Source organism: Solicola agrisoli (assembly GCF_049059935.1).
GTDB lineage: Bacteria > Actinomycetota > Actinomycetes > Propionibacteriales > Nocardioidaceae > JAURVT01.
The window spans coordinates 1-55573 of record NZ_JBMGQR010000023.1 but is presented as its reverse complement, the minus strand read 5'-3'; the positions used below and the strand labels follow the sequence as shown (position 1 = coordinate 55573).

The following is a 55573-nucleotide window of genomic DNA, read 5'->3' as shown; positions in this document are numbered from 1 at the left end:
CGGTCTTGTTTCCGAACACGGTTCTCCTCGTGGAGTAGTCGAGCGCACCGATCAGGTGAGCACGACATGACCGACCATCCGTGGATGGTCGAACGCCGCGAGCGTCCCGAGAAGTGCTGGTGCGATCACCATGCGCCCGTTCCGGCAGATGTGTAACCACCCAGATGGGCCCCCATGACCTGCCCGCGAACTGCCAGCCCGGCGCGAGCTCGGGCACGGCGGCCGGTGGCCGCTCCCCTCACAGACGCGAGGCGACGTGCACGAGACCGGCCACGCCGCGTGACGTGCTGTGCGGCGGCCAGGCGATGACGGTGGTCACCGGCAGGGCGTCTGTCAGCGGGACGACGGCCAGTCCACCGGTCAGGTCGGCGCGGGCCGATTCCGGGAGCAGGATCGCGGTGCGGCCGAGCCGCACCAGCTGCAGCACCTGCGTCAGGTCCCGGAGCTCGGGTCCGGGGCCGTCGGGATAGCTGCCGTCGAGGTGCGGCCAGCGCGGTGTGGGCAGGTCGGGGATGGACGTCGCCTCGGCCACGGTCATCGATGACGACCGTGCTGCGGGGTGCCCGGCAGGCACGACGAGGACCTGGCACTCGACGCTGAGCGTCTCCACGTCGAACCCGCTGAGGTCGTCGAAGGGGCGGTGCAGGATCGCCACGTCGGCGCGCCCGTCCCGCAGCATCAGCGCCTGGTGTCCCGGCGGGCTCAGCACCACCTCGACGTCGACGGCACCGGGTTCGGCCGCGTACGCGTCGAGCAGCTTGGCCATCAGCTCGCCGGAGGCGCCGGCCTTCGCCGTGAGCACGACCGAGGGCTGGTCGGGTGCCGCCGCCGACCGTCGCGTGCGCCGCTCGGCGGCCTCGACCGCCGCCAGGGCCACGCGCCCCTCGCGCAGCAGGGTCTCCCCCGCCGCCGTCAGCGCTAGACCGCTCGGCCCACGCAGGAAGAGCTGGGTACCGAGCCGTCGCTCGAGCTGGGCGATCGCACGCGACAACGGCGGCTGCGCCATGCCCAGACGCTGCGCGGCGCGACCGACGTGCGACTCCTCGGCGACGGCCACGAAGTAGCGCAGCTCGCGGGTCTCCACCCGGCGAGAGTACGCCGCTGGCCTGCCCCGATACCCGCACGGTATCGGCGTCCTCCGGATCGGTGTTGGGGACGGGTCGTGCCGCACGCAGGCTGGGGGCATGACACAGAACGGCACCACGAAGAAGACAGCACTGGTCACCGGAGCCAACAAGGGCATCGGCCGCGAGATCGCCGCCGGCCTCGCCCGGCTCGGGTTCCGCGTCGGCATCGGCGCGCGCGACGCCGGCCGTCGCGACGAGGCGGTGGACAAGCTGCGGGCCGACGGCCTCGACGTGTTCGGCGTGCCCCTCGACGTGACCGACGACGCCACCGTGACCGCCGCGGCCGCCCAGCTCGAGGAGCAGGGCGGGCTCGACGTCCTCGTCAACAACGCCGCCGTCACCGGCGGCATGCCCCAGGAGCCGAGCAAGGTGAGCGCCGAGCAGGTCCTTGGGGTCGTCGACACGAACGTCGTCGGCGTCATCCGGGTCACCAACGCCATGCTCCCCCTGCTGCGCCGCGCCGGGTCGCCGCGGATCGTCAACGTCTCGAGCACCGTGGGATCACTGACCCTGCAGACCGCGCAGGCCGGAGCCGTCGGCCCGATCTCGGCGGCCTACTCGCCGACCAAGACCTACCTCAACGCCATCACCGTCCAGTACGCCAAGGAGCTCGCCGGGACCGGCATCCTGGTCAACGCCGGCTGCCCCGGCTACGTCTCGACCGACCTCAACGGCCACCAGGGCACCCGCACCCCCGAGCAGGGCGCCGCGATCTTCCTCGAGCTCGCCACCCTGCCCGACGACGGACCCAGCGGCACGTTCCGCGACGAGACCGGCATCCAGCCCTGGTGACTGCCCTCGGCCACACCTGACACGCCCAGGTGTGGCCGTGGTCGTCGCACGCAGCGGGGTCCGAGGGGATCCGTCAGCCGGCGTCGCAGCGGCACCGGGCTCGACAGGAATCCGCCAGAGCAGGGCCGGGGGCGATGCTCCCCGCCACCGGTCGTCGCTCCGCGTCATCGTCCGGGCGAGGCGGACGACGCCAGGAGCACCGCGCCGGCGACGACTGCGACCCAGGGCACGGCATCGGGGACGCCTGCGAGCTCGGCGAGCGCACCGACGACGGCGACCAGCACCAGCGCCGCGGCCAGACGCAGGAACAGTGGTTGGCCGAACGCGCGCGCGAACGGCACGAAGTGCAGCCCCACGGTCGCGACCACCCACACCGGCACCAGACGGGTCTGGTCGGCCACGGCCAGCAACCGGGCCCCGACCACGATCGCGACCACCATGGCGATCACGCTCCACCCGTAGGTGCGCACCGCCCGCGCGCCGGGGACCGTCCCGGCGCCCAGGCGGCGCCTCGCCACGACCGCCACCAGCGGGCCGACATCGAAGTGTCGGCGGATTCGATCCGGGTCCACCCAGGCACGATGGGCCACGTGCTCGATGACCTCCTCGCACCACTCGGGCGGTTGCTGTGGGTGCCGTTGCGCTTCGTCGGCGGCCTGATCGTGCAGATCTTCTGGGAGCTCGTCGTCCACGGGCTGTGGGAGAGCCTCGTCGTCCGCAGAGCCGATGGGCCCGACCGTGTCGGCTGGGAGCTGGTCCGGCGGGCCCTGGCGCTCGTCGCCGTCACGACGGTGGCAGCCGCCGCGGCCATCGCCCTGTGGCGCGTGGCCACGGGCTGAGCCCGGGCGTGCAGGCTCGTGGCTCCCACGACCGTGGCCACGTCCCGCGGGACCACGGCCGGGTCCTTCAGCGCCATCGTGACGCGGAGCCAGCCGCACTCGGGGGCCAGCCGCCTCGGCGGATCATGACACGGCGAACGCGTGGCGCTCGTAGAGGTGCTTGGCGGGGCTGCCCTGCAGGACGTTGAGCCGGACGGGTCGGCGGTCGTCGTCGCGAGCGGCGAGGACATGTCGCAGAACCGCTGTCCCGACGCCGAGTCCCTGCGCGGTCGGAGGGAGGTAGAAGTGCTCGATCCAGCTGGCGTCGGGCTCGGGTCGCACCGCGATGCAGCCCACGTCCGTTCCGTCCACCTCGATGACGGTGGTCCACGAGGCGTCGAACCCGGAGTGCTGCCGGTCGCCATCGAAGCGGCCGAGGCGTTCCAGGTCCGGCCGCATGACGACCGCTCGCAGCTCGGCGTGCGACCGAGCCGGCAGCCCTCATCCCAGCGATCGTCCGGCGTCGCGCAGCTCGGTCAGCGCGGTCGCCGTGTGGACGGCCAGCTCGTCGCCGCCCGGGCCCTCGGACCACGAGGCGTACCCACGTTTGAAGGCGAGGACGCCCAGCTCGGCGGCCAGGTGGGCCGTGGGGTCGGGGACGCCGCGGGCGACCAGTGCCTCGGTCATCGCCGCGGCCAGTCCGACGCTCTTGAGCGCGTCGCGCTGCTGCAGCTCGGTGCTGGCCGCGACGGCGGCCCTCAGGCGCGGGCCGAGCTCGCGGTTGGACTGCCCCATCGTGGCCGACGCACGCTCGAGCCCGGCCGCGACGGCCTGCAGGGGCGTGGCGCCCGCGGGCGCCTCGGCGATGCCCTCGGCCAGGAGCCTGCTGAGCGTCTCCTGACCGGCGACGAGCAGCTCGCGCTTGTCGGGGAAGTGGCGGAAGAACGTGCTCTTGGTGACCCCGGCCCGCTCGGCGATCTGCGCGACGGTGGTGTCGTCGTAGCCCTGCTCGTTGAACAGGTCGACCGCCGCGACCACCAGCCGGTCACGTGCGTCGGGTGCCCAGCGAGCCATGCGGTCAGACTACGTGATGGGACCATTGTCCCGTCACAGTGCTACGGTGATGGGACAACAGTCCCATGACTTCCGAGGAGCACCCCCATGCACGTCTTCGTCACCGGCGGCACCGGCCTGATCGGGTCCGCCGTCGTCCACGAGCTGATCGACCACGGCCACGACGTCGTGGGCCTGGCCCGGTCGGAGTCCTCCGCCCGGGCCCTGGCGGGCACCGGCGCCGAGGTGGTGCGCGGCACGCTCGCCGACGTGGCGACGCTGCGCCAGGCGGCGCGGGCGTCGGACGCCGTGGTCAACCTGGCCTTCGCCCACGAGGCCGCGACGCCCGAGGACTTCGCCGGAGCGGTGGCACAGGAAGGTGCGGCGCTCCGGGCGATGGGCGAAGAGCTGGTCGGCACGGACCGCCCCTTCGTCGTCGCGTCCGGCACGCCCTGGATGCCGGGACGGCTGTCGACCGAGCAGGACGACCTGCCGGCCGAGGGGCCGGTGGCCGGACGGGTGCGCTCGGTCCAGGCGGTGCTGGCGCTCGCCGACCACGGCGTGCGCGCGAGCGCGGTGCGGATGGCGCGCACGGTCCACCGGGACGGGCGCGGCGGCTTCGCCGGGCTGCTGACCGACGCGGCACGGCGCACCGGTGTGGCCGGATACCCCGGGGACGGCACGCAACGCTGGCCCGCCGTCCACGCCCTCGACGCGGCCGCACTCGTGCGGCTCGCGCTGGAGGGCGCGCCCGCCGGATCGGTGTGGCACGCCGTCGCCGACGAGGGGGACCGGGTCCGCGACATCGCGGCGGTCGTCGGGCGTCGCCTGGGCCTGCCGGTCCGCTCCGTCCCCGAGGACACCTTCGGCCCACTCGGTCCGATCTTCGCCGTCGACGGCCCGGCCTCCAGTGCCCACACCCGTCGTGAGCTGGGGTGGGAACCGACCCACCCGAGCCTGCTCGACGACCTCGAGAACCTCGAGCCCTGAGCCCCACCCACCCGAGGAGCAACCCCGTGCACGTCGAGGTCCGCGCCGGCGACGTCCGCTGGCTCGAGCCCGGCCGGTGGCGAGTGACGCGAACAGTGGCGGCGCGTCCCTGGGAGGTGGTCCTCGCCCGGTGGGCGACGGGCGTGCCACCGCCTGGGTGCGTAGGGTGTCGACTTCCATTGACGGTCGACTGCTGGCGGGGACATGAGCACGATGGGCGAGGACCTGTTGCTTCCGGCTGGGTCGAGGTTGCTGCACGTCGGACCTCCGAAGACGGCGACCACCGCGATCCAGAGCGGGTTCCACCGCAATCGTGGGTCGGTGTCCGAGCAGGGCGTGCACTACGCGGGGTCGGAGCGTCAGCCGATGTCGGCGGCCAGGGCCGCTGCGACCGGCGAGCGGGTCGCCGGCATCAGCGACCTGGGGCCCGGTGATCACTGGCCGCGACTGCTCGAGGAGATCGAGCAGTGCGGTGCCGAGCGAGTGGTCGTCTCCAGCGAGTTCTTCGCCGACGCCGACGACCAGGCCGCTCGCCGTGTGGTCGAGGACCTCGGTGGCAGCTCGGTCCATGTCGTGGTGACCCTGCGTCCGTTGGCGAGAATCCTGCCCTCCCAGTGGCAGCAGTTCGTGCAGGCCAGGCTCGTCACGCCCTACGAGGAGTGGCTCCACCAGATGCTCGACGGGGCTCCGCCGGCGGACCCACCGCCTGGTTTCTGGCGACGACACCGTCACGACCTGCTGGTCCGCAGGTGGGCCGAGGCGGTCGGGACCGAGAACCTGACCGTCGTCATGGCCGAGGGGCCCGACCGCGACCGACCGCTGCACGTCTTCGAGAACCTGGTCGGTCTTCGTCGAGGCACCCTCGTGCCGGATCCGGAGGACTCGAACCGATCCCTCTCCGCCGACGAGGTCGCCCTCGTGCGCGCCCTGAACTCCGAGGTCGCGCGCCACGACGAGATCGACCTCGCCGCCTACAACCGCCTGGTCCGGTTCGGGATGTGCAGACTCCTGGTCAAGGAGCCGATGTCGGCGGACCGACCCAGGCTCACCACCCCGCGATGGGCCGTCGAACGCGCCCAGGAGATCGGCAGCCAGGCCGCGGAGTCCATCCACGAGTCGGGCGTGCGGGTGATCGGGGACGTCGCGCTCCTGGCGGCTGGGACCGACGCGGTCGGCGACGTCGAGGAGCCGACCACGCTCGACATCCAGACAGCGGCCCGCGCCACCACGGGCGCGGTGCTCAGCGCCACCCGACAGGCCCGACGTGAAGCAGCCACGCGGGCTCGCAGGACGGCACGCGCGAAGGCCCCTGCTACCGGGCCACGACTGACGGAGGCCACGATGCGGCAGATCGTCGGCGAAGTGCGTCGCCGCCTGCTGCGACGCTGACGGACGTGGTCAGCCCGGGACTCGTCGCAGGACCCGGTGGTGCAGAACCCGGTTGGGCGTTCTGCACCACCCCTCGGTCGGCCGTCAGGGTCGGAGGTGGCCGAAAGGTGTCACCGGCTGACCACTGCCTTGCCGTTCTTCAGCTCGATCCTCGAAGCCCCACCGGTGTCCGTGCTGGCGGTTCGGCGCAGGGCTGCCCTGCCGGCGGCCGACACGCCCGTCCCGAACAGCGTCGAGGTGGTGTTGAAGCTGTTGCCGCCGGCCGTCAGGGTCGTGGAGAACGCCCCGACGGACTGGGGCTTGAAGCTGATCGTCATCGTGCACCAGCGGTGCGAGGGGATGTCACTGATGACGAGGACGCAGGTGAAGTCCTCGTTGAGCTCGAAGGGGAACGGCGGTCCGCTGCTCGCCGAGCTCATCGGCTGACTCGTGTCCGTCGTGTTGACCACCCGGAACGTCTTCAGGGTGGTGCTGCCCACCGGCTGGGCGCCGTAGTCGTAGGAGGCAGGGACCAGCGAGACGCCCGCTGGCGCACCCAGTCCGACCAACGTCACGGTGTTGCCCGGTGCGCCGCTGACCGCGACGTCGACCGACTTGTCACCGTTGCTGGCCGGGGAGAACGCCACGGTGATCTCGCAGGACCCGCCGCCGGGCAGGGTCGCGGGGCACGTCGAGCCGGTGACCGCGAAGTCGTCGACCGACCCGTCGAGGTCGGCGTCGATGGCGCCGGTGCTCGTGGTGCCGGTGTTGGTGACCGTGAGGACGCTGGTCCCGGGAGTGCCACCGACCTCGTAGGCGCCGAGGTCGCTGACGGACGCGGAGACCGACAGTGCGGCCGGTGTCGTGCCCGCACCGCTGAGCTCCACCTCGGCCCGGTCGGTGCCTGACGCGTAGGAGACGTCACCGCCGACAGGGCCAGCGGCAGTCGGGCTGAACGTCGCGGTGAAGGTGCAGGTGCCCCCTGCGGCGACGACGACGGCGTCGCAGCTGTCACCGGTGTCGAACGGACCGGCCGTCGACTCGCTGAGAGTCACCGACGTGAGCCGGTGGTTGGTCAGCACGAAGGGCGCCGACTGGCTCGTGCTGCCGACGGCCACCTCGCCGAACGCGTGCTCGGCCGGCGTGACGCTGAGCGCGACAGGACTGCCCTTCAGGTCGGCGCCTACCGTTCCCCCGTTGTCGGAGACGACGTCGAGCCGGGCCGACTGCTGAGTCGTCCCCGAACCCGTGTAGGTGACACGCACCGAGCAGGACGAGGTGCTGGGCAGGACGGCACCGCAGGTCGAGGCGGCCACGAACGCCGGATCACCGGTGAGGATGGTGGTCACAGCGGTGGCGGTGCCGGCACCGGTGTTGGTGACGGTGAAGACGTGCGGTGCGGGCGCGTCGTCGTAGCCGAAGTCATGGGCGGACTCGCTGATCACCAGCACAGGCGGCGTCGGCGCGGGCGCGGTCGAGGTGCCCGTTCCCGTCAGTGCCACGGTGACGGTCTCCCCGGCACGGCCTCTGACCTGGAGCGCCCCGGTCGCGGCCCCGGCCGCAGCCGGCGTGAACCGGACGCCGACGGTGCACGACGCACCCGGGGTCAACGACGCGCGGCAGGTCGAGGCGGTCACCGCGAACGCCCCGCCGCTGCCCGACGACGCGGCGAGGGCTCCCGTGCGGGACTGCCCGGTGTTGGTGACGCGGATCTGTCTCGTCGTCGACGAGTCGCCGACGGGGGTCGCCGCGAAGGAGACGGACGGCGTCGAGACCGTGAGGTGTGCGGGCAGGACCTTCACGGTCCGGGCCGAGGTCCGACACAACGTGGACGTGCCGGTCCCCAGGCACACCCGGACCGCGTACGACCCGGCCGGGACCGTCGGCGGAACCCTCTTCCTCGCCCCCATCCTGATCGACTAGCCAGACGCGATCCCCGGCAGCTGTACCTTGCCCAGTGACACCGGGCGCGCGCTTCCGAGGAGGTCGACCCTCGCCTTGGTCGGGATGCGCCGCTTGGTGCTGGTGCTCTTGACCCCGAAGACGACCGACGCCGTCGTACCCGTCACGCCAGGAATGCCCTGAGCCTTGGGCTGGCCGAGCTGGGTGCTCGCCGCCGACCTGGCTGCGACCGGGGTCGCCGAAGCCGGCGCAGTCGTCGCCAGACCCGCGGACGCGACCGCCATCACCAGGGCCGCCGCCCAGATCCGGCGCCGGCCGGATCGTTCCCGCGCGACCGAGCGGCGCGACGGCGACGACGCCGTGACGAGTTCTTCGGTTCCCCAGACACCCATGGTTGCTCCTCTGACACAGACGCCCGCCCAGTCAGGCCAGCACCTGATCAGAGCAGCCGACCGGAGGGCTTGTCCTCAAATGGAGGTACTCCAGAGTCATCCATGCGAATGACTTGCCTGAGACCCACCGGATCGCTCCGCGAGCCAGTCCCGCGTCCGAACGGTGTCGCTGGATCGTCTCTCCCACACGATCGGTGGCGCGGCGGCTGCCTTGAACAGTCGATTGACGCGGTGCGAGCGAGCCGGAGAATGACGCTCATGGTCTGTGAACTGACTGCCCTGACCGTCACCTCACCCGACCCGGATCGTCTTGCCGGGTTCTGGGGCGGTCTGCTCGGCCAGGACGTCACGATCCAGCGAGGAGCACCGTCACTGGCGGCACCGCCGGACGTGGGGTTCGGTCTGCGCTTCGTGGCCGGTACTGCCGAGAAGTGGGGTCCGAACCAGATGCACCCCGACCTGAAGCCGGCGTCCCTGCACGAGCAGGCGTCGTCGGTCCAGCGTGCGCTCGAGCTGGGTGCGCGGCACCTGGACGTCGGCCAGGGTCCGAAGGCCGAGCACGTCGTCCTGGCCGATCCCGACGGCAACGAGCTGTGCGTCCTCGAACCCGGGGGCACCTTCCTGGCCGGCTGCCCGTTCTTCAGCTCGTTGGCCGGCGACGGCCTGGCCGAGGTCGGCTACTTCTGGCGCGATGCCCTGGTGTGGGACCTGGTCTGGGACCAGGACGGCGAGACCGCGGTGCAGGCACCCGCCGGAGGACCGAAGATCACCTGGGGTGGCGCACCGGTGGCGCCCAAGCTCGGCAGGAACCGGCTGCACCTCGACCTCACACCATCGGCTTCGTCGACTTCCGTTGCCGAGGTAGAGCGCTTGTCGGCGCTCGGGGCTGTGCGCGTCGACGGCGGCTGCGCGGACGGGGTGGGCATGGCTGACCCCGGGGGCAATGAGTTCTGTGTGGTGGGGCGGCTGTCCTGAGACTGGGCACGACCCGGTCCGACCTGCCCGGGTACCCGACCATCGCGAGGCGAACCCGGCCCGGTCGTGAAGCCGCCGTGATGCCGCGACGAAACCGTCGTCCTCGACGATGAAGGCATGAGCAACCGAACCGTCCTGATCTCCGGCGCCAGCATCGCCGGCCCGGCTGTGGGGTACTGGCTGAACCGGTACGGCTTCGAGGTGACGATCGTCGAGAAGGCGTCCGGCGTCCGGCCCGGCGGCCAGCCGGTGGACTTCAAGGGCGAGACCCATCGCACCGTCTTGTCGCGCATGGGCATCCTGGAGGCGGTGCGTGCCGCGCAGGTCGGCTCGAGCGACGGCACGCTCGTCGACGCCGACGGCCGCAGGATCGGCACCGTCCCGGGCGAGTTCGCCGGCGGGGAGATCAACGTGCCCCGCGGCGACCTGGTCGAGATCCTGCACGACCTGACCGCCGAGACGTGCGAGTACGTCTTCGACGACTCGATCGCGACGCTGAGCCAGACCCCGGACGGCGTCGACGTCACCTTCGAGCGCTCGGCGCCAAGACGGTTCGACCTGGTCATCGGCGCCGACGGCATCCACTCGCACACCCGCCGGCTCGCGTTCGGGCCCGAGGCGGACTACGTCAGCCACCTGGGCTACTACTACGCCAACGTCGCCGTGGACGACCACGGCGACGAGATGTACAACGAGCCCGGTCGCATGGCCGCCACCAGCGACGGCGGCGAGCCCGCGTTCTTCGTGTTCGCCTCCGAGCCGCTCGACCACGACCGCGACGACGTCGACCAGCAGAAGCAGGTGCTGCTCGACGCCTACCGCGGCGCCGTCTGGAAGGTCCCGGACCTGCTCGCCCAGGTCACCGACACGTCGTACTTCTTCCTGGACTCGATCAGCCGCGTGACCATCGACCGCTACGCCAGCGGCCGGGTCGCGCTCGTCGGTGACGCCGCCTACGGCAACGCGCTCGGCGGGTTCGGCACCGGCCTGTCGATCGTCGGCGCCTACGTCCTGGCCGGCGAGCTGGGACGTGCCGGCGGAGACCATCGCGTCGCCTACGCCGAGTACGAGCGTCGGTTCCGCGCCTACGCGAGCGTCTCGCAGAAGGTCAACGCCGGACGCCTGCTCGCACCGTCCACCCGACGCGGCATCTGGCTGCGCAACAAGCTCTTCTCCGTCGCGCCCCTGTTCGGGCCGATGATGAAGCTGTTCGACCGGTTCGCCACCGACATCGACCTACCGGACTACGACCTCCCCATACTTGCCGAGCCGACCGCCACCTCGGCCCTTGACGGAGCGCACGATCGCAGGCACGAATCCGGGTGGGGCCATCGATCTCGAGGTCGAACCTGGCAGGCCACCACCAGAGTCAGGATCCCGGCCAGCCGGAGAACGGCCACCACGGATCCGGACACCACGTGGCGATCGCCGACCCGGACGGGGCACAGCCGCAGCATGGTCGAGACGCCGACACCGGCCGCAGTCCACCAGGGACACGCAGACGGCCGCTCCCACGTGCGGTCGGCGATCAGCTCTCGAGCACGGCCCTTGTCGCGTCGTAGGCGGGGGTCGGCTCTCCGTCGTCGAAGAGGAGGTCGTGGCCCTGCTGCAGGCCTCCGTCGTCATCGACGAACCAGTCGTACCGGTCGTCCACGCCCCACGTCGTGTAGGAGACGCAGACCTCCGACCGGAGGCAGGCCGCGAGGATCGTGGCGTACTGCTCCGCCTGGACGTCCTGACCCTGGTCGTCGGTGACGTCGTTCTCAGAGATCCGGACGACGAGTCCCGCGTCCTGGAACGTGTCGAACGTCGTGGCGAGGTCGTCGGCCGAGACGGCATCGGTGTCGAGGTCGTAGACGTGGGCTTGCAGGCCGACGCCGTCGATGTGCCCGCCTCGCGCGTTGGTGTCGATGGCCAGCTCGCGCAGGGCGTCCTGCCGAGGCCCCGGCACGTCGGCGCCGTTCTCGTTGATGAACTGCTGGACGTCGGGGTCGGCGTCGTGGACCGCCTGCGAGACGACCACCGGGTAGGCCTCCCCGAAGACGCGCAGCCAGGTGTTCTCCTGCAGGTCGGTCCCCTGGTCGACGTCGAAGGGCTCGTTGACGACGTCGAGGGAGTGGAGCCGGCCCTTGAAGTGCGTGACGACGGTGGTGACGTAGTCGAGCAGGGCCTTGGCGCTGGCCCGACGGTCCTGCTCGCTGTCGGTGGGAAGATCCTGCATCCAGCGGGGCATCGCCTCGGTGAAGGCGATGGTGTGGCCGTGGACGGCGATGCCTTTGCTCTCGGCGAGGTCGAGGAGCGCGTCGGCGTCCTCGAAGTGGTACTCGCCCTGCCGGGGGGACAGCGCCTGCGGCTTCATCGCGTTCTCCGGGGTGAGACCGCCGAAGTTGCCGACGAGCTCGTCCGCGTAGTCCTCGTCCGAGGCCAACGGGCCGAGGGCCACCGCCGCGCCGACGAGGAAGTCCGGACGAGAGCGGGCGGCGAGGGCCTGCAGGCCCTCCGGCGACCGTTCGGCGTCCACCGCGACGGGGCCTGCGGTGGCCAAGGAGTCTCCGGGCGCCGACGCCTCGAGCGAGCTGACCGTGAAGGACCCCTCGTCGCTCGACAGGCCCAGCCACAGCTCGCCCGAGTCGAAGACCTCGCCCCGCGGCAGCGTGGACACCGTCGCGCCGTCGCTCGTGATCTCGATCTGGTCGCCGAGACGGTGCACGGACAGCTCCGCCCCAGGGTCCGGGAGCCTGACGCTGTCCTCCTCCGCCGGCTGCGGGCTGGTGGCGTCCTGCTGCGTCGAACCGTCGAAGAGGGCGATCTCGAGGTCGTCACCGTCGAGGGTGAGGCGAAGTCCCGCAGGCTCGATCCGGAACTCGTCGGAGATGACCGGCGGACGATCGTAGAGGGACACGGTGGCATCGGCGGTCACGCTCGTGAAGGAAGCGCCGAGCCTGAAATCGTCAGCGCCCACCAGGTGCGTCCCGGCGAGGTTGACGGGAGGGTCTGGCTGGCCTCCGTCACCGTCCTGCTCGACGATGCCCCGGCCGGTCGCCGTCACCTGCAGCCCGTCGCCGCCTGCCACGATCCCCGGGACGTGCTGCCAGTTCTCCTGCAGCAGGTCGATGACGGTGTCCCGCTTCGGTGGTTCGACCGTGGTCGTGCAGCCCGCAAGGGCGAGAAGGACGCCGACGAGTGCGACGCGCACGACAGCCCGTCGCCGGCCGGTCACGCCCGCCATCGACCGAGGGAGACCACGAAGGCCGACCCCAGGGAACCATCTGCGACGCCCACCTGAGCTGAACCTTCCTTCCTCACGCCCACATCCTCGCGACCAGGGCCCCGCCTCAGCAACCCACACCCCAAGGTCTCGCGGAGAGCACGAACGGTTCGTTCTCCCATGTGCGCCCGGTTGGCGTGGGGCAACGTCACCAAGACAGCCGGGCCGCTGCCCGACGGTCTAGCGGCGCACCGTCTGATGGTTGCTTGCAAACCATGAGGAGAGCGGATGGGTGAGTTCGAGGTCAGGGCCCTGACGGCGCAGACGTGGGACCAGTTCGCCGCGATGGTCGAGCGGCACGGTGGGGTGTTCGGCGGGTGCTGGTGCACTTGGTGTTCGAGCAGGCCGGCTTCGCCTACGTGCGCCCCAAGGGCGCCGTCAACTGCGTCATGCGCCTCACCGTTCGCTGAGGTGCCGGCGGCGTCGGGCACGAACGCGGCGCGATCCTCACCCCGACCAGCCCACGGGTCGTTCCACAGGTCGATGGCCGACCGGGACAGGGCCCACAGGAGCGTGTCCCACTGCGTGCTGACAACCCGTCGAATGCGAGAGCGTGCCCCCGCAGGACCCCTGGGGGTCTCCTGCGCCTGCCTCACGAGCACCCGGGGCCTGCACCGACCAACGCCGATCCGACGCTCGCCGTTTCCATGGCGAGGGCCTCGAGCGCCCGGTCGGCGAGGGAGTGACGACCCCTTCACCACCTAGCCTGGTCGGCCATGAGCAGACCCGACGAGGACGGCGGCGGCCGGCCGCCCCGAACCCCCAGAGGTACCAACACCGACGGACGCGTCGACGACTATCTCGATGGCAGCATGTGACTTGTGAGGGCCCGGATGAATGTCGCCGCCCCCACCGTGTGCCTGCTCGTGCTGGCCGTCGCCGGATGCTCGACGTCCACGCGCGACGACGAGTCGACCACCCCACAACCGGCACCACGGACGACGACGCCGCCGTCCGGAGCCGGCGACTTCTTCACGTGGGAGCAGGACAGCACGATGGCCTCGAGCGTCGCTGATGCGATGCTCACCACGCGGGCCCAACAGTTCTACTCCGAGCTCGGTCTGCGGTACGGCGGACACGTCGACCCCGCGTGGGACAGCATCGAAGACTCGGACCTGCTGGAGTTCCCACGCTCCGGAGAGGCCGACGGCGTGCTCTACCGCGGACCCGTCCGCTACCGCCTCATGGACGTCGTCGCGGATGGCGACACCGCGACCGTGTCGTTCTGCCAGGACCTCTCCCGGGTCGAGAAGCGACGCTTCGACGACGACACCTGGACCACGGCGTACCCCGAGCCGGTCGCGCGCGGTGCGCGCGAGCTCACCCGGTCCGGCGGCTCCCCTACCGGCTGGACCATCAACGGCGCACCCAGCAGTGGCCTGACCTACCCGCAGTGCGAGGCGGCTCTGGCCTCACCAGCGGCCGAAGTCCTGTCCGGGCGACCCGAGCTGCGGGCCACGCGCTGAAGGGACGACAACCCGTCCTTCGACCCGACCAGGAGACCCCGACCGGCGACGCTCGCCGCTGGTCGTCACGCACGGTGCACGTCTCACCGGGGATGCTCCCATGGCGCGGGGCGTATCGTGACGCGATCTTGCCGGTTGCTTGACCTGCCGGCACGAGTGCACCTGGTCGTCGCATCTGACTGTCAGCCTCGGCGCCGGGGCCGCTTGGACGCCTTCGACGTGATCTTCCGAGAACGTTCGCGGTCGGCGTCCCGCCACCAATCGGGTGCGACCGTCCGCGGGAACGCACCACCCACCACGCCCACGAGGACGCCGACCGCGAGGACCACGAAGCCCACCGCCTCGATCGCGGCGCCCGGGACGAGCGCGGGGATGCTGAGTGCGACGGCCACCAAGCCCATGCCCGGCAGGACGGCCAGCGCGACACCAGCGGGGCTCGCGAAGCCCGCCGCCCCCACTCGCTGGTCGTCCACCCACCAGCGAGCCCCAGGCCCTCTGCCCCGGCGGAAGTAGGCACCCGACGCGATCATCACCGATCCCACGACCAGCCCGACCCACGCTCCCATGAGTACACCCAAGCAACGTCCCTGACCCGAGGGCAACACCGGCTTCGGACAAGAACGCGCCCGCCGCACCTACGATGGCGGCCAGAACCGTGCACTCAAAACGTTGGAGCACCGTTGGCTCGCATCTTCAACGACCCGTCCGTGGGCCCCCTGCGGCAGGTCGACCGACCGTTGAACCACGGGCTCGCCTATGCGCTGATGCTCGGACCGGTGGTCGTCCTGGCGGTCGCGGGACTCGCCGTGGACCTGTCCACCTGGCCTCTCACGCTCGCCCTCCTCGCCATGCTCACGCCGGCGAGTCTCTACATCTTCGGCGAACGCCTGCTCATCGAGCAGCGGATCCACGAACGAGCGCTGGTGAGCCACACGCGACTGCCCTTCCGCCCGACGTGGGTGTTGCCCCTGGCCTACGTCCCGCCCGACGACGTCCGCGTCGAGGGCAGGGTGGACTGGACCGCCGACCACGAGAACGTCCTGCCTGCCTCAGGCTGCCTACGCACCCTGCCCTGGGGCCGGGTGGTCCGTGTACCGGGCCCCTTCACCTTCAACGCCAAGGCAGGAAGCAACACCGTCTCGGTACCCCGCAACGCCTTCACCGCGCAGCACATGCAGGCCACAGGTGCCTCGACCATGTGGGCGTTCTCCTTCCACGACCCTGACGCAGCAGCCCAGATGATCGCCACGCTCGCAGCAGCCGAACGCGTCCGCGTCAGGCTGTGATCGGTTGACGTCCGGTCGCGACCGACGGCCTCGAACAGCGAACGACCTTCACGGGACCCGCGACCTGCACGACGGCCCGCCGATCGCCGCCAGCAGCCGGCGTTTCGCGGCGGGATCAGCCTGCGGGACGGCACGTCGGCCACTGCCTCGTTCGACCCCGCCGGTGTCAGACGGACTCGAGCCATGCCCGGCGGCTTCGACCAGGCACGCCACACCGACGTCCAGCGTGGGGTCGAGGACTGGGGCGTAGGCCGGGGAGTGGTTCGAGGGCAGCTCCGCCATGGTGCCGCGGACGTCGTCGATGCCGGTTGCGCCGGCGAAGGCCGCGAGGTCCGCGCCTCCGAGCAGCCAGAACACCGTGGGGGCACCAGCGGCGGCGGCCGGTACGCCGACGTCCTCGCTGCCGGTCACCGGCCCGGGATCGATGAGTCGGCCCGGACCGCCGACGGACTCCAGTGACGTCCATGTACGCCGAACGGCCTCGGGATCGTTGGGGACGGCCGGGGCCGGTCGTCGGAGACCATTGCGGCATCACCCCGCACGACCCTCTCCGCAGGCTGGAGAGCGCGATCAGTGTGCCCGCCCACGACCCGTCGCCCGCTGGGCGCGCGGCGGCGTCGAGCAGGGGCATGTGACGTGCATGTCCTGGCCGCGAGCGTGCATCACCGGCACGTCGTTGCCGTCGGCGTCGACGCCGCGTCGCGTGCTCGCGTAGGTCGATCCTGTGGCCTCCTGGACCGGCAACGCGTCCCTGTCCGCCCGAATCAGGACCACCGGTCCGGGTGATCTGGCACCACGCGCCAGCACCGGCCCCTGACCATCGTCGGAACTGCGGCCAAGGCGCGGATCTGCAGGGCCTCGATGCCCGGCGCGTGGTCGACCCCACGCGCGAACGTCTCGTCGTCGACGGCGTTTCCGTCTCGACCCGTGCGTGCGGTCTGGTTCCCGATCGAGCCGAACGCAACGTCTCGTCAGTCTTCGGACGTCGCCGTCGAAGTGTTCATGGATCGGTCTGTGGTGCCGATGGGGACGCGGTAGCTGCGGACCAGGTGCCTTCGGCACCAGACGCGGTCACGCCCCCGACAGGCACGTCGGAGCCCGGTCCGAGACCGGCGATCGGTGCCGCGGGCGCAACCCCCCGACCTTGAGGAGAGCAAGATGCAGAAACGAGCCGTCGGCTTGGCCATGTCAGCAGTAGCGTCGGCGGTGGTGCTGGGCGGGCTGGTCTCGGTGCCGGCCTCGGCCGCGGGCACGACCAGCACCTGGACGGGGGACGTCAGCTCCTCGATGAACACCGCCGCGAACTGGAGCCCGGCCCAGGTCCCCGTCGCAGGGGACGCCCTGGTCTTCCCGGCCGGTTCGGCGCGAACCACCGTCGTCAACGACCTGCCGACTGGGACCTCGTTCGAGTCGATCCGTGTCGGCGGCGCGGGTTACAGCGTCTCTGGCAACGCGATTGAACTCACCGGCGGACTGACCGCCGACTACACGTCTGGCACCTCAGCGGTCGCCACACCCATCTCCAACCCCGGTGCGATCACGGTGGGTGGGTCCGGAGTCCTCGCCCTGAACGCTGCGCTGTCGGGCACGTCTGGCATCACCAAGACCGGCAGTGGCACGGTCGTCCTGGGGGTTGCCAACACCTACGCCGGCGTCACGTCCGTCAACCAAGGCACTCTGGCCATCGCCAACAGCTCCGCCCTAGGGTCGACCACCGCAGGCAACGTCACCGACGTGGCCGCCGGCGCCACGCTCGAGGTGCGCGGCACCATCAACACGAGCGAGCTCGTCCGCATCGCCGGACAGGGAGCCGGTGGTGTCGGCGCCCTCTACAACGGCACCGGCAACAACGTCGTGCAGAGCGTCACGATGGCCGCCGACGCCACCGTCGGCACCGCGGCCAACACCTTCATGCTGATCCCCACGACCCTCGGTCAAGCTGGTGGGCCGTTCGCCCTCACCAAGGCCGGGGCTGGCGTGCTCGACGTGCTGGCCACGGCTTCGTACACCGGCGGCACCGTCGTCGCGGCCGGCACCCTGGCCACCGAGGGCACCGTGAACGGTTCAGTCGACGTGCTTGCGGGCGGCACCGTGTCGGGTGCAGGCGGCAACCTGGGAGACGTGGTCAGCACCGGCGGCACCGTGACCTCGGGATTCAGCACCTCGCCCTTCACCTCGGACGTGCGCTCGCTCGATCTCGACGCCGACTCCACCTTCTACGCCCAGCTGAACGGCACCGCCGCGGGCAACGGCTCGAGCGGTCACTCTCGAGTCATCGTCGCCGACGCCGTCGACCTCGACGACGCACGACTGACCACGACGGTGAACGGCTACACCCCGGCCGTCGGCGACGTGCTGACCATCCTCACCACCACCGGCGGCGTCACCGGGTCCTTCGCCGGCCTGCCCGAGGGCGCTCGCGTCACCGCACCCGGTGGAGCCGGCCGCACCTTCCGCATCAGCTACGTCGGTGGCGACGGCAACGACGTCACGCTGACCAGCGTCGCCGACGCCGCTGCGACCAGCACTGCCCTGTCGACGTCGAGCCCTTCGTCCGAGGGAGCGGCGACCACGCTGACGGCCACCGTGACCCCCGCCGGCGCCACCGGAACCGTCACCTTCAAGGACGGGAGCACCACGCTGGGCACCGCTTCGGTGAGCAACGGCACCGCGACCCTGACGACCGCCGCCCTGTCGCTCGGGTCACACTCGCTGACCGCGACCTACGACGGCGCCACCGAGTTCGCCACCAGCACGTCGGCATCCGTCACCCACGTCGTCGCCGACACCACCGCACCGCAGACGACCCTCACGGGCGGACCGGCGCAGGGGTCGGTCTCCACGACCGACAACGCCACCTTCGACCTGTCCTCGGACGACACCGGGGCCGAGTTCGAGTGCAGTCTGGACGGCGCCGCACCCAGCGTGTGCGCCAGTCCGTTCACCATCACCGACCTGGCCGACGGCGCCCACACGCTGACGGTCGCCGCACGTGACAGCGCCGGCAACGTCGACGCGACCCCGGCCACCCGCACCTGGCGCGTGGACACCACCGTCCCTGCACCGCCGACGCCGCCGGTCGTGCCCGCCCCGTCGGCCACGGCCGTCTCGGGTGTCACCAAGGCGGGGAAGGTCTACACCACGACCAGCCGTGCGGGAGTGGTCGTCGCCGGCCGGGGCACGCCCGGCGCGGTGATCACCGTCCGTGACGGGAGCAAGGCCGTCGCCACGACCACCGTCGCGACCAACGGCCGGTGGTCGGTGCGCACCTCCACCCTCGGCACCGGCACCCACCGGCTCACCGCCACCCAGACCGTTGGCGCCCGCTCGTCGGCCCCGGCCGCGGTAGGGGCAGTGACCGTCGAGCGGGTCAAGGTCACGCTCACCAAGGCCGTGTCCCCCACCGCCGCCAAGCGGCCCACGGTCCGCGGACGCGGCAACCCTGGCGCCACCATCACCGTTCGCACCACGGAGGGCAAGAAGCTGGGCACGACCACCGTCAAAAACAACGGGACCTGGCGGCTGCGCAGCACCAAGCTCGACCGTGGCACCTACACGATCCGCGCGACGCAGAAGATCGCCCGGACCACCACCGTGTCCAAGAAGATCACCTTCCGGACGACCGCTCGCCGCTGATCACGACGACGGCCCGGAGAGTCGGGGCCCCGTACCCACCGGGTGCCGGGCCCCGACCATGTCGCCCCTACCACGAAGCGACGCCCTCAACGCCCGACGTCTGCCTCGACGTCACCGCTCTGTTCGGCGTCCCGACCGCCGTGAAGTACTTCGCACGACGATCGTGATCCGGGACAAAAGTGCGGCTTCTACGCGAGCGACTGTTGGATCGGCGACGATCGGTCCAACCAATCTGAGGGGGATGCTTGAGCGCAGGTGTCATCTTCTTCATCTTCTGGCTGATCGCGGCGGTAATCATCGTGCCGTTCTCGCTTCGGGCCTTCCGTAAACAAGCCCCGAACGACGGCTCAGACGATGATCACGGGGCGCGGCTGTGACCCTGAACCCGGGTGCGCTGCCGGTCGCGATCTTGGCCGTCGCGACCGCTGCACTCCTGGTGATCTTCCGAGAACGGATCACTCGATGGGCCGACAAGTCCACCGGCCGGCGACGCAGTGACACGGAAGTCACCAGTTATTCACGACTGGCTTGGGTCGGGGCGTTCGTCTTTTGCGCCGGTGCCGCATGGGTGCTGCTGTGGGACGGCTTCGCCTAGCCGACCTCTCAGACTCCGCGTCCCCCAGTCGGCGATCCCCCGCGGGACGAGCACTTACTGGCCGGCCGTGGCGGAGCGGTGTCCGCTCTTTCGAGAAAGCTCGGCGGCGGCGATCACCACTAGGATCCTGAATCCGCATCGGCCCGAAGGTAACCGTGTTGAATGAGACCACCCAGAACGGGACGATCGTCGTCACCCGTTCGTCGAACGACTACCAAGACAGCCTGCGTTCTATCCGCCTACACGTCGACGGCCAAGTGATTGGCTTGCTGGCTCGAGGCGAGAGCAAGTCCCTCAGCGCGGCGCCCGGAGAGCATCGTGTCCGCTGCACCGTCGACTGGAGCGGATCGCCCGAGGTTGTTGTGACGGTCAGGGCCGGAGTCACGACGAGCCTGCACGTTCGCAGCAACCCGGACTACGGCGCCATACGCAAGATGCTCAGCAGGACGAAGTGGCTGCAGCTCACTGAGCGCCACGACCTCTGAGATTGGGTATCGACCACTGTTCGTCGCCGTTGCCTGACGACGAGGCCACGGCCGGCACCGCTTTGCCGTAGCCAGGCGGCGGCAGGAGGACGCTCCGCAGAGTGATCCCGCTGCGGTCACGCTCCGCGTGACGATCGTCGACCGGACCAAATGACTACTTTGTGTGGATGAACGGGCGACTCGATTGGCACTCGTGGGCGAGGGCTGTACTCGAGAACGAGCGACCCCCCGGCCCCGAGGAGGACGTCGAAGAATTCGAGCAAGAAGTCGACGAGCACGGGAACTTCCTCAGGACGGCCGCTGCACTCGAACTGGACGAGAGATTCCGCGCCGAGGCGTCCGAGGCAATCGAGGATCTGCGGTTCGTTGGCGCTCGGCTCGATGATCTGTGGCTGTTCATTCCGACGACCGAGTCTGAAGTCACTGTGCTGGTGGACCACCTCGCACGCCCCTATACACGGGCGGTCAGACAGCACATCTGCCTTGCACTGCTGTCGAGCACCCATCGGGTGCCGATCGGGCGCTTCATGGTCCTGATGTTGGCCGCGGCCCAGATGGAAGTGGCCGGAGCAAGCCGAGACCTCGTTGAACGCGGTGACTACTACGCCGGAACCTCCGCCAACGTGTTGAACCGATCCAAGACCGACGTCTCAACCCTGATCGACATCATTGACGACCCTAACTTTGGCCCCGCCCGCATCCTCCTGCTCGAGCGGGTTCGCGTCACCACCCACCGGCCAAAATTCGTCCAGTGGCAGCAAGACCCACAATTGGCAGCCGAAGCCTCAAGGCGACTGAACCGCCGCACCCGTAAGTAGCGACACGGGACCCCGCACCCCACCCGGAGCATGACCGTAGCGGGATCCCGTTCCGGGCGTCGACTGCGCTCCAAAGGAGTTGCCCGGCGGTTGAGCCACTAGGAGTACGCCGCTCGAACTGTGTGCATAACGGATGACCCGCGCTCGACCACCGACCCCTCGGGTGGGTTGGTCTCCAATCGCACGGACCAAGCGTCATCAGAGGCGAGAACCTCGACCGTGGGTTTTAACCCCAGTCCGTTCAGCAGCTCAGTGACATATACGGCGTTGTGTGGATCGAGGTCGTCACGCTCGCCAAAGGGCCTGGACAGTTCGGGGATGGCCACGAGGTGCAGCCGGAGCTCGCGGGCTGACTGCAGTATCTGGCTCCCCAAAGCGACGTCGCCCAAGCATCGGATGCTGCCTCCAAGCTCCGGGGCGTGGATCTCGTCGACTGTGCCGTCGGGGCCCCTAGGTACGAAGGCGTGCACCGCACCGACGAGATCGCGTCGCATGCCCCAGCGGGACATCTGTCGGTCAGCCTCAGCGTTGCCCATCATGTCCAAGGGACTCAGTTGCACAGCGACTGTCCCCGGAGGCGGCCCAGGAAACGCAACGGCGGGCACCACCGGCGGGATGATCTGCACGCAACTGGTCGTCACAGGTCCGAACCCCGTCGTGGGCCAGTCGTCCGGCACCTCTACTGCGAGTCTGCCCACGCCGACTAGCCGCACATCGAATCCCGCCCCCAGTGGATCACTCAGACTGTCCTGGCATAGTCGCACGCGGCGCGCCGGCGTTCCGGGATCATGGGCATCGAGCGCTGACGCGCTTCGTAGAGAACCCTGACCGGTTCGGGCTACGGTCACGCTCCGCCTCACGGTCAACCATGGAGTCGGAGTCGCGCCCAATGGCGGGTCCAGCGATCACGTTTTGAGCGCCCTGGGCGCTGCTTGGCCAACTGGCAGCCGATAGGCGCGCACCCACCTACGGTGGCCCCATGGCCTTCAGCGCGGACGAGCAGCGGCGAAGGGTGTTCTGGGGTTGGTACAACTTCGGCGTTGCACTCCCGGGGCTGTTCCTCGGTGCCATCGGAGTCCTTGCGGATTCGGTCCTGCTCGCGGTGCTGGGAGCCATTGCGTTCACGCCAGCGCTCATGTATCTGGGCTGGTGGCACTGGCAGCGGCGCCGGCGGCAGTAGCCTCCCGCCATTGAGCGTTCCTGCCGTGGCCATGCTCCGTGTGGGCTGATGACCTTCCACCGGGTTGGCACTCCGCGGTTCTGCCTAAGTGCCACCATGCTCGGGTGAGTTCTTGGAGGTTCACCGTTCACGGACACGACTGGTTGGTCGAAAAACGAGCCGACACCCCGGGCTACGACTTTGACTGGCTGACAGCGCCGAACCCCCGTTACGGATTCACGTCTGCGTCGTCCGACGGTTCACCCCTCGACGAAACTCAGATGACGGGCGCCATCGCCGACTTCCTGGCTGAGATCAACCCGAAGACGGGCTTCCTCGACTAGGAGCGCATCCGCCTAACGCACCTGCAATGGCTCGTTCCCAATTGACGATCGGCAACCGGGGCTGTCAGGTCTGCGGCCCGGCTCGATCTCGACGCGCGAGTGCTCGGCGGGCGACGGTGGCCAGGTAGGTGGCCCCGGTCGCGGTGATGGCGTCGTTGAAGTCGTAGTCGCGGCTGTGGAGGGGGGTGCCGCCGTCGTGGGGGTCGACTCCGTTGCCGATGAAGGTGAAGTTGGCGGGCACGTGCTGGGCGTAGACGCCGAAGTCCTCGCTGGGCATGACGGGCGGGCACGACGGTTCCACCCGGGCGGTGCCGACGGTGCTCAGTGCGGCCGTGACGGCGAGGTCGGTGGCGGCGGGGTCGTTGTGCGTCACCGCGAACTCGTGGGTGTACGTGACCTGGGCCGTCGCTGCGTGTGCGGCGCAGATGCCGGTGGCGAGCTCGCGGATCCGCCGTTCGAGCAGGGCTTGAACAGCAGGGTCGAAGGCGCGGGTGTCGCCGGTGATGACGACCTCGGTGGGGATGGCGTTGCGGGTGCCGTCGGTGGTGATCTCGGTGCAGGACACGACCGCGGGCAGCGTTGGGTCGAGGTTGCGGGAGACGATGGTCTGCAGGCCCAGGATGACGTGGGCCGCGATGACGAGTGGGTCGGTGACCATGTGTGGCCGCGCGGCGTGACCGCCCTGGCCGGTGATGGTGATGGTGAAGTTGTCCTCGCTGGCCATGATGCCGCCCGGGCGGGTGTGGAGATCTCCGGCTGGTAGTCCGGGCAGGTTGTGCAGCCCGAACATGCTGGCGATGGGGAAGCGGTCGAACAGTCCGTCGTCGATCATGGCCTGGGCTCCGCGGCCGGGCTCCTCGGCCGGCTGGAAGACCAGGTCGACGGTGCCGTCGAGGTCGGTGGCGCGTGTCAGGTGGGCAGCGGCGCCGAGCAGCATGGCCATGTGTCCGTCGTGGCCGCAGGCGTGCATGTGGCCGTCGTGGCGTGATCCGTGCGGCCGCCCGGGCGTCTCTTCGAGGGTGAGCGCGTCCATGTCGGCGCGGAGCCCGACCCGGCGACCGGTGGGGCGTCCGGTGATGGTGGCGACGACGCCGGTGCCGCCGACACCGGTCACGTGGGACACGCCCAGCTCGTCCAGGACGGAGGTGACGTAGGCGGCGGTGCCGTGCTCGGCGAATCCGGCCTCGGGGATCTGGTGGAGTTCGTGACGCCAGCGGCGCAGCTGCTCGATCATCGGGTCGGGCCTGTCGGTGCGTGCCGGCCGTCCGCGGCCCTGGCGGTGGGACGGCTCGTGTCGTCCACGTCCAGGGCGGGGTTGGCCGCCGCGCCTTCGGTGGACAGCAGCACGACCGTCGACTCCGGCGTCAGGCTCAGCCGTCGGCGCATGTCGGCCGCGTCGTGGCCGGTGAGGGCGGCGCGGAGGCCGGCCAGGGCTGCGGCGCCGCACGGTCCGGAGTCGATGCCCGCGTCTCTCAGCTGGTCGGCGGCCACGCGGGCGGCCTCGTCGGTCACCGCGGTGGCGGCGTCGAGCCCGTCGCGCAGGAACGGCCACGCGGCGGTGGAGGGGGTGCCACAGTTCAGGCCGGCCATGATCGTCCGACCGGTCCGGACCGGTGTCAGGTCGCCGGCCCGGAGGCTGGTCAGGACGCACGCGGCGGTGGTGGGCTCGACGGACATGACAGCGGTGGACGACCCGCTGGGGATGCTGCGGTAGTGCTGCAGGGCGGCCTGGGCCAGCGAGCCGACGCCGACCGGAACGACCACCAGTGACGGCGGACCGGACAGCTGTTCGTCGACCTCCTGGAACAAGGTGGTGTACCCCTCGACGATCCATCCGGGGATCTGCTCGTACCCCGCCCAGGCCGTGTCCTGCACCAGCAGGGCTCCGGTCGCATCGGCATCGGCGGCGGCCAGCTCGACCGCCCGGTCGTAGTCGGTACCGGTGCGGACGACGCCGGCACCCTCGGACTCGATCGCGTCGATCGCAGCGGGGTGGACCCCCTGGGGGACGAACACGCGCACCGCCAGGCCGAGCAGACGTCCCGTCCGTGCCAGGGCACGTCCGTGGTTGCCGTCGGTGGCTGTCACCAGGCCCGTGGGGCCGTCGCCCGCCGCAGCTCGGTGCACGGCCCACGAAGCCCCCAGCACCTTGAACGCCGGGAGCCCCAGGCGGTCCGACTCGTCCTTCACCAGGACCGCACCCAGGCCCAGCTCACGCGCCACCTCGGAGAGGTCACGCAACGGTGTGGGCGCGTACCGCTCGAGTGTGCGGTGGAACGCCCACGGGTCGACCGTCAGGGCCGGCGTCCGCCAGGTCCGAGCCTCCGGGTTGGTGAACACCTCGGCTGGGTCGTGCGTCGTCATGGTCCGACCGTAGGGTGGGGCCCATTCTTCGGTCCAGCGAAGAATTCACACCAGTAACCGTCGACTGAGGTGATGAGTCACATGTTCGATCTCGGCCGCATGCGGGTGCTGCGCGAGCTGTCGCACCGGGGCACGCTCGCCGCGGTCGCCGAGGCCCTGTCGTACAGCCCGTCGACGATCTCCCAACAGCTCAGCCAGCTCGAGAAGGAGACCGGCACGCGCCTGCTTGAGCCAGACGGTCGCAAGGTCAGACTGACGGCGCAGGCGCACGTGCTGGTCGCCCATACCGAGAAGGTGCTGGCCGTCATGGACGAGACTCAAGCGGCGATGGCCGCATCGCCGCACGGCATCCAGGGACACCTCCGCGTGGCCGCCTTCCAGACCGTCGCCTCGGCCCTGCTCCCCCAGGTGGTCGAACGCATCCACGACGAGGAACCCGCCCTTCGGGTCTCGGTCACCCAGATGGAACCCGAACACGCGCTGCCCGCCCTCCGCGCCCGTGACTTCGACCTGGTCTTCACCGAGGACTACCCCGGCACTCCCTCGCCGCGACCGCCCGGCCTCGACGTCGAACACCTCACCGACGACCCGCTGCGGCTGTACGCACTCGCCGAGCAGGTCGGAGACGTCGCCGATCTCGCCGAGACCGTGTGGGTGATGGAGCCCCACGGATCTGCCGCACGACACTGGGCAGTCGCCCAGTGCCGCGAAGCCGGCTTCGAACCCGACGTCCGCTTCGAGTCCACCGACCTGCGCTTCCACGCCGAGCTCGTCCGACACGGCCAGGCCGCAGCGTTCCTCCCCGACCTGGCCGGCCCGCACCTCACCGACGACCTCACGCCCCTACCCCTGCCTCATTCCCCCGCCCGCCGACTCTCGACCGTGACCCGAACGGGCCACCGCGACCACCCAGCGATCACACTCCTGCGGCAGCGAGTCCACGACGCCGCGAACGCCCCCACCAACCGTGGACATCGAGACCACGAAGCGATCGCGCGAACCCGACCGACCTGAAGGCAGTCCCCGCGCGCCGGCCTCCGGGCTGCCCAGAACGCGAGCCCAACCGGTACCGCTCCCCCGCCCACCGGCCAACACTGCTGCGGTCTCGAAGGGATGGTCGTACGGGACTGTGAGGGTCGACGTCGTTCCGGTCGGGCTGTTCACCGCCGCGTCCGGTGGCGCGCCGAGCTAGCGGTCGATCGTTGCCATGTTGGTCTCGTCGTGACGCTCGCCGGCGGCGGGTGTGAGGTCGTCGAGGCGGGCGAGCTGGTCGGCGGTGAGGTCGACGGTGTCGGCGGCGGTGTTCTCCTCGACGCGGGCGACGCGGCGGGTGCCGGGGATGGGGGCGATGTCGGCGCCTTGGGCGAGGAGCCAGGCGAGCGCGACCTGGGCGGGGGTGGCGCCGGACTCGTCGCCGATGGCGCGGACCTCGTCGATGAGGGCGAGGTTGCGCTGGAAGTTCTGGCCGGTGAAGCGCGGGTTGGTCTTGCGCCAGTCGTCGTCGGGGATGTCGTCGGTGGTGCGGATCTGGCCGGTGAGGAACCCGTGGCCGAGGGGCGAGTAGGGGACGAAGCCGGCACCGATCTCGCGCAGCAGCGGGAGCAGCTCGTCCTCGGGCTCGCGGGCCCACAGGGAGTACTCGGTCTGCAGCGCGGCGACGGGGTGCACGGCGTGAGCGCGGCGGATGGTCGCGGGCGACGCCTCGGACAGCCCGATGTGCAGCACCTTGCCCTCGGCCACGAGGTCGGCGACCGCGCCGACGGTGTCCTCGATCGGGGTCTTGGGATCGACCCGGTGCTGGTAGTACAGGTCGATGTGGTCGGTGCCGAGGCGTCGCAGCGATCCCTCGACGGCGGCGCGCACGTTGGCGGGGCTGCTGTCGACGGTGCCGGGCCCGCCTCCGGCGTGGGAGACGAGCCCGAACTTGGTGGCGACGACCACCTGGTCGCGTCGCCCGGCGATGGCTCGGCCGACGAGCTCCTCGCTGTGGAACGGGCCATAGACCTCGGCGGTGTCGATGTGGGTGACGCCGAGGTCGAGGGCGCGGTGGATGGTGCGGATGGACTCGTCGTCGTCGAGGGCGCCGCCGGAGGTGTAGGTGCCGGCCATCGTCATGGCGCCGAGGCCGATGCGGGAGACCTCGAGCGGGCCGAGGTGTGCGTTCTGCATGGTTCGCCTTTCAGGGCGGTCGTGGATCGAGAGGCTGCGCTGCTACTGGACGTCGGGGAAGTAGCCGCCCGCGGGGCCGCGGACGGCGGTCTCCACGAGCTCGTGGGCCCTTCTGGTCGAGACCGGGATCACCGGCGCGGACAGGAGCCACTGGACGAGCTCGTCGAGGGTGAGCCTCTGGGTGGGCCAGGGCGGCATGTAGGGGTCGCAGTAGACCGGGGTTCCGGGCTCGGTGCGCCAGCTGTCGGCGAGTCCGCCGATGTCGAGCGCGTCGTAACCGAGGGTGTCGAGAAGCTCGGCGACTCGGGCCTTGGACGTCTCGTCCTCACCTGCGATGGGCAGGGTGCTGCGGTCGGCGGCGCCTGCGGGGCGGGCCCCGTTGCCCAGGCTGGCGAAGGTGATGTTGTTGAAGGCCTTGACGACGTGCGAGTCGGCCAGGTGCGCCTGGACGAGCTCACTGGCGGTCGACCGGTCCTCGTCGAGGGCGGCGACCTGTCCGTCGCGCTGGGGGTAGTAGTTGGTGGTGTCGATGACGATCTTGCCGGCGAGGTCGTCGGCCGGGAGCTCGGTGTGGGCGATGAACGGGATCGCTGTGATCACCAGGTCGGCCTCGCGGGCGACCTCGGAGACGGTCGCGGCACGGGCGTGTGGGCCGAGCTCGTCGACGAGCGCGGTGAGCGTCTGCGGTCCGCGCGAGTTGGCGAGGACGACGTCGAGGCCGGCCGCGACGGCGAGCCGCGCGATGGTGCCGCCGATCGCACCGGAGCCGATGATGCCCAGGGGGGTGGTCATGGTGGTGGGGTGCCTTTCAGGCGTCGTGGCCGAGGGAGGCCGACAGGTCGCGGTGGGCGTCGGCCTGCGTCAGGAGCGTCCGGGCCTTGTCCTCGGTGGCGGCGACGGCGTCCGAACCGGCGATGAACCGGGCCGGGGGCTCGTCGGAGTCCCCCAGGGCGACGATGGCGCGTCCGAGCTTCGCGGGGTCGCCACCCTGCTGGCCGTCCATGCCGCGCCATGCCTCGACGGTGGCGCGGGTGCGCTCGGCGTAGTCGTCGATGGACGGCTCGGCGTACTGGGTGGACTGCGGCGAGAGCAGCTCGGTGCGGAAGAAGCCGGGGACCACGGTCTGGGTGCGGATGCCGAACGGCGCCACCTCGAACGCGAGGGCCTCCATGAAGCCCTCGATGCCGAACTTGGACGCGGCGTAGGCGGTCTGGAAGTCGCCGCCGACGACGATGGCCGCCGTCGACGAGACGGTGATGACCAGCCCGGAGCGCTGGGCCCTCATCTGGGGCAGCGCGGCCCGGATGGTGTTCGTCGGTCCGAACAGGGTGGTCTCGATCTGGGACCGGAACGCCTCGGGCGTCATCTCCTCGAAGAAACCCGCCTGGAAGCTGCCGGCGTTGTTGACCAGGACGTCCAGGCGGCCGAACCGCTCGACCGCCGCCGCGACCGCAGCCACGGAGGCTTGCGGGTCGGTGACGTCGAGCGCGACCGCCAGGAGGTCGTCGTGCTCGTCGAGGGCGGCGGTGATGCTGTCGGTGCTGCGCGCCGTAGCCACCACGGCGTGCCCTGCAGCCAGGGCGGCGCGGACGATGTCGGTGCCCAGTCCGCGGCCCGCGCCGGTGACGAGCCACACCTTCTTCTCGGTCATGGGCGTTGTCCTCCGCAGGTGAGTGGTGCGCCGCCGTGCGGCGACGCACCACCTACGGAACCAGGCTCGAAAGCGGTGCGGGAGTCCCTGTCGAGGGGGTCACCGACCGTGGCCCCCTGGTCAGCCGACGTCGGGGCGCGCGGGCCTGGACGGTGCCGGTGTCGCAGAAGCGGCACCGGCATCGCTCGCCGCCCAGCTGGCCAGCAGCGACAGGGCGTCAGCCGAGGCCGAGTCAGGCACGGCGGTGTACGCGACGATCCCCGAGGTGGTGTCGAACCCGAGGGGAAGCGTCTCGAACGGCAGGTCGAGGTCACCGACCACCGGGTGGCGGAACCGCTTGACCCCGTCGGAGTGGATACGGACGTCGTGCGCCGCCCAGCGGACGCGGAAGTCGTCGCTGCGGGTGGAAAGCCGCCCGACGAGGTCGGACAGGTCGCGGTCGTGCGGGTCGCGCCCAGCCTCGGCACGCAGGATCGCGACCGTGTCGTTCGCGACGGTGCCCCAGTCGCGGAACAGGGCCGGGGCCTGCGGGTCCAGGAACGTGAACAGGGCCATGTTCGGGACCGGATCCGGCCCGGCGAAGACCGGCGAGAACAACGCTCGGCCCAGCCCATTGGCCGCGAGGACGTCGAGCCGCCCGCTCAGCACGGTGGCGGGCACGGACTCCATCGCGTCCAACAGGCGCTGGACGGTCGGACGCACCTGCTCGGTCGCGCTGACCGGTCGCTGCGGGGCGCGCGTGGGCGCGATGGCCGTCCGCAGCAGGTGCAGCAGGTGGGCCCGCTCCGCGGCGTCGAGCTGCAGGGCGCGGGCGATGTCGTCGACGATGCCAGGCGAGATGCCGGTGGCATCACCGCGCTCGAAACGGATGTAGTACTGCGGCGACACACCGGCCAGCACCGCGACCTCCTCGCGCCGCAACCCCGCCACACGCCGCCGGCCGCCACCGTAGACGGGCAACCCCGCCTGCTCCGGACTGAGTCGCGCACGCCTGGACGCAAGGAACTCCCGAATCTGCCCACGCAGCTCCTGCCGCGAGCCTGTCGACGGTTCACCGTTCGTCATCGCACCAGGCTACGGTCGGCGCCGCACCGGAGGGAGTCACCAGCAGTGGCTGCCTCGCCGTCCGCTCGATCTGAACACCACATCCAAGCCGGTCAGCCTCACCACCCAGACCATCGCTCCGGGCGAGACCACATCAGGAACCGTTTGTGGGGTGTCTGACAACCACGGTCGGTCGCTCCTGTAGCCAGCACCTCGGGCGCTCTAGGCTCAGCAGATGCAGGTCTCGTTGAAGTACGCCGTGGTTGAGCGAGAGCGACGCTTCATCGTGGCCCGGCTCCCCGACGGCGTGAGCAGCACCAAGGAGATTCACGACCGCTACGTCTTGGGGACTCGTCTGCGCCTGCGCGAGGTAAGGACGAGCGACGGATCAGTGACCCGCAAGTTGGCGCAGAAGATCCGGCTGACGGACGGGCCAGGTGAAGTGGCTTGCACCAACCTCTACCTAGACAACGCCGAGTGGGCGGCTCTGATCGCCATGCCGGCACGGTCGCTGACCAAGACGCGGCACATGGTCCATCGAGACGGGTTCCTCGTCGCCATCGACGAGCACGAGAACGGGACCCTAGTAGCCGAGATCGATGACGGTGACGAGCCGACGGGCGCCGTGCCCGACTGGTTGGAGGTCGTGGCCGACGTCAGCCAGAACGAGTCCTGGACCGGCGTCAACCTTGCCTACTAGATCGTCCGCTCAGCGAGCTGCGCCTGACCACACCATGAACGCCTACCGGCACCGCTCTCCCCGCTAGTCCCCCGCGCACACCGGCGTCCCCGCAGGGGATCGGTCACCGGGTCGCGCCGTGAGCCCATCCGTCACCGGACGCGTCGCCCGGTTCCGCGGACCCCAGGCCACTCACCGCCGCAGGCGCACCAACGGTTCGTAGATCGTCACGCCGGCGGCCTCGAGCGCCTGGCGCAGCTCCGGGCTCGGCGTGCCGCAGATCTCGCCGCTGACGGTGCAGACCTCCGACAGCGGCTCCATCATCGGGCCGATGTTCGCCATGTGCTCCAAGCCAGCGGCGGAGTCGCGGTAGCGCTCGTGGACGAAACACACGGTGCCGTCCGCGTTCAGGAACAGGTCGTACTCGATGGTCCCGGAGTCCTTGGTCCGGACGATCTCGACGCACTGCGCGGCGAGCCGCTTGAACTCCTCGAGCTTGCCCTCGCGGATCACCATCCGGGCGCTCCCGTGGATCTCGTCTCGTGCTCTCGCCATCGACAGAGGCTAACGCCGCATCAGGCGGTCGGAGAAGATTCTTGACTCGTCTACGCTCCGCGTACACCTGACGGCGGCGAATGTCGCCCAGTGCACCGTCGAGCGGAGTGACCGCGGCAGGAACGTCTAGCGACGCCGGTCGCCCACCGCTCCTCGCAGTCAGCGACCGGTCCGCAGAGGATCCATGACCGGCGCCGCTCGCCGATCATTTTGGGCTAGCGCCCTTGCCACGTCGTCAGGCATGCGCGGTTGCCCTGGGGGTCGGCGAGCACCCAGAACGCCGGGGCAGCGGTGTCGTCGACCAGCTCGCCGCCGGCCTTGAGCGCGGCGGCGATGCGGGTCTGGACCACCTCGGGCGGGACTCGCAGATCGAGGTGCCAGCGCTGCCGCGGGACGTCGTGGGTCTCGGTGGGCTGGAACCAGATCGACGCGCGGCGCCCGGTGGCATCGCGGAGCTGCAGCTCGCCCCATGCCTCCACCGTGTCGTAGTCGAGCAGGGCCGCCCAGAACGGCCTGATCTGTGCCTCATCGGCCGAGTCGAGTCCGAGCTCGAGGACACTGGTGCGCTCCGGGCGCGGTGTGACCCCGCCGAGGTCGTGGGCCAGGTTGCTGATCGTGCGTGCCAGTGCCACGTCGCGCGAGGTGACGCCGCCGGTGTCGTGGGTGATCAGCCGGATGTCGAGCCGCCCGTGGCTCAGGTCGAGGTCGGGATGGTGGTCCGCCTCCTCGGCGGCGACCGCGATCGCGTCGACGAGCCGGACCGCGGTGGCGAAGTCGCCGGTGTCGAAGCTGGCGTGCAGCCGGTCGATCAGCATCCGCCAGTCATCGAGCCCTTCCTCGACCAGCTCCAGCTCTGTCAGCGCGTGCGTCGGGTCGGTCGCGGTGTCGTCGTTGAAGTCCACCTCGGCTCACCTCCTAGCGTGGGTCAGGACCTTGCCCGGACGGCCGAGCAACTTGCAGCCGTCGGGTGGACTGATCGTGGCACGATCCGCCGACACGCTGCCGACTAATTCCGTTCGGCGAGAACCACCGACTGAGATCCACTTGACCGACCAGTCACGACCGACCCACCAGCGGGGGATGCCGCTTTGGTCGCGCTCCGCATGACGATGGTCGTGCGGGACATGCGGAGCGTGGCGGGCGCACCCGGGGGTGCGCCCGCCGTGGTGCTCAGGCGGGGCTGGTGACGCGGTTGGCGACGAGGGTGTCGAAGTCGGAGCCGTCGTCGACCAGGCCCCACTTGACCAGCCAGCGGTAGGTCTGGTCGAACTCGTGGGGCGGGTAGGGCTCGGGGTCGGCAAAGCGGAGTCGCCAGGGCGAGATCTGCGACTCCTGGAGCTCGCCGAGGTCGTCGGGGACCTCCTCGGTGAAGTAGTGCAGGTAGGGGGTGACGTCGGTGTTGATGTCGGCGACGGCCCGCTTCACGGCACGGTCGATGGCGGCGAAGGTGTCGGCGTCGACGTCCTCGCCCGCGATCTCGGCGCCGGTGTAGAACGACTCGGCGACCAGGCGGTAGCCCTGGGACAGGGCGAGGCTGATGTACGGCTCCATCAGGGCGACCGCGTCGACGGTGCCGTCGCGCAGTGCGCGGTAGCGGTCGGCGGGCCCCCCGACGTGGACGACCTTGAGGTGCTCGGGGTCGACGAAGCCCTCGAGGGTCTGGATGGCCAGGTAGTGCGAGCCGTGGTGGAAGTTGACCGCGACGGTCCTGTCGGCGAGTGCCTGGGGGTGCAGGACGGGCGAGTCGGGACGCACGAAGATGGCCTGGCTGGCGATCGCGGCGCGCTTGGAGACGATCTGGCCACCGCGCTCGGAGTCGTGCGAGCGCCGGACCTGGCCCCACTCGCACGCCCGGTAGAACGACACCGAGCCTTCCTCGAAGCCGCGGGACAGGCCGCCGAAGGAGCTGACGAGCGTGTGGTCCTCGATCGGGGCGACCGAGGCGTTGTAGGCACCGGGGGCGACCAGCTCGAGGTCGATGCCCTCGTCGGCGAAGTAGCCCTTCTCCAGTCCCACCAGGTAGGGCAGGGTGAAGATCGCTCCGGTGCGGACACTGGTGACCTTGGTGCGTCCGGTGGTCGGTGTCTGGGTGGTCATGGTCTCTCCTTCGGGGTGCGTGGGAGCCGCGGTCGCGGTTCCCGTCGGTGGTGCGGTCGGGGGTGGGTCCGGGTGAGGCACGGGACGGACCAGGCGGTGGGCGGTGGCGAGGCAGACGAGCGCGAGCACGCCGAGCAGCAGGTAGGTCAGGCGCATCCCGGTCACGTAGGCGTCGGGGTCGATGGCGCCGGCGACCGTCGCACCCGACGGCGGCCCGGTGGTGGCGAGCGCGGCGAACGAGACGGCGAGCGAGCCGACCAAGGCGGTCCCGAGGTTCATGCCGATCTGGCGCGAGACGCTGGTGACGGCGCTCGCGGCGCCGGCGCGGTCGTCGGGCAGGCTCGCGATCGCGGCGGCGGTGGACGGCGGGTTCGCCAGGCCCATGCCGGTGCCCAGCAACGCGTACCCGAGCAGCATGGGTGCGACCGGGCCGTCGGCGCTCGTGGTGAGCGCGAGGACGAGCAGGGCAGTGGTCAGGCAGGTGTGAGCGAGGAGCACCGGCGGCCGTGGTCCTCGTGAGCCCATCCAGGCGCCGGCGACCTTGGCGGCGACCAGTGTGGCGAGGGTGAGCGGCAGGACGAGCGCGCCGGCGGCGATGGCCGACAGGCCCCGGACTTGTTGGAGGAACAGGGTGTTGACGAACATGACGCCGGTCAGGCACAGGTAGGAGAAGCCGGCCGTGGTCATGGCGCCGCGGAGCAGCGGGGAGCGCAGGTTGTCGGGGTCGATGACGGGGTCGTCGGCTGCGTTCTCGACCCGCCACAGCAGGGCCGTGGCGGTGGCCGCGACGAGCAACGGGCCCCAGGTCTGTGGCGAGGTCCAGCCGACGCGCGCCGCCCCGGACAGGCCTAGGGTGACCGTCAGCATCGCGGCCGCGACGACGACCTGACCTGCGAGATCGGCGCGCCGCACCCGGGTCGCGCGTGGCGCCTCGGCGACCCGCCGGGAGGCCAGGAGCACGGTGGCTGCGAAGGGTGCGGCGATGAGGAAGACCGCGCGCCAGTCGGTGACGGTGATCAGGATCCCGCCCACCAGCGGGCCGATGGCCGACGAGATGCCGGCGGTCGCGCTCCAGGAACCGAGGGCCCTCCCCCGCTCCCGCGGGTCGGTGAAGCTGGCGCTCAGCAGCGCGATCGACCCTGGGGTCATCAGGGCCCCTCCCAGTCCCTGCATCAGCCGGAGGCCGATCAGGGGGATCGCCGACGGCGCGAACGCGCACGCGATCGACGCGGTGGCGAAGATCGCCACCCCCCAGCACAGGACTCGCTTGGCGCCGTGGCGGTCGGCCATCGTCCCGGCCCAGAACAGCAGGCTCCCTCGCGCGAGCGCGCTGGCGACGACGACCCACTGCAGCTGCGCGACGGACAGTCCGAGGTCCTCCTGCAGCGAGGGCAGGGCGACGACGAGGGCCGCGGTGTCCAGGCTGCTGAGGAACAGCGCGGAGCAGCAGACCGCGAGGGTGGTCCGCGGGTGCGCCGGGGCGGTGGTGGCGGTCATCGGGTCAGGCGAACGTCTCGTAGACCGGCCTCGACGGCTTCTTCTCGAGGATCTTGAGCTCCAGGGCGACCTCGATCTGCTTGTCGAGGTTGGCGAAGACCTCGTCGTCCCAGACCGTCGGGTAGATGTCGGCGAGGCGCTCGGGGAGCAGCTCGATGGCCTTCTTCTCCGTGGCCGGGACTCCGAACGCCTGGTGGTAGGTGGCCAGCAGGCTGGGGTCGTCGACGATCTTCTGGTTCGCCTCGGTGCGCAGGGCGACGAGTGCCTTCGCGGCCCGCGCGTGCTCGTCGCTCTCGGCGAGCCAGTCGCGGCGGAAGGCCGCGCCGTTGAGGAACAGCGGGGCCGTGTCGCCGGTGCCTCTCTGCCACTGGGCGCTGACGGTGGCGATCTGACGGCTGCCGTCGGCGACCAGGCGCGTCGCGTTGGGCTCGATGGCGATGATCGCGTCGAGGTCGCCCCGCTCGTACAGAGCGAGGTTCGCGATCGGCTGCCCGGGGAAGAGCTTGAACTCCTTGGCGAAGTCGATGCCGTTCACGCCTGCGGCGAGGGCCGCGAGGCGGTAGGTGTCCGACGCCGCAGGCTGGACGCCGACGCGCTTGCCCCGGAGGTCGGCGATCGAGGTGGCGTCGCTGTCCGCGGGGACGATCCACCGCCCGTGGTTCCACAGCTGGGGGCCGGCGATGACGATGTCGTGACCGGTGGTGTTGGCCTGGACGGCACCCAGCGGGCCGAAGGCGAAGCTGTCGAGCACACCGGTCAGCAGCTGGTCCTGGCCGGCGCCGGGGCCGCCGCCGGCCGATCGACCCAGCTCGAGGCCGTGCTCGGCGTCGAGCCCGAACTTCTCGATGATCGGGTCGATGACCGATCCGGCGGTGCCGGGGTTGGCGGCACCGATGTTGATCGGCAGCCGTCCGCCGGCGGCGGCCGGCGAGCCGTCACCGCACGAGGCGAGCAGCGGACCGAGCGCCGCGGCACCCAGGAGCGCGGCCGAGCCGCGGAACAGCTGCCGGCGGTCGAACGCCGAGCCGCGGAGCTGACGGGTGAAGACCTTGCCGCGCGGGGCGAAGGGGCGTGAAGGCATGGGTGTCTCCTCAGAAGGGGTCGACGAAGGACGGCCGGAGCCGTCGAGAACTGGTGTGGGGCTGTGGACGGGAGGGCTCAGCGCGCCCGACATCGGCGGTGGTCGGCGAACGGGCCCACGGCGGGGCTCATGTCAGCTCCGCGACGATGCGGCGGTGGAGGTCGAACAACCGGGGGTCCTCGGGGTCGCGCGGGCGTGGGACGTCGACCCGGTGCTCGGTGCCCACCACGGCGGGGCGGTTCTCGAGCACGACGACGCGGTCGGCGAGCATGGCCGCCTCGAGCGGGTTGTGCGTGACCAGCAGCCCGGTGCGCGGCTTGTCGGTCCACAGCCGCTGCAGCAGCAGGCGGAGCTTGCGGCCGGTCAGCTCGTCGAGCGCGCTGAAGGGCTCGTCGAACAGGAGCACCTCGGGGTCGACGGCGAACGCCCGGGCCACGGCCACGCGTTGACGCTGGCCTCCGGAGAGCACTGACGGGTAGGCGCCGGCGTAGGCGGTCAGGCCGACCGCGTCGAGGATCTCGTCGACACCGGCCGTGCCGCGACCGGCGGCGTCGGCGGCCAGCGCGACGTTCTCCCGGACGCTGATCCAGTCGAGCAGCCGGGGCTGCTGGAACACCACGCCGAGTCGCGCCGGACGTGTCCCGTCGTCGACGCGCACCGTGCCGGCGTCGGGCTTCTCCAACCCGGCCACCAGGTGCAGCAGCGTGGTCTTGCCGGTGCCCGAGGCCCCGACGACGGCGACCAGCTCACCGGCCGGGACGACGAGGTCGAAGCCGTAGAAGATGTGCTGCTCGGTTCCGTCGCGGCGGTCGACGAACGTCTTGGTGACGCCGGCCAACCTGATGTCGGGGCTCATACGGACACCTCCCGGCGCCAGCGCGCCGAGCGGCGCTCGAGCGTCTGCAGGACGCCGTACTCGATCAGCGTCATCACGCCGGCGAACGCGATCGTCCAGGCGAGCACACCGGCCACGTGGTGCTGGGTGAACTCGAGGTTCAGCTGGTAGCCGACGCCGTCGGCCAGACCGAAGATCTCCACCAGGACGATCACCTTCCACGACAGGGCGACCCCGAGCCGGGCGCCGGCGAACAGGCCCGGCGCCAGGGCGGGGACCCAGAGCCGCCGCAGGCGTGTGCGGCGGCTGAACCGGTAGACGTGGGCCATCTCGAGCAGGGCGGGGTCGACGCTGCGCACACCCTGGGTGAGGTTGATGATCAGCGCGGGCGCCGCCGCCATGGCGACGACCAGCACGGGGTTGACCAAGCTGATGCCGAACCAGATGACGCCCAGCAGGGCCTTGACCAGGCCAGGGACGACCAGGCCGAGCAGCACCAGGGGTTCGAGGAACCGGCGGACCCACACGTTGCGGCCCATGGCGATCCCCACTGCGACGGCGATGACGAAGGCGAGCGCGAATCCCAGGGCGACCCGCAGCAGGGTCACCTCCAGGCTCTGCCACAGCAGGCCCGACTGCGCGATCCTGACGAACGCGTCCCAGATCTCCGGGAGGCCCGGCACCAGCGGGCTGTCGAGGCGGATCGTCATCAGCTGCCACCCCGCCGACAGCACGACCACCAGCGCGAGGGGCGGGCCCGCCGAAGCGAGCACCCGTCCGAGGACCGACCTCCGTCGCGGCCGCGGCGCGGCCAGGACCTCACCCGCACTCGGCACGTCGGGCTCGACGAGCGGCCTGGTCCGCAGCCCGCTCATCGCCGGCCAGCCGGGGTGGTGGTCAGCGTCGCGTGAGCTCGATCATCTGCTCGAGCGGCCCAGCTGCGGCCAGGAGAGCCGTGAGGTCGCCCTCCGGCAGGGCGTGCAGCTGGGTGACGAGCTGCTCGCTCAGCAGGCGCCGGTCGTCCAGGAAGCGGGTGCGGCCCCGGTCGGTCGCGTCGACCAGCCAGACCCGGCCGTCGCGGGGGTCGGGGGACCGTGACACCAGACCGTCGGCCTCCAGGTGGCGCAGCGTGCGCGAGATCGCGGTCTGCCCGACACCCTCGCGCTCGGCGAGGTCGCCGACCCTGAGCGGCCCGTACTTCACCACCGCCGCCAGCGCGGTGCGCGCCGACCGGGGCAGGTCGCCGGGGTACGACGATCCCAGCTGACGGGCCAGCTGGATCACGGCCACCTGCAGCCGCTCGACCTCCGCGAGCCGGGCACGTGGCGACACCTGGCGCGCGGTCATGGCCGCGATTATGGCAGGGCCTGAGAACCGAGGTCTCCAAGGCCGGGTGCAACAGGAGGTCGACCATAAAACTCACTCGACTTACAAGACTAATAACCGACACCGGGGTGCGGTCGATGCGGACGGGATGAAGGGAAACGTAACCGGCGTTAAGTATTTCTGGACCAGTTGTCCAGGATGTGGGACGAAGACGGACGGTGGTCGGACGCTTCGCCTCGTCGGTCGTCGATGATCTCGCCAGGTGAACCCGGACGCTCACATCCCAGTGATCGCCGGTGCCTGGGCCTCAGGGATGACCGGCTTATCCCACACATCCGGAGCGACCGGACCGCGATCCTGCGTCGCGAGACGGTCAGGGAAATTTCAGAACTAAGTCAGTCGGTTTGATCTACTACCGGCCGTGACGACGACCCAGGAACGCCCACCGGCGACCACACCCTCCCCACGCGGCCGGACCCGTATCGACAGCCAGGACACCGCGTCGGTGCTCGGCCCCCAGGGCCGGTTCGCCCGGCGCGTAGGTCTGCGCATCCTGGCCGTCGCGATCCTCATCGCCCTGTGGTGGGCCGTGGCCCGCTTCGGCGGGTACCCGAAGGTCTACACCTCGTCCCCCGGAGAGGTCGCCCGCACGTTCTGGGAGCTGAACACCACCCACGACGGTGTCCGCGGCTACGACGGCCAGTTCCTCTACGAGCACCTGGGTGCCAGCCTGCGCCGCATCCTGCTCGGCTCAGTCATCGGCATCGGCGCCGGTGTCGTGGTCGGTGTCGCGCTCGGCACGATCGGCTGGCTGCGCGTGATGCTGGAGCCGCTCGTGACGTTCGTCCGGGCACTGCCGCCCCTGGCCTACTTCAGCCTGTTCGTCATCTGGTTCGGCATCGACGAGGCACCGAAGATCTGGCTCCTCGCCGTCGCCGCGCTGCCGCCGGTGGCCGTCGCGACGGCCGCCGCCGTCGTCGCCGCGCCGATCAACCTGGTCGAGTCCGCTCGCGCGCTGGGCGCCGACCGGTGGGAGACCGTCAAGGACGTCGTGCTCCCCTCGGCGTTGCCAGAGATTTTCACCGGCATCCGCATCTCGGTCGGCATCGCCTACTCGTCGGTCGTCGCCGCCGAGACCGTCAACGGCCTCCCGGGCATCGGCGGGCTCGTCCGCGACGCCCAGCGCTACAACAACACCCCTGCCGTGCTCGCCGGGATCATCGCGATCGGCATCTCCGGTCTGGTGATCGACGGCCTGCTCTCCCGCACCGCCCGGCGCGTCGCGCCCTGGCGCGGACGCGTCTGACCATCCCCCACCCCACCCCCACCCCCACCCCACCCGAAGGACAGCCATGCCCCGCCACACCCGTCGCCTCACCGCCACCGCGGCCCTGCTCACCGTCGTCGCCACGGCCCTGTCCGCCTGCGGCAACGGTGCCGCCAGCCAGGCGACCGGCAGCGACGACAAGGTCATCCGCATCGCCTACCAGAAGTTCCCCAGCGGCGACCTGGTCGTCAAGCAGCGCGGCCTGCTCGAGAAGGCCCTGCCCGACTACGACGTCCAGTGGAAGGCCTTCGACTCCGGCGCCAGCATCAACACCGCCTTCGTCGGCAAGGCCGTCGACGTCGCCGCCATCGGCTCGAGCCCGGTCGCCCGCGGTCTGTCCGAGCCGCTCAACATCCCGTACAAGGTCGCGTTCGTGCTCGACGTCGCCGGCGACAACGAGGCCCTCGTCGCCCGCAAGGACACCGGCATCACCGACGTCGCCGGTCTCAAGGGCAAGAAGATCGCCACCTCGTTCAGCTCGACGGCGCACTACAGCCTGCTGGCCGCCCTCGACCAGGCCGGCCTGAAGGACTCCGACGTCGACCTCATCGACCTCGAGCCGCAGGACATCCTCGCCGCCTGGACCCGCGGCGACATCGACGCCGCCTACACCTGGTTGCCGACGCTCGACGAGCTGCGCAAGGACGGCACCACCCTGATCGCGAGCCGCCAGCTCGCGACGGCCGGCAAGCCGACGCTCGACCTCGGCGTCGTCTCGGACTCGTTCGTCGACAACCACCCCGACGCCGTCGACGCGTGGCGCAAGGCCGAGGCCGAGGCGCTGCGCGAGATCGAGTCCGACCCCGGGGCCGCGGCCAAGGACGTCAGCGCCGAGCTCGGCGTCACCCCCGCGGTCGCCGCGGACCAGCTGAAGCAGGGCGTGTTCCTCACCCCCGAGCAGGTCGCCAGCACCGAGTGGCTGGGCAGCGAGGGCGCGCCGGGCAACGTCGCGCAGAACCTGCACGACGGCGCGAAGTTCCTGGAGTCCCAGAACCAGATCCCCAGCGTCCCCGACCTGTCGGTGTTCCAGAAGGCGCTCTACGTGAAGGGTCTGCCCGGTGCCCTCGACCAGTGACCTCACGGGTGCCACGACGACCGGCACCGACTCGACGTCGGCGGTGAACCTGACCGGCGTCGAGCACAGCTACGGCACCGGCCGCTCGCAGGTCACCGCCGTGGGACCCGTCGACCTCGACGTCCCCGACGGCGAGTTCGTCGTCCTCGTCGGAGCGTCGGGATGCGGCAAGAGCACCCTGCTGCGCCTCATCGCCGGCTTCGAGGAGCCCACCACGGGCAGCGTGACGGTCGCCGGTCGTCGGCCGCAGCCCGGACGGGACGCCGGCGTCGTCTTCCAGCAGCCCCGACTGCTGCCGTGGCGGACGGTCGGCGGCAACATCGATCTCGCGCTCGGCTACGCCGGCGTGCCGCGCGACCAGCGCAGCGACCGACGTCGCGAGCTGCTCTCGCGGGTCGGGCTCGAGGACGTCGACGACCGTCGCATCTGGCAGATCTCCGGCGGCCAGCAGCAACGCGTCGCGATCGCCCGGGCCCTGGCGGTGGACTCACCGCTCCTGCTGCTCGACGAGCCCTTCGCCGCGCTCGACGCACTCACCCGCGAGCGACTGCAGGAGGACCTGCGCCAGGTCAGCGCCGAGACCGGCCGCACGTCGGTCTTCGTCACCCACGGCGTCGACGAGGCCGTGTTCCTCGGCAGCAGGATCGTCGTGCTCACACGACGCCCCGGCACGGTCGCGCTCGACCTGCGCGTCGACCTCCCCCGCACGGGCGTGTCCCCCGACGAGCTCCGCGCATCGCCGGAGTTCATCGAAGCACGCGCGGGGATCTCGGCCGCCGTGCGCGCTGCTGCCGTCTGACGACCCTGGCCCGGGTGCCGACCGTCGGCACGAGGCGGTCGGGCCTGGGGCCGGCGGGTGTGCCGGCTGTTGCAGACGCCGTCGTCGTCCGATGTCGACTGCCGTGCCGACACCGCGCTGCCACGGCTCGCCGTGCCCGGGAAGGAGCCAGGCCCGCACCGGTGTCGGCGAGTGCGTCGAGCGAGCGCCTGGCCTCGCGACTCGAGGCAGTGGCTGCCCCGCTGACGATCTGCGGGCCGGCGCGGCCGGTGTAGGGGTCACGGGTGACCTGGGCGTCGCCGGTGACCAGGGTGTCTCGCTCGGGGAGGTGGATGGCGCGCTCTGCCTGGGCCCGCGAGCCGCGTGCTCCCCGCGCTGGCAGGCACGCGGGCTGGTCCACCAGTACGTCGACGTCGTCCGCCGCGGGGAGGACGACGGACGCCAGGTGTCCGCCGCCGTCGCCGTCGCCGTCGCCTCGGCCGCCCGGCCAGGACGATCGCCGAGCACGTCCACGAGCACAGGTCCGCGCTCACCTGACCTCCCGTTCCTCAGGCGGTGGCGGCGTGCACCCAGTCGGCGAACTGCTCCGGCGGCAGCGGGGCGGTGAAGAGGAACCCCTGGCCGAGCTCGCACCCGAACGCGAGCAGGAGCTCGCGCTGACGTGACGTCTCCACCCCCTCGGCCACGGCGCAGACGCCGATGGCCTGGGCCAGCTGGACGCACGTCGAGACGATGGCCCGGTCGCTCCCGGCGCCCGCGTCCAGGCCCAGGACGAACGAGCGGTCGATCTTCAGCTCGTCCAGCGGGAACCGCTGCAGGTACGTGAGGCTCGCGTACCCGGTGCCGAAGTCGTCGACGGCGAGCCGGACGCCGAGCGCCTTGAGGGCCTCGAGGGTGGCCGACGCCGCCTCGGGGTGCTCGATCAGCGCCGTCTCGGTGATCTCGAGGACGAGCCGCCCGGCCTCGAGCCCGTGGACGGCGAGGATGTCGGTGACCGTGCCCACCAGCTCGGGGTCCGACAGCTGACGGGCCGACAGGTTGACCGAGACGTCCAGCGGCGGCAGACCGGGGAAGTGGCCGGTCCAGCGCACGGCCTCGGCGACGGCCGCATCGAGCACCCACTGGCCGACCTGTCGGATCAGCCCGGACTGCTCGGCGACGGGGATGAAGTCCGACGGCGGGACGAGGCCGCGTTCGGGGTGCATCCATCGCACCAGGGCCTCGGCACCGGTCGGCAGACCGGTGCGCAGGTCCACCCGCGGCTGGTAGTGCACGCGCAGCTCGCCGCCGAGGACGCCTCGACGCAGATCGCCGAGCAGGCGCAACCGGTCGACCGCGGGGTCGACGCTGGTGGGGTCGTGGACCTGCACCTGGTTGGGCCCCGAGGCCTTCGCCCGGTACATCGCCACGTCCGCGTGGTGCAGCAGCTTCTCCGTGGCGTCGAGCTCGTCGCTGCGCAGGGCACCGCCCACGCTGGCCGTCACCACGATCTCCAGCCCCTGGATCACCACGGGCTCGGCCAGCGTGTCGAGGACGGCTCGGGCCATGGTCACCGCGTCGTCCGGGCCCGCGACCTCGCCGGTGACCACGAACTCGTCCCCGGAGAGCCGGGCGACGATGCCGCCGGGGCGGGCGACCGAGCGCAGCCGGTCCGCCACCACCACGAGCAGCTCGTCCCCCGCCGCGTGGCCCAGGCTGTCGTTCACGGCCTTGAAGTGGTCGAGGTCCATGAAGAGCACGCCCAGCGTGGACGCCGCCTGCCCCTCGGCGGCGAGCACCTGGTCCAGCCGGGCGATCAGTCCGGCCCGGTTGAGCAGGCCGGTGAGGGCGTCGTGGGCGGCCAGGTGGCGGGCCTCGGCCTCGGCCTCCGCGCGCCGCGCCTCCGACGACTCGGCCCGCCTGAGCGCGCCCACCAGCTCGTGCTCGTACTGCCGCCGGTGGTGCGCGCTGAAGACGATCACGCGCACCTCGGCGGGAGCCGTCGCGCCCGGCGCCGTCCGGGTGGCGCTCAGCAGCGCCGGCCGCAGGCTCCCGTCCGCCGCCACCACCTCGACGAGCACCTCGGCCAGCGCTCCCGACGTCCTCAGCTGGGGCAGGCAGTGCGCGGTGTACAGGATCTGGTCGCCCATCGGCAACAGCGACTGCAGCCGGGCCCCGACCAGCTCGTCGCGCCCGTGGCCGGTCCACTCCAGGAAGGTGTCGTTCACCCGCGTGATCGCGCCGTCGTCGTCGCAGGTCAGGTACCCGCACGGCGCCTGGTGGTACAGCTCCTCGTACTCCTCGGCCGGGGTCGTCGCCAGCCGGTCCTGGCCGCCGCGGGCCTCGGCCGGACCGTCCGGGCCCGACGCGGCGGCCAGGAGCGTCATCGGGGCCGGCCGAGGTACGCCCGGATGACGGTGGCGGTCTCGAGGGGCGCGCTGACGTGCGGGCAGTGGCCGGTGGCGGCGAGCTCCACCAGCTCGCTGCCCGGGATCCGCGACCTGAGGTAGCGCCCGACCGTCGGCGGCGCCAGCAGGTCGTCGGCACACTGCAGCAGCAGGGTCGGCGTGGTGACCTCGGGCAGGAGGTGCCGGCAGTCGGACAGGAACGTGACGCGGGCGAAGTCCCGGGCCACGTCGGGGTCGGTCCGGCAGAAGCTCTCGGTGAGCTCGCCGGCCAGCTCGGGCGACCCGGGGTTGCCCATCACCATGGGCGCCAACGACGCCGCCCAGGCGAAGTAGTTCGTCTCCAGCGATCGCAGCAGCCCGTCGACGTCGGCCCGCGAGAACCCGCCGTCGTAGCCGTCGGCCGGGTCGTCGAGGTAGTAGGGGGACGGCGCCACCAGGACGAGACGGGCGAGGCGTCCGGGCTCCCGCACGGCGGCGGTGAGGGCCATCATCGCGCCGACGCTGTGGGCGACCACGGTCACGTCCGTGAGGTCCATGACGGTGCAGATCTCGAGCAGGTCGGCGGCGTACCCGTCGAGGGTGGAGTACCGCTCTGAGTCGTACGCGTCCGCGTCGGACCCCCCGGACCCGACGTGGTCGAGGAGCACCACGCGGTAGTCGTCCACGACGTGAGGGAGCAGACGGTTCCACATGCCCTGGTCGCAGCCGAAGCCGTGCGCGAACACGATCACCGGAGCGTCCGGCCGCCCGAGGACACGGACGTTGTTGCGGCGACGGACGGCGGCCTCGGTCGTCATGACGTCCACGACCTCACCGACCCGTCGGAGCAGCAGGGCACGGTGGGAGCAGGGTGGGCGGGGCCGGGAGCCGACAGGGCTCCGAGCCCGGGGAGAACAGCAGAAGAGGAAGACATGGAACCCGTTCCACGACGTCAGGGTGGAGCCCGGGTCCAGGGGCTGACTACCACGAATGGATGACTTGTCCACGATATCGCCCGGGGACGGCGACGCAGATCAAAACGGCCGAATCTACGCACGCTGCAACGCGCCGACGTGCCAGGGCCCCGCGCCCGTCCGACGTCCCGGCACCGGGTCTACGGTGACGACAGATCGCAACGGACCCTGGAGGTCGACGCGTGACGTCCCACCATCCTCGCGGTCGGCCGACGGACGAGGACGTCGCCCGCCACGAACGCGCGGCCGAGCTGATGCGGAGCCAGGCCCGGTTGCGCCGGCTGGTCGACGTGAACCAGTCCCTGGTCGAGCAGGTCGACCTCGCACGGCTGCTGCGGCGGCTCGTCGAGTCCGCCGTGGACCTCCTCAACGCCCGGTACGGCGCCCTCGCCGTCACCCGCCCCGACGGTGGTCTGGAGCAGTTCATCCACGTCGGCGTGGACGAGCAGGTCGCCGGTCGGGTCGGTCACCCGCCGCGGGGCACCGGGATCCTCGGCTCCCTCGTCGACGACCCCGGCCCGATCAGGCTGACCGACGTCTCCGCCGACAGCCGCTCGGTCGGCTTCCCGGCCGGCCACCCGCCGATGCGCGGCCTCCTCGGCGTCCCCATCCGGGTGGGCGCCGACGTCTACGGCAGCCTGTACCTCACCGACCGCCTCGAGGGCGACTTCACGGCCGAGGACCAGGAGCTGGCCCAGGCGCTGGCCGCGACCGCCGGCCTCGCGATCTCCAACGCGCGCCTGCTCGCCGACTCCCGCCACCGTGAGCGGTGGGCCGCCGCATCGGCGCAGATCACCCGCGAGCTGCTCCTCGACGGGAGCGACGACGCGCTCGACCTGATCGCCGAACGGGTCCTCGAGCTCGTGGACGCCGACCTCGTCGCGGTGGTCCTCCCGGGCGGCTCGGACGACCTCCTCACCATCCACAGCATCGTCGGCCTGCACGCCGAGGAGGTGCGCGAGCTGCCCGTGACCCGCCGGGGGTCCCTCGTCGGGCGGGCGCTGGACGCCGGTCGTCCGCTGCTGGTCGACGACTTCAACCAGATCGACGGCCTCACGGCGATCCCCGGTGACCGACGTCGACTCTTCGGTGCGGGCATGGCGCTGCCGCTGGTGGCCGGTCGCACCGCCGGCGGCGCCCTGTCCGTGCTCCGCCGGGCGGGGGCGCCTGCGTTCGTCGATCGTGACCTCGAGCTCGTCGGCTCGTTCGCCGGTCAGGCCGCGCTCGCGCTCGAGCGCGCCGACGCCCAGCGACGGCTCGGCGCGATGCAGCTGCTGGAGGATCGCGACCGGATCGCCCGCGACCTGCACGACCACGTCATCCAGAGGCTCTTCGCCAGCGGCCTCGCCCTCCAGGGCCTCGCCGCCGCCACCGACGCCCGCGACCGCGCCGCACGGGTCTCGCGCCTGATCGAGGACCTCGACCAGACCATCGGACAGATCCGGACGAGCATCTTCGCCCTCCGCGGCGACGACGGACCGGTCGCCCGGCTGCGCACCCGCGTCCTCCACGTGCTGCGCGACGTCGCACCCGTCACCGGGTCGACCCCGTCCGCACGGTTCGAGGGCGCCGTCGACGCGACGATCGTCGACGACCTGGCCGACGACGTGCTCGCCGTCGTCCGCGAGGCCGCGACCAACGCCGGACGGCACGCGCAGGCCTCGCACGTGCAGGTGCTCGTGGCCGTCGACGCGACCCACGTGCGGGTGGTCGTCGAGGACGACGGCGTCGGGCTGGGGGCGACCGAGCGCCGCAGCGGACTGGCCAACCTCCAGGCCCGCGCCCACGTGCGCGGCGGGCGGTTCTCCCTCGGCGACGCCACCCCGGCCGGCACCCGCCTGACCTGGACCGCGCCGATCGTGGGGACGCCCGTCATCGGACTGTTCGTCGTGGACGACCACGAGCTCGTGCGTCGCGGGCTGATCGACCTGCTGGGTCGTGAGGACGACATGACCGTCGTCGGGGAGGCCGCGACCGTCGCGGACGCCGTCGCGCGCATCCCGGCGGCCCGTCCCGACGTGGTCGTGGTCGACGGCAGGCTGCCCGACGGCAGCGGCATCGAGGTCTGCCGGTTCCTGCAGGACGCCGACCCCCCGGTCCGCTCGCTCATCCTCACCTCCTACGACGACGACGAGGCGCTGTTCGCCGCGGTCCTGGCCGGGGCCGCCGGCTACCTGCTCAAGGAGATCGGCGGGTCCCGGCTGGTCGAGAGCATCCGCCTGGTCCACGACGGCCGGTCCCTGCTCGACCCGGTGGTCACCGAGCGCGTGATGCGCCGGGTCCGCGAACCGCACCACGCCGATCCCGTCCTGACCAGCCTGACGACGCGCGAGCGCGAGATCCTGCTGCTCGTCGCCGACGGCCTGTCCAACCGCCAGATCGGCCAGAGCCTGTTCGTCGCGGAGAAGACCGTCAAGAACTACGTCTCCTCGATCCTGGCCAAGCTCGGCATGGAGCGCCGCACCCAGGCCGCGGTCTGGGCCGACCGGGCGCGCGACGACCTCGGTCGGACCGACTGAGACCGGGCGCCTCGGGGCCGCCGGCACGGCGCCCCGGCCGCTGCGTCACAGGGGCTCGGGACGCCCGAAGTAGTAGCCCTGGCCGTAGTCGACCCCGAGCTCGGTCAGCAGCACGGCGGTGTCCTCGTCGGGCACGTGCTCGGCGACCACGACGCCCCCGAGGTCGTGGGCCACCGAGACCACGGCCCGGATGATGCTGCGGTCGGTGGCCTCCTCGAGCGCGCCCCGGACGAACTCGCCGTCGATCTTCACGGCGTCGAACGGCAGGTGCTTGAAGTAGTAGAACGACCCGTAGCCGGCACCGAAGTCGTCGAGCGCCAGCCAGCACCCGGCGTGGCGCACCGCCTCGGCGAAGTCCCGGGCGCGGTGCATGCTGGCGATCGCCGCGGTCTCGGTGAGCTCGATGGTCAACCGTCCACGGGGCGGTCCGCCGGCCTCGATCATCTCGATGGTGCGCCGGAGGAAGTCCGCGGCGTCCAGCGAGCGGGCCGACACGTTCACCGCGACGCGCGGGGGCCCGTCCGGCTGCTTCAGCACGTCCAACGCCTGCTGGAGCACCCACAGGTCGATCCTCGCCGACAGCCCGATGCGCTCGGCGATGCCGAGGAAGCGGTCGGGCATGACGAGCCCACCGTCGTCGCCGCGCAGCCGGATCAGCATCTCGACCGACTCCAGCCGGCGCGTGTGCAGGTCGACGACGGGCTGGGCGTGCAGGACGAACCGGTCCTCCTCGACCGCTCGCCTCAGCCGGGTGGTCCAGCACAGCCGGGTACCGGACCTCGGCATCGCGGCGTCGACGCCGTCGAACACGACGACCCGGTCGCGGCCGGCGTCCTTGGCGTCGTACATCGTGAGGTCGGCCGTCGACATCACCTCAGCCGGTGTCGCGTCGGGGTCGTTCAGGACCAGCAGCCCGATGCTGGCCGTGACGTGGCCGGGCAGCTGGGGGTCGAACGTCGCGAGCTCCTCACGCACCAGGCGCACCAGGCGCTCGGCCACGGTGGTGGCCTCCTCGACGCTCTGCTCGGGCAGCAGCACCGCGAACTCGTCACCGCCGAGACGCGCGACGAGGTCGGTGTCGCGCAGCTCGCGCCGGAACAGCTCGCCGACGGCGACGATCAGCTGGTCGCCCGCGCCGTGCCCCAGGGCGTCGTTGACGTCCTTGAACCGGTCGAGGTCGATCATCAGCAGCGACCCCCGGGGCCCGTACCGGCGGCACATCACGAGGTGGTCGGCGAGCACCTGGTCGAACTTGCGCCTGTTCGCGAGCCCGGTCAGCGGGTCGTGCCCGGCCAGGTGGTCGAGCCGCCGCTCGAACCTGCGACGCTCCGACACGTCGACCACGTGGAGCAGCAGGGAGGCCGACGCGCCGTCCGGGCTCTCGAGCAGCGCGGCCTGGACCAGCAGGTCGACCGCGCGCTCGCCGTCGGCGACCTCGGTCTCCCAGCTGTCGCCGCGACCGTCTCCCGCTCCCAGGTCGTCCACGACCTGGGGCCAGGAGCGGGGGCCGAGGAGCCCGGAGCCCTCGAGGGGGCGGCCCACCAGGTCGGCCCGGGCGCGGCCGAGGATCGCGCACAGGGCCGGGTTGGCCCGCGTGACGATCCCGTCGGACGAGGCCACGCAGATGCCCGTCGGCGCCTCCTCCACCAGCTGCTCGACCTGGTGTCGCAACGCCAGCACCTCCCGCTCGCTGGACGGGGCGTCGCCGGCGTCGTGGGCCGGGACCGCCGCGTCGACGTCGGTGCACCCCGGCACCGCCGGGAGGTCCGGCGCGAGGAGGACCGTGTGCTGAGGTGTGCTCGCCCCCTCCAGCCCGGGCCCGCACCACGGAGCGCGATCGTCGTGCGGCGCGACCGCCCCGGCGACCACGATGTCGAGGTCCCCGTCCAGCAGGGGCACGAGGGCGCCGGGCGCCTCCCCCGCCGGCCCCCGCCGGCGGTCCGCACGCTCTCGCGACCGGCGAGCGAGCTCCTGGACGACGGGCGCGACGGTCCACACGACCGCCAGCCACACGGCTGCCTGCCGCCACTCCCCGACCGCACGGGCCTGTACGCCCTCGACCAGCAGCGGGCCGACGAAGACCAGCACGACCGCGAGCCCGGACGCCTGCAGCTGGCGGCGGGTGCCGTGGAGTGCGAGCCACAGCACGGGGAGCACCACCAGTGCCCCCAGACCCGCGGAGCCACCGCCGGCGCCCTCACGCACGGTCGCGACCACGCCGAACAGGGCCATCGGGGCGATGCCGTCGGTCCAGGCGGGCCATCGACGCCACGGCAGGACGATCACCGCGGCGACCACGGCGGCCATGGCGATCCCGGCCAGCGACAGCGTCTCGAGGTCGAGGTCGTAGGGCGGCAGCGCCAGCGTCAGCACCCCGAGGGCGGCGCACAGCGCGAACGGCCGCACCGCCTCGGTCGTCATCGCCCGGGTCGCGCCCGCGACCGACGCCGTCGGCACCATCAGGTGCCGGCCCTGGCAACGATGATCCTGACGCCCATGGTCGCTCCTCGCGGTCCGTCCCAGGCTCTCCCGACCGGCGCCCGGTGTCACGGGCCACGCGCCGGACCCCCTTCGGGACCTTCGACCCTGGCGCCGGGGTCGCGGGGTCCTCACCGGTCGGACGCCGCCGGGGCGGGCGCGGCGACGAGCGGCCCGGGCCGGGGATCGCCCAGGTCCGGGGGCCGTCACAACCCCCTGTTCATGTCCGGTTCGTGACGGTACGGTGCGATGGCGAGGTCGCTCGAAGACCCGGCCGCTGCCGACGGCTTCCCCCGACGATCGTCGAACGTGGTGGAGGGATGCTCCGTGGTCGAGGCCGCCGGCACCGCACTGGGTCGCATCGCCGCGTCCGCCGCCCCGCTGCCCGAACGGGCCCTGGACCTGCTCCTGGCCCTGCGGTCCTGCATCCCGTTCGACGGCGCGTGGGTGGCCTACGCCGACCCCCGCGGAAGCAGGTACCAGTCGCTCGCGAGCGTCGACCTCGACGACGACGTCCTGGAGCTCTTCAGCGGGCCTGCGATGGCGCACGACATCACCGCCACGGGTGGCGACCGTGACCGCGCGCCGGTCAGCCGCTCGGACCCCGGACACCCCTCGCCAGAGGAGCGCACCACCTGGTCCGAGTGCCTCACCTCGGCCGGCATGCACGAGTCGCTGTCGGTGGCGCTGTTCGCCCGAGGAGGCCGACACGTCGGGTTCGTGACCCTGCTGTCCAGGAGCAGGTCGGCCCCCACCAGGGCCATGCGACGCCGCCTCGCCATGCTGGCACCGGTGCTGGCCCTGGGCATCGACCCGATGCCCTGCCTGGTCGCCACCACCCGGATGGCACGCGGCGTCACGGCCGGGATCGTGATCCGCGACGACGGACGGACCGAGACCCTGCCCGGTGTGCTCGGCGACCTCCTCCTGGCACCTGGCTCACCGGTCCTCGAGATCGCCCGCCGACGCCTCGGGCTCGGATCGCTCTACTCGAGCTTCCTGTGGCCGCTGGGCGGACCGTTCGCACCCGACGGCCACGCACGCATCACCGTCGTGGCGGCACCCGACGACGTGCCGACCCTGCTCGTCGGCGTCGCGATGGTGTCGGCACCGCAGCACCTGCACGGGCTCACGACCCGCGAGCTCGAGGTGCTCGGACTCGTGGTCGACGGCCGCTCGAACCAGCAGATCGCCCACGCCCTGGTCGTCGCGCCACGGACCGTCGCCGCGCACGTCGAGCACGTGCTCGTCAAGCTCGACGTCACCTCACGGACGACCGCCGCCGTGCTCGCCGAGCGCGAGGGCCTCTACGTGCCGCCGCAGCCGGCCCCCCGTGCGGGGAGTCCGGCTGCGGCCGGGGCGTGAGCCCACGTCGTGCTGGTGGCCGGCGGCGTCAGCCACCCGGGCGGAACACGGCACGGACGCAGCCGTCCTCCTTGTCCTTGAACATCCGGTAGCCCTTCGGCCCGTCGTCGAGGGTCATGACGTGGGTGGCGAGGTGCTCGGTCCTGACCTCGTCGCGGCTCATCCGCTCCAGGATCTCGGGGACGTACCGGTGCCCGTGCTGCTGGGCACCACGCAGGGTCAGCCCCTTGTTCATGACCGCACCCAACGGGAACTTGTCCACGAGCCCCGCGAAGACGCCGAGGGTGAACACCATCCCGCCCTTGCGACAGGCGTGGATCGCCTCACGCACGGCGGTGGGACGGTCGGTCTGCAGGCGCAGCTGTTGCTTGACCTGGTCGTAGAGGTGCTGCGCACCCGAGGAGTGGGCCTCCATGCCGACCGCCTCGATGCACACGTCGGGACCGCGTCCGCCGGTGATCTCGCGCAGCTCGGCGGAGACGTCCACCTCCTCGTAGTCGAGCGTCTCGGCCCCGACGTGGGTGCGGACCTGGGCCAGACGGTCGTCGAACCGGTCGATGACGACCACCTGCTCGGCGCCCATGAGCATGGCCGCACGCGCGGCCATCTGGCCCACCCCTCCCGCACCCCAGACGGCCACGACGTCCCCGGGCCCGACACCGGCCTGGTGCGCCCCGGTCCAGCCGGTGGGCGCCGCGTCGGAGGCGAACAGCGCCCGCTCGTCCGAGACGCCGTCGGGGACGGTGAACGCACCCTGGTCCGCGTAGGGCACCCGGATGTAGGTCGCGTGGCTCCCCGCGTAGCCGCCCAGGGCGTGCGAGTAGCCGAAGCAGCCGCCGATGGACTGGCCCCAGAGTGCTTCGGTGATCCCCGGGTTGGGGTTGCCGTTGTCGCACAAGGACCACAACCCCTGCCGGCAGTACCAGCAGTGCCCGCAGCTGACGAACGACACGACGACGACCCGGTCTCCGATGCGGTGGTTGACCACGCCCGGACCGGTCTCGACGACCGTTCCCATGAACTCGTGGCCGAGCACGTCCCCGGCACGCATCGCGGGGATGTAGCCACCGACCAGGTGCAGGTCCGATCCGCAGGTCGCGCTCAGCCCCACCTCGACGATGATGTCGTGCTCGTTGAGCAGCCGGGGCTCGGGGACGTCCTCCACGCCGATCTCGTTCACCCCGCGCCAGGTCACGGCCTTCACAGCACACCGCCCTCGGGCGCCCTGGTCGTCAACGCTTCCAACAGGGCACCGGCCGGAGTGGCGGTGCGCTCCCCGTGCGGCGTGGGATCGACGACCAGCACCTCCCCGACCTCGAGGAGCTGCTTGGCACGACGGAGCGCGGCGCGGAGCTCGGCCAGGTCGTCGGTGCCGGTCAACCGCTCGGGCCCGTCGGCCGGCGCCACCGAGTCGTGCCACCGGACGGCCAGCTCGGTGCCCCTGCCACCCGGAGCCGGACGCGACCGGACCTCGATCCGGTCGTGGAGCTCAACCAGAGGCTGCGGCAGGTCGGCTGGTTCGACGTCATCCGGTTCGCGCAGCACGGTGACCACGAGCCATCCAGACCTCGAGTCCCCGGCGGCCGTCCGGTCCTCGGACCTCACGGCGGATCGCACCCGGCTCGCCAGGGCACCGCCCAGGTAGGACGCACGGCGCGCCACCACGTCGATCGGCGACGTCATGACCGGCTCCCGACGCCGGCACCGGCAGAGGCCCCGTCGAACTCCTCGACGATGCGCTCGCAGAAGGCCGGCAGGTCGTCGGGGGATCGACTGGTGGTGATGTTCCCGTCGGTGACGACCTCCTCGTCCACGACCTCGGCGCCCGCGTTGCGCAGGTCGGTACGGATGCTCGGCCACGAGGTCAGTCGTCGACCTCGGGCTACGTCGGCCTCGACGAAGCTCCAGGGGCCGTGACAGATCGAGGCGACCGGCTTGCCCGACCGGACGAAGGCCCGGACGAACCGGACCGCCGCGGGCTCCACCCGCAGCCTGTCCGGGTTGACCGTTCCCCCGGGGAGGAGGAGCGCGTCGTAGTCGTCGAGGGCCACGCTGTCGACCAGCGCGTCCACCTCGAACGTGCCCGCGTCGACGAGGTCGTGGTGAAGCGCCTGGATCTCGCCCCACCTCAGGGAGACGAGGTCGGTACGAGCCCCCGCGTCCTGGAGCGCGCGCCGCGGTCGATCGAGCTCGACCCGCTCGACCCCGTCGGCGGCGAGGATGGCGACACGGCATCGACTCAGCATCCCGTCCATGTCAGGCTCCCGCCTCGGCCATCGCCGGGTGCAGCACGACCTTGGTCCAGCCCTCGTCGCGGTTGTCGAAGTGCTCGTAGGCCGACGGTGCCTGGCTGAGGGGGAGCTCGTGGCTGACGATGAAGGACGGCTCGGCCTTCCCCGCGGCGATGAGGTCGCGGAGCTGCCGGTTGTACCTCTTGACCGGCGCCTGGCCGCTGCCGAGGTGCTGGCCCTTGAACCAGAAAGTGCCGTAGTCGAACGCGAGCCTGCCCTGTCTGGCCAGCTCGTCGGCGGCTCCGGGGTCCTCGGGCACGAAGACGCCGACGCACCCGATCGTGCCGGTGAACCGTACCGAGGCGACCAACCGGTTCATGGTCAGGTTGGCTCGCTCCTGTCCGTCCGGCTCGTGCGCCTGGTAGCCCACGCACTCGCAACCGTTGTCCGCCCCGAGCCCCCTCGTCTCCTCGAGCACGGCCTGCACCGGGTCGACCGTCGAGTCGTCGATGGCGATCGCGCCGATCGACTCGGCGAGCCGGAGACGGTCGGGGTGCCGGTCGACGACCATCACCTTGCTCGCGCCACGGATGGTCGCCGAGAGGGCGGCCATCAGCCCCACGGGGCCGGCGCCGTAGACGACGGTCTGGTCGCCCGGCTGCACCCCTGCCATCTCGGTGGCGTGATAGCCCGTCGGGAAGATGTCCGAGAGCATCACGTAGTCGGTCTGACGCTGCTCGGCGTCCTCGCCCAGTCGCAGGCAGTTGAAGTCGCCCCACGGCACGCGCAGGAGCTCTGCCTGCCCGCCGGCGTACGGGCCCATGTCGGCGAAGCCGTAGGCGGCGCCGGCCATCTGCGGGTCGGGCTGGGCGGTCAGGCAGTAGTTCGTGAGCTGACGCTCGCAGTTCTTGCAGTGCCCGCAGGCGATGTTGAACGGCAGGACGACGTAGTCGCCGACCTCGACCTTGTCGACGCCGTCCCCGACCGCGACCACCTCGCCGAGGTTCTCGTGCCCGAACGAGCGACCCGACTCGAAGTCGGTGCGCCCCTCGTACATGTGGAGGTCCGAGCCGCAGATGTTCGCCGACGTGATCCGCACCAGGACGTCGGTCGGGCGCTCGATCCGTGCGTCCGGCACTTCCTTGACGCTGACCTGTCGCGGGCCTTCGTACACCACTGCTCTCATGTCGTGCTCCCTCGTCGCGTTCCGGGCGGTCTCGGTTCGGACCGGAACCGCCATCGAACCCAGCGCGACGCGGGACCGGTATCGGCAGACCTGCCGATACCGGGCGGCTCGTCCGCGCTCGGGCGACCGCTCCAAGGCGGGTGCGCCGGCCGTCCGTACCGGTGGAGCGACCCTGCTCGTCGGTGCGGCACGCACGTGCGCACACCGGTGGCGGACCACGCTGCCGGTCCCCTGCCGTGTGCGCAATGGGCCGTCCTGCCGATGGCGGCCACCGTCGCGGCGACGGTGTGATGCCCCATGAGGACACTGCAGATCGGTCTCGTGGCGGACCCGGCCGCGCCGACCACCATCGCCCGGAGGATGTCCGACCTCGACGCGGACGGCGGAGCCGCCCCGTGGAACATCACCGTCGTCAGCGAGCCGTTCACGACGGGCTCCGAGGACGTCCAGGCGGCCGTCGACCGGTTGCAGGACCGGGCCAGGGAGCAGGACTGGGACCTCGTCGTCGGCCTCACCGAGCTGCCCCTGCACGACCACGAGGGTCGGCACCTGCTCGTGCAGACCGACCCGGAGCAACGCACCGCGGTCCTGTCGCTGCCGGCGCTGGGCGGGTTCAGGATGCACGCGCGCTCGCGACGGGCCGTGCGCTCGTTGCTCCGGGGAATGTCCGAGAACGGCGCGGAGGAGGGCGAGCATCGGGTGGTCCTGCCGCAGCTGCGGGGCCGGTGGCGCCTGCTCCTGGGCATGGTGCTCGCCAACCGCCCGTGGCTGCTGGTCCCCGGACTCAAGTCGGCCCTGGTGGCGGCGCTGGCGACCGGAGCCGTCGCCACCGTCAACTCGACGGTGTGGGTGCTGGCGGGATCGCTGTCGTGGTGGCGCCTGGTGATCGCGTCCGTCGTCTCGATCGTCCTCGTCGTCGCCTGGCTCGTGATCGACGGCGAGCTGTGGGACCGCCCCGAGGACGACTCCCCCCAGGCACGGGAGAGGTCACGCCTCTACAACACCTCGACCCTGCTGACCCTGACCGCGGGTGTGCTCATCTGCTACGTCGCCCTCTACGTGGTGAACCTGGTCTGGGCGTTCTTCGTCCTCGACCCCGACGTGATGGGCGGCTACCTGAACGCGTCCCTCGGCTTCCCCGACTTGTTCGTGCTGGCGTGGTTCGTGGCGTCGGCGGCGACCGTCGGTGGCGGGCTCGGGTCCGGCCTCGAGACGGACGAGGCGATCCGAGCCGCCGCCTACTCCAAGCGCGAGGAGGACCGGCGGTCCCGACTGGCGGACGACCAGCCGTCGGGCTGAACAGCCGGCGTTCCGCGCGAGCCGGCCGGCCTACCGTCGCAGCGTGTGGCTCGGCAGGACACCGAAGGTGGATCTGTACCGCGCCGCGAACCGACCCGGGTTCGCGAACCCCCACCGGGCGGCGACGGCGGCGACGGTGTCGCCTCGGGTGGGGTCGGCCCGCTGCAGCTCCTCGTGGGCGCGTTCGAGCCGCACCCGCCCCA

At 71.4% G+C, this 55573-nt stretch carries 52 protein-coding genes and 2 pseudogenes; 22 read left to right on the top strand and 32 right to left on the bottom strand.

Going from position 1 to position 55573, the window contains the following annotated elements; translation table 11 throughout:
• Positions 1 to 238: 238 nt before the first annotated feature.
• Positions 239 to 1084, bottom strand: coding sequence for a LysR family transcriptional regulator (locus ACI6PP_RS10660; RefSeq protein WP_421111476.1), 846 nt, complete (start codon positions 1082 to 1084; stop codon positions 239 to 241).
• Between the two features lie 100 nt (positions 1085 to 1184).
• Here ACI6PP_RS10660 and ACI6PP_RS10655 point away from each other — a divergent pair, with 100 nt between their 5' ends.
• On the top strand, positions 1185 to 1919 hold the full coding sequence (locus ACI6PP_RS10655) for an SDR family NAD(P)-dependent oxidoreductase (RefSeq protein WP_421111474.1): 735 nt from the start codon (positions 1185 to 1187) through the stop codon (positions 1917 to 1919).
• 164 nt (positions 1920 to 2083) lie between these two features.
• Here the strand turns inward: ACI6PP_RS10655 and ACI6PP_RS10650 are convergent, their stop codons facing one another.
• Positions 2084 to 2491, bottom strand: a complete 408-nt coding sequence (locus tag ACI6PP_RS10650; protein WP_421111473.1) for a DUF6609 family protein — start codon at positions 2489 to 2491, stop codon at positions 2084 to 2086.
• An 18-nt stretch (positions 2492 to 2509) separates the two neighbouring features.
• Here ACI6PP_RS10650 and ACI6PP_RS10645 point away from each other — a divergent pair, with 18 nt between their 5' ends.
• On the top strand, positions 2510 to 2758 hold the full coding sequence (locus tag ACI6PP_RS10645) for a hypothetical protein (RefSeq protein WP_421111471.1): 249 nt from the start codon (positions 2510 to 2512) through the stop codon (positions 2756 to 2758).
• Positions 2759 to 2881: 123 nt separating this feature from the next.
• Here ACI6PP_RS10645 and ACI6PP_RS10640 read toward each other — a convergent pair whose 3' ends face one another.
• Both ACI6PP_RS10640 and ACI6PP_RS10635 read right to left on the bottom strand, forming a co-directional pair.
• On the bottom strand, positions 2882 to 3196 hold the full coding sequence (locus ACI6PP_RS10640; protein ID WP_421111469.1) for a GNAT family N-acetyltransferase: 315 nt from the start codon (positions 3194 to 3196) through the stop codon (positions 2882 to 2884).
• Between the two features lie 42 nt (positions 3197 to 3238).
• Positions 3239 to 3811: a TetR/AcrR family transcriptional regulator gene (locus ACI6PP_RS10635; RefSeq protein ID WP_421111467.1), complete on the bottom strand. Its 573-nt coding sequence runs from the start codon at positions 3809 to 3811 to the stop codon at positions 3239 to 3241.
• Positions 3812 to 3898: 87 nt separating this feature from the next.
• Between ACI6PP_RS10635 and ACI6PP_RS10630 the strand changes: the two genes are divergently transcribed.
• Positions 3899 to 4780, top strand: coding sequence for an SDR family oxidoreductase (locus ACI6PP_RS10630; RefSeq protein ID WP_421111466.1), 882 nt, complete (start codon positions 3899 to 3901; stop codon positions 4778 to 4780).
• A 321-nt stretch (positions 4781 to 5101) separates the two neighbouring features.
• Positions 5102 to 6169, top strand: coding sequence for a hypothetical protein (locus ACI6PP_RS10625; protein WP_421111465.1), 1068 nt, complete (start codon positions 5102 to 5104; stop codon positions 6167 to 6169).
• Positions 6170 to 6279: 110 nt separating this feature from the next.
• Here the strand turns inward: ACI6PP_RS10625 and ACI6PP_RS10620 are convergent, their stop codons facing one another.
• From ACI6PP_RS10620 to ACI6PP_RS10610, 3 genes and pseudogenes are all read right to left on the bottom strand, one after another.
• Positions 6280 to 7650, bottom strand: coding sequence for a choice-of-anchor D domain-containing protein (locus tag ACI6PP_RS10620; RefSeq protein WP_421111482.1), 1371 nt, complete (start codon positions 7648 to 7650; stop codon positions 6280 to 6282).
• A gap of 84 nt (positions 7651 to 7734) precedes the next feature.
• Positions 7735 to 8058 (bottom strand): annotated as a pseudogene (locus ACI6PP_RS10615) (hypothetical protein); the annotation flags it as partial.
• 9 nt (positions 8059 to 8067) lie between these two features.
• Positions 8068 to 8442, bottom strand: coding sequence for a hypothetical protein (locus ACI6PP_RS10610; protein ID WP_421111463.1), 375 nt, complete (start codon positions 8440 to 8442; stop codon positions 8068 to 8070).
• 249 nt (positions 8443 to 8691) lie between these two features.
• Here ACI6PP_RS10610 and ACI6PP_RS10605 point away from each other — a divergent pair, with 249 nt between their 5' ends.
• Together ACI6PP_RS10605 and ACI6PP_RS10600 are read left to right on the top strand one after the other, a co-directional pair.
• Positions 8692 to 9417: a VOC family protein gene (locus ACI6PP_RS10605; RefSeq protein WP_421111462.1), complete on the top strand. Its 726-nt coding sequence runs from the start codon at positions 8692 to 8694 to the stop codon at positions 9415 to 9417.
• 117 nt (positions 9418 to 9534) lie between these two features.
• A pseudogene (locus tag ACI6PP_RS10600) lies at positions 9535 to 10434 on the top strand (FAD-dependent monooxygenase); the annotation flags it as partial.
• A gap of 511 nt (positions 10435 to 10945) precedes the next feature.
• On the opposite strand, the gene ACI6PP_RS10595 reads toward ACI6PP_RS10600, so the two are convergent.
• On the bottom strand, positions 10946 to 12613 hold the full coding sequence (locus tag ACI6PP_RS10595) for an endo-1,4-beta-xylanase (protein WP_421111460.1): 1668 nt from the start codon (positions 12611 to 12613) through the stop codon (positions 10946 to 10948).
• A gap of 905 nt (positions 12614 to 13518) precedes the next feature.
• Here ACI6PP_RS10595 and ACI6PP_RS10590 point away from each other — a divergent pair.
• Positions 13519 to 14151 (top strand): hypothetical protein, encoded by a 633-nt coding sequence (locus ACI6PP_RS10590; protein WP_421111458.1) that lies wholly within the window; start codon positions 13519 to 13521, stop codon positions 14149 to 14151.
• A gap of 182 nt (positions 14152 to 14333) precedes the next feature.
• Here ACI6PP_RS10590 and ACI6PP_RS10585 read toward each other — a convergent pair whose 3' ends face one another.
• Positions 14334 to 14624 carry a hypothetical protein gene (locus ACI6PP_RS10585; RefSeq protein WP_421111456.1) on the bottom strand — a complete coding sequence of 97 codons (291 nt, stop codon included), beginning with the start codon at positions 14622 to 14624 and terminating at the stop codon, positions 14334 to 14336.
• A gap of 264 nt (positions 14625 to 14888) precedes the next feature.
• Here ACI6PP_RS10585 and ACI6PP_RS10580 point away from each other — a divergent pair, with 264 nt between their 5' ends.
• Positions 14889 to 15437 carry a hypothetical protein gene (locus ACI6PP_RS10580; protein WP_421111454.1) on the top strand — a complete coding sequence of 183 codons (549 nt, stop codon included), beginning with the start codon at positions 14889 to 14891 and terminating at the stop codon, positions 15435 to 15437.
• Positions 15438 to 15485: 48 nt separating this feature from the next.
• Here ACI6PP_RS10580 and ACI6PP_RS10575 read toward each other — a convergent pair whose 3' ends face one another.
• Complete coding sequence (locus ACI6PP_RS10575; protein ID WP_421111452.1) at positions 15486 to 15848, bottom strand: hypothetical protein; 363 nt, start codon at positions 15846 to 15848, stop codon at positions 15486 to 15488.
• Between the two features lie 774 nt (positions 15849 to 16622).
• Here ACI6PP_RS10575 and ACI6PP_RS10570 point away from each other — a divergent pair.
• The 5 genes from ACI6PP_RS10570 to ACI6PP_RS10550 all read left to right on the top strand — a co-directional run bounded on the left by ACI6PP_RS10570 (position 16623) and on the right by ACI6PP_RS10550 (position 20971).
• Positions 16623 to 19073: a beta strand repeat-containing protein gene (locus ACI6PP_RS10570; protein WP_421111450.1), complete on the top strand. Its 2451-nt coding sequence runs from the start codon at positions 16623 to 16625 to the stop codon at positions 19071 to 19073.
• A 245-nt stretch (positions 19074 to 19318) separates the two neighbouring features.
• A complete protein-coding gene (locus ACI6PP_RS10565) occupies positions 19319 to 19450 on the top strand; it encodes a hypothetical protein (RefSeq protein ID WP_421111448.1) in 132 nt (43 codons plus the stop codon).
• Positions 19447 to 19668: a hypothetical protein gene (locus tag ACI6PP_RS10560; protein WP_421111446.1), complete on the top strand. Its 222-nt coding sequence runs from the start codon at positions 19447 to 19449 to the stop codon at positions 19666 to 19668. The genes ACI6PP_RS10565 and ACI6PP_RS10560 overlap by 4 nt, the downstream gene beginning before the upstream one ends.
• 158 nt (positions 19669 to 19826) lie before the next feature.
• Complete coding sequence (locus tag ACI6PP_RS10555; protein ID WP_421111444.1) at positions 19827 to 20153, top strand: hypothetical protein; 327 nt, start codon at positions 19827 to 19829, stop codon at positions 20151 to 20153.
• Positions 20154 to 20320: 167 nt separating this feature from the next.
• Complete coding sequence (locus ACI6PP_RS10550) at positions 20321 to 20971, top strand: hypothetical protein (protein ID WP_421111443.1); 651 nt, start codon at positions 20321 to 20323, stop codon at positions 20969 to 20971.
• Between the two features lie 98 nt (positions 20972 to 21069).
• Here the strand turns inward: ACI6PP_RS10550 and ACI6PP_RS10545 are convergent, their stop codons facing one another.
• Complete coding sequence (locus tag ACI6PP_RS10545) at positions 21070 to 21597, bottom strand: hypothetical protein (protein WP_421111442.1); 528 nt, start codon at positions 21595 to 21597, stop codon at positions 21070 to 21072.
• 353 nt (positions 21598 to 21950) lie between these two features.
• Between ACI6PP_RS10545 and ACI6PP_RS10540 the strand changes: the two genes are divergently transcribed.
• Positions 21951 to 22151, top strand: a complete 201-nt coding sequence (locus tag ACI6PP_RS10540; RefSeq protein WP_421111441.1) for a hypothetical protein — start codon at positions 21951 to 21953, stop codon at positions 22149 to 22151.
• Positions 22152 to 22538: 387 nt separating this feature from the next.
• Here ACI6PP_RS10540 and ACI6PP_RS10535 read toward each other — a convergent pair whose 3' ends face one another.
• Positions 22539 to 23708: an amidohydrolase gene (locus ACI6PP_RS10535; RefSeq protein WP_421111439.1), complete on the bottom strand. Its 1170-nt coding sequence runs from the start codon at positions 23706 to 23708 to the stop codon at positions 22539 to 22541.
• Entirely contained in the window at positions 23705 to 24838 is a 1134-nt protein-coding gene (locus tag ACI6PP_RS10530; RefSeq protein ID WP_421111437.1) for a pyridoxal-phosphate dependent enzyme, read from the bottom strand. The genes ACI6PP_RS10535 and ACI6PP_RS10530 overlap by 4 nt, the downstream gene beginning before the upstream one ends.
• Positions 24839 to 24910: 72 nt before the next feature.
• Here ACI6PP_RS10530 and ACI6PP_RS10525 point away from each other — a divergent pair, with 72 nt between their 5' ends.
• Complete coding sequence (locus ACI6PP_RS10525; protein ID WP_421111435.1) at positions 24911 to 25852, top strand: LysR substrate-binding domain-containing protein; 942 nt, start codon at positions 24911 to 24913, stop codon at positions 25850 to 25852.
• 174 nt (positions 25853 to 26026) lie between these two features.
• On the opposite strand, the gene ACI6PP_RS10520 is transcribed toward ACI6PP_RS10525, so the two are convergent.
• From ACI6PP_RS10520 to ACI6PP_RS10505, 4 genes are all read right to left on the bottom strand, one after another.
• Positions 26027 to 27007, bottom strand: a complete 981-nt coding sequence (locus ACI6PP_RS10520; RefSeq protein WP_421111433.1) for an aldo/keto reductase — start codon at positions 27005 to 27007, stop codon at positions 26027 to 26029.
• Positions 27008 to 27049: 42 nt separating this feature from the next.
• Entirely contained in the window at positions 27050 to 27799 is a 750-nt protein-coding gene (locus ACI6PP_RS10515; protein ID WP_421111432.1) for an NADPH-dependent F420 reductase, read from the bottom strand.
• Between the two features lie 16 nt (positions 27800 to 27815).
• A complete protein-coding gene (locus ACI6PP_RS10510) occupies positions 27816 to 28658 on the bottom strand; it encodes an SDR family oxidoreductase (RefSeq protein WP_421111431.1) in 843 nt (280 codons plus the stop codon).
• Positions 28659 to 28778: 120 nt separating this feature from the next.
• Complete coding sequence (locus ACI6PP_RS10505; protein ID WP_421111429.1) at positions 28779 to 29723, bottom strand: helix-turn-helix transcriptional regulator; 945 nt, start codon at positions 29721 to 29723, stop codon at positions 28779 to 28781.
• 214 nt (positions 29724 to 29937) lie between these two features.
• Here ACI6PP_RS10505 and ACI6PP_RS10500 point away from each other — a divergent pair, with 214 nt between their 5' ends.
• Complete coding sequence (locus ACI6PP_RS10500) at positions 29938 to 30402, top strand: hypothetical protein (protein ID WP_421111428.1); 465 nt, start codon at positions 29938 to 29940, stop codon at positions 30400 to 30402.
• 171 nt (positions 30403 to 30573) lie between these two features.
• Here the strand turns inward: ACI6PP_RS10500 and ACI6PP_RS10495 are convergent, their stop codons facing one another.
• The 7 genes from ACI6PP_RS10495 to ACI6PP_RS10465 all read right to left on the bottom strand — a co-directional run bounded on the left by ACI6PP_RS10495 (position 30574) and on the right by ACI6PP_RS10465 (position 37793).
• Entirely contained in the window at positions 30574 to 30936 is a 363-nt protein-coding gene (locus ACI6PP_RS10495) for a putative quinol monooxygenase (RefSeq protein ID WP_421111426.1), read from the bottom strand.
• Between the two features lie 215 nt (positions 30937 to 31151).
• Positions 31152 to 31838, bottom strand: a complete 687-nt coding sequence (locus ACI6PP_RS10490) for a 4a-hydroxytetrahydrobiopterin dehydratase (RefSeq protein WP_421111425.1) — start codon at positions 31836 to 31838, stop codon at positions 31152 to 31154.
• A gap of 268 nt (positions 31839 to 32106) precedes the next feature.
• Complete coding sequence (locus tag ACI6PP_RS10485; RefSeq protein ID WP_421111423.1) at positions 32107 to 34530, bottom strand: MFS transporter; 2424 nt, start codon at positions 34528 to 34530, stop codon at positions 32107 to 32109.
• A 4-nt stretch (positions 34531 to 34534) separates the two neighbouring features.
• On the bottom strand, positions 34535 to 35611 hold the full coding sequence (locus ACI6PP_RS10480) for an ABC transporter substrate-binding protein (RefSeq protein ID WP_421111421.1): 1077 nt from the start codon (positions 35609 to 35611) through the stop codon (positions 34535 to 34537).
• Between the two features lie 127 nt (positions 35612 to 35738).
• Positions 35739 to 36467: an ABC transporter ATP-binding protein gene (locus ACI6PP_RS10475; protein WP_421111420.1), complete on the bottom strand. Its 729-nt coding sequence runs from the start codon at positions 36465 to 36467 to the stop codon at positions 35739 to 35741.
• Positions 36464 to 37321, bottom strand: coding sequence for an ABC transporter permease (locus ACI6PP_RS10470; RefSeq protein ID WP_421111418.1), 858 nt, complete (start codon positions 37319 to 37321; stop codon positions 36464 to 36466). Before ACI6PP_RS10470 ends, ACI6PP_RS10475 begins: the two co-directional genes overlap by 4 nt.
• Before the next feature lie 22 nt (positions 37322 to 37343).
• A complete protein-coding gene (locus tag ACI6PP_RS10465) occupies positions 37344 to 37793 on the bottom strand; it encodes a MarR family winged helix-turn-helix transcriptional regulator (RefSeq protein ID WP_421111417.1) in 450 nt (149 codons plus the stop codon).
• Positions 37794 to 38277: 484 nt separating this feature from the next.
• Here ACI6PP_RS10465 and ACI6PP_RS10460 point away from each other — a divergent pair, with 484 nt between their 5' ends.
• Genes ACI6PP_RS10460 through ACI6PP_RS10450 form a run of 3 tightly spaced genes read left to right on the top strand, consistent with a single transcriptional unit; the run spans position 38278 to position 40973 of the window.
• Positions 38278 to 39078, top strand: coding sequence for an ABC transporter permease (locus ACI6PP_RS10460; protein ID WP_421111415.1), 801 nt, complete (start codon positions 38278 to 38280; stop codon positions 39076 to 39078).
• 46 nt (positions 39079 to 39124) lie between these two features.
• A complete protein-coding gene (locus ACI6PP_RS10455; RefSeq protein ID WP_421111413.1) occupies positions 39125 to 40174 on the top strand; it encodes a taurine ABC transporter substrate-binding protein in 1050 nt (349 codons plus the stop codon).
• On the top strand, positions 40158 to 40973 hold the full coding sequence (locus tag ACI6PP_RS10450) for an ABC transporter ATP-binding protein (protein ID WP_421111412.1): 816 nt from the start codon (positions 40158 to 40160) through the stop codon (positions 40971 to 40973). Before ACI6PP_RS10455 ends, ACI6PP_RS10450 begins: the two co-directional genes overlap by 17 nt.
• Positions 40974 to 41500: 527 nt before the next feature.
• Here ACI6PP_RS10450 and ACI6PP_RS10445 read toward each other — a convergent pair.
• On the bottom strand, positions 41501 to 43318 hold the full coding sequence (locus tag ACI6PP_RS10445) for an EAL domain-containing protein (RefSeq protein ID WP_421111410.1): 1818 nt from the start codon (positions 43316 to 43318) through the stop codon (positions 41501 to 41503).
• Positions 43315 to 44136, bottom strand: a complete 822-nt coding sequence (locus ACI6PP_RS10440) for an alpha/beta fold hydrolase (RefSeq protein WP_421111480.1) — start codon at positions 44134 to 44136, stop codon at positions 43315 to 43317. Before ACI6PP_RS10440 ends, ACI6PP_RS10445 begins: the two co-directional genes overlap by 4 nt.
• 338 nt (positions 44137 to 44474) lie before the next feature.
• On the opposite strand from ACI6PP_RS10440, the gene ACI6PP_RS10435 reads away from it, so the two are divergent.
• Positions 44475 to 46811 carry a GAF domain-containing protein gene (locus ACI6PP_RS10435; protein WP_421111409.1) on the top strand — a complete coding sequence of 779 codons (2337 nt, stop codon included), beginning with the start codon at positions 44475 to 44477 and terminating at the stop codon, positions 46809 to 46811.
• A 45-nt stretch (positions 46812 to 46856) separates the two neighbouring features.
• On the opposite strand, the gene ACI6PP_RS10430 is transcribed toward ACI6PP_RS10435, so the two are convergent.
• A complete protein-coding gene (locus ACI6PP_RS10430) occupies positions 46857 to 49232 on the bottom strand; it encodes a putative bifunctional diguanylate cyclase/phosphodiesterase (RefSeq protein WP_421111407.1) in 2376 nt (791 codons plus the stop codon).
• 384 nt (positions 49233 to 49616) lie between these two features.
• Here ACI6PP_RS10430 and ACI6PP_RS10425 point away from each other — a divergent pair, with 384 nt between their 5' ends.
• Positions 49617 to 50654, top strand: a complete 1038-nt coding sequence (locus ACI6PP_RS10425) for a helix-turn-helix transcriptional regulator (protein WP_421111405.1) — start codon at positions 49617 to 49619, stop codon at positions 50652 to 50654.
• A 28-nt stretch (positions 50655 to 50682) separates the two neighbouring features.
• Here the strand turns inward: ACI6PP_RS10425 and ACI6PP_RS10420 are convergent, their stop codons facing one another.
• From ACI6PP_RS10420 to ACI6PP_RS10405, 4 genes are all read right to left on the bottom strand, one after another.
• Positions 50683 to 51858: a zinc-dependent alcohol dehydrogenase gene (locus tag ACI6PP_RS10420; protein WP_421111403.1), complete on the bottom strand. Its 1176-nt coding sequence runs from the start codon at positions 51856 to 51858 to the stop codon at positions 50683 to 50685.
• On the bottom strand, positions 51855 to 52208 hold the full coding sequence (locus tag ACI6PP_RS10415; RefSeq protein ID WP_421111401.1) for a hypothetical protein: 354 nt from the start codon (positions 52206 to 52208) through the stop codon (positions 51855 to 51857). Before ACI6PP_RS10415 ends, ACI6PP_RS10420 begins: the two co-directional genes overlap by 4 nt.
• A 125-nt stretch (positions 52209 to 52333) precedes the next feature.
• Complete coding sequence (locus ACI6PP_RS10410; protein WP_421111400.1) at positions 52334 to 52909, bottom strand: type 1 glutamine amidotransferase domain-containing protein; 576 nt, start codon at positions 52907 to 52909, stop codon at positions 52334 to 52336.
• Position 52910: 1 nt separating this feature from the next.
• Entirely contained in the window at positions 52911 to 54071 is a 1161-nt protein-coding gene (locus tag ACI6PP_RS10405; RefSeq protein ID WP_421111398.1) for a glutathione-independent formaldehyde dehydrogenase, read from the bottom strand.
• 297 nt (positions 54072 to 54368) lie between these two features.
• On the opposite strand from ACI6PP_RS10405, the gene ACI6PP_RS10400 reads away from it, so the two are divergent.
• Positions 54369 to 55370 (top strand): hypothetical protein, encoded by a 1002-nt coding sequence (locus ACI6PP_RS10400; protein WP_421111396.1) that lies wholly within the window; start codon positions 54369 to 54371, stop codon positions 55368 to 55370.
• 30 nt (positions 55371 to 55400) lie between these two features.
• Here the strand turns inward: ACI6PP_RS10400 and ACI6PP_RS10395 are convergent, their stop codons facing one another.
• On the bottom strand, positions 55401 to 55565 hold the full coding sequence (locus tag ACI6PP_RS10395) for a helix-turn-helix domain-containing protein (RefSeq protein WP_421111478.1): 165 nt from the start codon (positions 55563 to 55565) through the stop codon (positions 55401 to 55403).
• Positions 55566 to 55573 lie beyond the last annotated feature (8 nt).

Coding starts and splice junctions, on each gene's coding strand:
- ACI6PP_RS10500 (WP_421111428.1), top strand. CDS start 29,938: ATGCAGGTCTCGTTGAAGTACGCCGTGGTTGAGCGAGAGCGACGCTTC.
- ACI6PP_RS10605 (WP_421111462.1), top strand. CDS start 8,692: ATGACGCTCATGGTCTGTGAACTGACTGCCCTGACCGTCACCTCACCC.
- ACI6PP_RS10635 (WP_421111467.1), bottom strand. CDS start 3,811: ATGGCTCGCTGGGCACCCGACGCACGTGACCGGCTGGTGGTCGCGGCG.
- ACI6PP_RS10590 (WP_421111458.1), top strand. CDS start 13,519: ATGAATGTCGCCGCCCCCACCGTGTGCCTGCTCGTGCTGGCCGTCGCC.
- ACI6PP_RS10480 (WP_421111421.1), bottom strand. CDS start 35,611: ATGCCTTCACGCCCCTTCGCCCCGCGCGGCAAGGTCTTCACCCGTCAG.
- ACI6PP_RS10630 (WP_421111466.1), top strand. CDS start 3,899: ATGCACGTCTTCGTCACCGGCGGCACCGGCCTGATCGGGTCCGCCGTC.
- ACI6PP_RS10455 (WP_421111413.1), top strand. CDS start 39,125: ATGCCCCGCCACACCCGTCGCCTCACCGCCACCGCGGCCCTGCTCACC.
- ACI6PP_RS10525 (WP_421111435.1), top strand. CDS start 24,911: ATGAGTCACATGTTCGATCTCGGCCGCATGCGGGTGCTGCGCGAGCTG.
- ACI6PP_RS10470 (WP_421111418.1), bottom strand. CDS start 37,321: ATGAGCGGGCTGCGGACCAGGCCGCTCGTCGAGCCCGACGTGCCGAGT.
- ACI6PP_RS10530 (WP_421111437.1), bottom strand. CDS start 24,838: ATGACGACGCACGACCCAGCCGAGGTGTTCACCAACCCGGAGGCTCGG.
- ACI6PP_RS10570 (WP_421111450.1), top strand. CDS start 16,623: ATGTCAGCAGTAGCGTCGGCGGTGGTGCTGGGCGGGCTGGTCTCGGTG.
- ACI6PP_RS10495 (WP_421111426.1), bottom strand. CDS start 30,936: ATGGCGAGAGCACGAGACGAGATCCACGGGAGCGCCCGGATGGTGATC.
- ACI6PP_RS10405 (WP_421111398.1), bottom strand. CDS start 54,071: ATGAGAGCAGTGGTGTACGAAGGCCCGCGACAGGTCAGCGTCAAGGAA.
- ACI6PP_RS10440 (WP_421111480.1), bottom strand. CDS start 44,136: ATGACGACCGAGGCCGCCGTCCGTCGCCGCAACAACGTCCGTGTCCTC.
- ACI6PP_RS10505 (WP_421111429.1), bottom strand. CDS start 29,723: ATGACGAACGGTGAACCGTCGACAGGCTCGCGGCAGGAGCTGCGTGGG.
- ACI6PP_RS10515 (WP_421111432.1), bottom strand. CDS start 27,799: ATGACCACCCCCCTGGGCATCATCGGCTCCGGTGCGATCGGCGGCACC.
- ACI6PP_RS10410 (WP_421111400.1), bottom strand. CDS start 52,909: ATGGACGGGATGCTGAGTCGATGCCGTGTCGCCATCCTCGCCGCCGAC.
- ACI6PP_RS10610 (WP_421111463.1), bottom strand. CDS start 8,442: ATGGGTGTCTGGGGAACCGAAGAACTCGTCACGGCGTCGTCGCCGTCG.
- ACI6PP_RS10535 (WP_421111439.1), bottom strand. CDS start 23,708: ATGATCGAGCAGCTGCGCCGCTGGCGTCACGAACTCCACCAGATCCCC.
- ACI6PP_RS10485 (WP_421111423.1), bottom strand. CDS start 34,530: ATGACCGCCACCACCGCCCCGGCGCACCCGCGGACCACCCTCGCGGTC.
- ACI6PP_RS10540 (WP_421111441.1), top strand. CDS start 21,951: ATGGCCTTCAGCGCGGACGAGCAGCGGCGAAGGGTGTTCTGGGGTTGG.
- ACI6PP_RS10430 (WP_421111407.1), bottom strand. CDS start 49,232: ATGACGACCGAGGCGGTGCGGCCGTTCGCGCTGTGCGCCGCCCTCGGG.
- ACI6PP_RS10510 (WP_421111431.1), bottom strand. CDS start 28,658: ATGACCGAGAAGAAGGTGTGGCTCGTCACCGGCGCGGGCCGCGGACTG.
- ACI6PP_RS10475 (WP_421111420.1), bottom strand. CDS start 36,467: ATGAGCCCCGACATCAGGTTGGCCGGCGTCACCAAGACGTTCGTCGAC.
- ACI6PP_RS10520 (WP_421111433.1), bottom strand. CDS start 27,007: ATGCAGAACGCACACCTCGGCCCGCTCGAGGTCTCCCGCATCGGCCTC.
- ACI6PP_RS10465 (WP_421111417.1), bottom strand. CDS start 37,793: ATGACCGCGCGCCAGGTGTCGCCACGTGCCCGGCTCGCGGAGGTCGAG.
- ACI6PP_RS10550 (WP_421111443.1), top strand. CDS start 20,321: ATGAACGGGCGACTCGATTGGCACTCGTGGGCGAGGGCTGTACTCGAG.
- ACI6PP_RS10400 (WP_421111396.1), top strand. CDS start 54,369: ATGAGGACACTGCAGATCGGTCTCGTGGCGGACCCGGCCGCGCCGACC.
- ACI6PP_RS10655 (WP_421111474.1), top strand. CDS start 1,185: ATGACACAGAACGGCACCACGAAGAAGACAGCACTGGTCACCGGAGCC.
- ACI6PP_RS10640 (WP_421111469.1), bottom strand. CDS start 3,196: ATGCGGCCGGACCTGGAACGCCTCGGCCGCTTCGATGGCGACCGGCAG.
- ACI6PP_RS10445 (WP_421111410.1), bottom strand. CDS start 43,318: ATGACGCTCCTGGCCGCCGCGTCGGGCCCGGACGGTCCGGCCGAGGCC.